This is a genomic window from Streptomyces amakusaensis, assembly GCF_039532665.1.
In the GTDB taxonomy this organism is placed as follows: Bacteria; Actinomycetota; Actinomycetes; order Streptomycetales; family Streptomycetaceae; genus Streptomyces; species Streptomyces amakusaensis.
On record NZ_BAAASB010000012.1, the window covers coordinates 228,459 to 285,138 of the forward strand.

The window sequence follows — 56,680 nt, forward strand, 5'->3', positions numbered from 1 at the left end:
CCGGTCCGCCGGGCCCGCCCCCGCCCGTCTCTCACCCCAGGTCCTCGCCGGCCGTCCCGAGCTGTCGCGACGCCGCGTCGACGGTCTGCGCCAGCAGGACCGCGATGGTCATGGGCCCCACCCCGCCGGGGACCGGGGTGATCAGACGGGCGCGGGTGCGGGCGGTGTCGAAGTCGACGTCTCCGACGTTGCCGGGGTTGTATCCGGCGTCGATCACGACGGCTCCGGGCTTGATGTCCTCGCCGTGGATGAGACGGGGGCGTCCGACGGCCGCCACGAGCACGTCGGCCTCGCGGACGATCGCGGACAGGTCCCTCGTACGGGAGTGGCAGTACGTGACCGTGGCGTCGCGGGCGAGCAGGAGCATCCCGGCGGGCTTGCCGAGGATCGCGCTGCGGCCCACCACCACGGCGTGGCGGCCGGCGAGTTCGACGTCGTACTCGTCCAGCAGCCGCATGATCCCGCCCGGTGTGCAGGAGGTGAAGCCGGGCAGTCCGAAGCTCATCGTCCCGAAGGAGCTGATCGTGACCCCGTCGACGTCCTTCTCGGGCGCGATCGCTTCAAACGCCGCCCGCTCGTCGATGTGGGGGCCCGCGGGGTGCTGGAGCAGGATGCCGTGGACACCCGGGTCCAGTGAGAGGGACCGCAGTGTCTCCGTCAGCTCGGCGGTCGTGGTGGCGGCGGGCAGGCCGATCCGCCGGGAGTCGATGCCCGCCTTCGCGCAACGGGCCCGCTTCATCCGTACGTACGTCACGGAGGCGGGGTCCTCGCCCACCAGTACGGTCGCGAGGCAGGGCCGGACGCCGGTGCGCCGGGTGATCTCGGCCGCCCTGCTCGCGGTCTCGTCGACGACGCGCCGGGCGAGGCCGGTGCCGTCCATGAGTCGGGCCGTCTGTATGCGGGACACGGGGCGCCTCCAGGCGTCGCTGAACACTCGCCCAGGCGCGCGGCTTCGACCGATTCGTCGGGCCGCTCCCCGGTGGTGCTTCACCTCAGCGCCAGTCACGGCCGCGCACCACTGTAGTGGACACCCGTTCCGCCGGTCGGGTCAGACCGGCCGGGCCGGTGTCCGGTAGGCGCGCAGCGAGGCGTTGGCCGCCGCCACGGCGGCGACCGCGAGGGTGGCGGAGAGGCCGCCGGCGACCAGGGCGAAGGGGGCGGAGGTGGCGGAGGCCAGCAGGCCGCCCCGGAAGTTGCCGAGTTCGGGGCCCGCGACGCCGATGACGTGTTCCACGGAGGAGACCCGTCCCCGGTAGGCGTCGGGGGTCTCCAGCTGGACCAGGGCGCTGCGGGTGATCACCGAGACGGTGTCGGCGGCGCCGGCCACGGCCAGACAGCAGAGCGCGGGCCACAGCGGACCGGACAGTCCGAAGCCGGCGAGCGCCAGGCCCCAGACGCCCGCTGCGGTCAGCTGTACGAGGCCGGCGCGGCGTTGGCGTGTCACGGTGCCGGAGAACAGGCCGGCTGTGATGCCCCCGACCGCGACGGCCGAGAGGAAGAGGCCGAGGGTCTGCGGGTCGCCGCCGAAGCGGGCCTCGTTGACCAGGGGGAAGAGCGCGATCGGCATGGCGAGGAGCGTCGCGGACAGATCGGTGGCCATCGAGCCCCAGAGTGTCGGGCGGCGGAGGACGAATCGCCGGCCGCCGCGTTCCGCGCGGCGTCCGGGGCCCGCCGGGCCGCTTCCCTCGGGTCTCATGGGCGGGAGGCGGATCATCGTGAGCGCCGAGATCGCCATGGCCACGGCCTGGGCGGCGTAGGCGGCCGGCAGATCCCACCGGGCGATGATCAGCCCGGCCGTGGCGGGCCCGGCCAGCATCGCCGCCTGGAAGGAGACATTGGTCAGCGCGAGCCCGGCGGCGACCTGGCCGGCCGGCAGCAGCCGTACGGGAAGGGTGCGCCGGGCGGGGGCTCCGAGGGCTCCGCACGCGGCCCCGGCGGCGACCAGGGCGAGCAGCAGCGGTACGTTGCGATTTCCGGCCAGGGCCTGGGCCGACAGCCCCGCGGCGGACAGCAGTTGGCCGACGGTGGCGGCCCGTACCACCGAACGCCGGTCGACGGTGTCGGCCAAGGTGCCGCCGAGCAGCCCGAAGAACACCATCGGCAGGCCGGTGGCGAGCCCGATGGCACCGGTGGCCACCGGGCTGCCGGTCAGCTCCCAGACCTGGGCCAGTACCGCCACGGTGGCTGTCTGGCCGCCGAGCTGGGAGGCCGCGGAGCCGATCCACAGCTCACGGAACGGGCGGCTGTCGCGCAGCGGGCGGAGGTCCAGTAACCGGACGCCGCTCATCGCGGTGGCTCGACGAGGTGGTGGAGGATCCGCTGCCGCATCGACCGCTGTTCCAGCGCCCGCCGGACCTCCTCGACGGCGGCGGTCAGCGCGTACGGGATCTCGCCGTCCAGCTCGGCGACCGTCGCGTGGGTGGCGCGCCACTCCGCCTCCAGGAACGGCACCAGCGACCGGCCGCGCTCGGTCAGCTCGATCCGCCGGGTGCGGGCGTCGGGCCCCGGCTCGGAGGTGACCAGCCCCTCCTTGCGCAGGGCGGCGACGGTCTGGCTGATCGCGGAGTGCGAGCGGTTCAGCGAGCGGGCGAGTTCCCGGATGGTCAGCGGTCCGGTGTGGGCGAGCCGGATCAGCGGATAGGCGAACCGGGGCCGCACCCCTTCGATGCCGCGCTCGACGTAGACCTGCTCGATCTCGGCGTCCATGGCGGCCAGCAGCTCGTGCAGCGCCTGCCAGGGGTCGGGGAGCGCCGTGGGGTCGTCAGAAATTGTCACAGCGCTAATATAACAGCGCTGTGACATTTTTCGGCGTCCGTCTGCCTGTCTGTCTGCCCGTCTACTCGTCGGCCGCGGCCTCCGCCTGGCGCGGGGTCTCGGAGATGCCGCTGTGGCCGAGTTCGGGGCCGAGGCCGAAGTAGTGGCGGAAGTTGTAGATCAGCGGGCTCCACGCGGCCGGTTCGATGTGCTGCGTCCCGGGCACGACGAGGCGCGGGTCCGCGTGGACCCGCAGCACACGGGCCTCGACGATCAGGAAGTCTCCGGCCACGTCGGTCCCGACGCGCACGGCTCGGGCCTCCAGCTGGATCGGGCACTCGGCGACACGGGGCGGGCGCACCGACCGCGACGGCCGCGGAGTCAGCCCCGCGGCCTCGAACTTGGCGGGCTCGTAGCGGATCGGACGGCCGCCCGAGGGGGCGGGCGAGGGGCGACCGGTGAGCCGGCCGAGGCGTTCGACCGCGGGCCACTGGCCGGGCTCGGGGAGGTTGATGACCAGCTCCGGCCGGGCGGCGAGATTCTGGCCGGTCCGGCCGTCCTTGCCGAGCCCCAGGACCACGACGTCGCCGAGCGCCCAGGCCGACGACATCGGCGCGAGGTTGAACGAGCCGTCGGGATTCTCGGTGGTCAGCAGGACGACGGGGGTGCCGAAGTAGAGGATGCTCGGGGTGATGGTCAGGTGCTCGGCGGGCTGTTCGGTGCCGGGACGCGCCGTGCTGGGCTGTGCGGTTCTCATACGGCGACCGTAGGCAGCGGACGGTTCGGCGGCGGCCGAAGCGAGGCGGTGCGACAGTGGGCCGCGAGGCCTCCTGCGGCGGGCCCGGATCCGCGCGGCGCTTCGGTGCGCGGACCCGGACCGACGGCTCAGTCGGTGAAGTTCATCCCGTAGCCGGGGTGGCCGGCGGTGGAGATGCCGATCGCGCCCGGCGAGAGCGTGCGCGCCCCGGCAGTGGTGATCTTCTTCCCGTTGGAGCGGAGCAGGATGACCGAACCGTTGTAGTCGTCCTCGCCGTGGACGCCGACGGTCAGATCGCCCCTTCCGTCACCGTCCAGGTCGGAGAGGCTGACATCGCTGCCGAAGTTGTCCGACTTCTCGGGCGCGCCGGGCACACCGGCGCTGTCCTGCGAGAAGGACTGCGCCCCGGCGGTGGAGAGACCGTCCGCCGTGCCGTACAGCACGGTGACGGCACCGGCGAACTGGGTCGAGCCGACCGTCTCGCCGTACGCGCCGATCGCCAGATCGAGATGGCCGTCGCCGTTGATGTCGCCGAGGCCCAGCTCGTTGCCGAAGTGGTCCGCCTTCTCGGAGGAACCGGGCACACCGGGGGTGTCCTGGGTGAACGAGTCGGAGATGCCCCGGACCGGGCCGCTCGCGCTGCCGTTGACCACGAGGACCTTGCCGCCCTTGGCGGCGGGCTGCCCGGCGGCGTCCGTGTCCTTGCTGCGGTCCCACTCCAGACCGATGACGATGTCGGCGTACTTGTCGCTGTTGAGCTTGCCGACGACGGTGATGGTGCCCGCGGGCAGCACCCGCGCGCCGCCACCACTCAGATCGCCGCCGCGGGTGCCGCGCACCCAGTAGTTGGCGTTGAAGTCGGTGGCGGTGCTGTACGCGTTGACGACCAGGTCGGCGATACCGTCGCCGTTCACATCACCGGAGGTGAGGTAGCGGACGCCGTTGTAGGTGCCGGTGTGCACCGGCAGGCTGATGCCGTCGTGGCCGCCGGTGCCGCCCGACTTGGTGAAACCGCCCCGGTAGCGGTGGACGGTGGCACCGGTGGAACCCAGGGCGATGTCGATCCTGCCGTCGCCGTCGAAGTCGGCCGTCTCGATCGACTTGGCGAAGTTGTCGTGCTTGGACGGAGCGGGGTCCTTGATGGTCGTGCCCCCGTTGAGGCCCTTGGCCGAGCCCCAGAGAATGACGGCGGTGCCGCCGTCCTTGTCCTTGCCGACGTCCTCGCCGTAAGCGCCCACGGCGAGGTCGGCGAAGCCGTCCTTGTTGAAGTCGCCGAAGCCGCTGGCAGCGCCGAAGTAGTCGTCGGTCTCGGCACTTCCGGGGACCCCCGGGGAGTTCTGGCTGATCAGAGCGCGGTTGGTGGCGGTGATGCCCTTGGCCGAGCCGTAGTGGACGACGATCTGGCCCGCGCCCTTCTTCCCGGCGACGGCGGCGAACGCCGCGGAGACGGCGATATCGATGTAGCCGTCACCGTTGAAGTCGGCGTGCAGACCGGAGCCGGCCGCCGAGGCGGGGCTCGCGGAGATCGCCACCGTGCCGCCGGTCAGCGCGACTGCGACGGCGGCGGCCAGGGCCGTACGGAACTTCTTCTGCATGCGGACGTCTCCTGCGGCATGCGGGGAGGCCGGGTCCCGGCCTCCTCAGTCAATGGGTCGCGTTCCGCCCTGTTCACCCGGGATTGTTCGCGGGTCATCCGTGCGGTCGGCGAACGGAAGACCACCTGCGAGGCGGGAGGGTTGTAGGGGAATCGGGGAAATCTTTGGGTCTTCGGTGGTTTCCGTGAAGGTGGTCGGTCTCGGTCCGAGAGGAGTGTTCGTCGTCAGAAAGGTGGCGAGGCCGCGGGCGAGACGGCTGGTCTCCGGGAGGCGATCGCAGCGCTCGCACACTTCCGATCCGCCTGCGGCCACGCGTCTCCCGTACGGTGGATACGCTTGGCGATCCCTGCTGACCGATCGAATGGGGACAGAAGTTGAACGACTCCGCTCAGCCTCGCCAGACCTGGTCGGCAGCGTCACCATGGTCCGGCCGTCGGGCCGCGAGCGCCGACATCTGGATCGTCTCCGGCAGTCAGTGTGCCGGCAAGACGACGACAGCCCGCCTGCTCGCGCAAGCACTTCCGCTCGCCGCGCACGTTGAAGGCGACGAGATGCAGCGACTGATCGTCTCGGGTGCCCGGTGGGGGGTGCCCGGTGACAACGACCCCGACACCGGACGTCTGACCGGCGACGCAGGTGTTCAGTACGGGCTGCGCATCCGCAACGCGTGCCTCGTGGCCGCCGCGTTCTCGGATGCCGGCATCACCGCGATCGTCAGCGACACGATCATCAACGAAGGTTTCGAGTCACTGATCGAGGTCCTGGAGGGGCGACAGGTCCATTTTATTACGCTCCGCCCACCCGTCGCGTTGCTACGGCAGCGTGGAATCGACCGGTTGCCCGAGGAGATCGCGTTCCTGGCGGCCCGCTACGGCGACTCGGATCATCCCGAGGCCGCGACATTGGCCGAACGAGTCCGCGCCGCAGCCGAGGGCCGCGCCCTCAACGAGTTCGAGGAGGTCATGGAGCGGGGCCTCGACCGCCTGCCGCCGGTGGGACTCCGGGTTGATCCCAGTGGTCTCGATCCGCAGGATGTGGTGGACCTTCTGCTGAAGCGGCGGGCCGAGGCAGCCTGGGTGGTGAGCGCCGGGCAGGTCGCCTTCGAGAGGGTGAGCCCCGCTGCCCGTGGCGGTGGCGGGGCTCGGCAGGGACCTAGAGTGTGATCATGCCGTCGGTCATCAAGCGTTCCCTCACCGCGCCCCTGCTCCTCGCGCTGCTGGCCGGCTGCTCCGGCGACACAAACCCTCCCAACGGGAGCGGGACACAGCCGAGTTCGAGCGCTCCCACCGGCGGGTACGGCGACATCCTCGTCGACGGCAAGCCCGTCACGGGGTCGAAGCCGAGCGGGAACAAGAAGATCCCCTACCGGCGCACCTACACCGAAGGCGCGTTGTACGCACCGGTGACCGGCTATCGCTCGCTCGGGTGGAGCACCTCAGGGCTGGAGTCCGTCTACGAGAAATCCCTGACCCACCGCAAGGGCGACGACGTGGAGACCACCGTCGATCCTCAGGCGCAGAAGGCCGCCTTCGAGGCGCTCGGCACACGGCGTGGGGCGGCGGTCGCGCTCGACGTCGCGACGGGCGCGCTGCTGGCCGTCGTGAGCACGCCTTCCTACGACCCGGGGGCGTTCAGCGGCTACTCGTTCAAGGATCAGGAAGCCTGGGAGAGTACGCACGAAGACGAGAACAAGCCCATGCTCAACCGGGCGCTGCGCGAGGCGACCGCGCCCGGTGAGACCTTCGACATCGTGATCGCGGCGTCGGCCCTGGACCACGGTCTGTACGACACCGCGGACGAGCCCGTGGACGGCGGTTCGGGCGAGTGCGCGAACACCACCATCCGTACGGCGCTGGCCCGCTCCTGCAACGAGGTCTTCGCGAGACTGGCCACGGATCTGGGCGAGGAGAGGCTGCGCGGGACCGCGGAGAAGTTCGGCTTCGGCGACGAGCTGTTCGTCCCGATCCGGGTCGCCGAGAGCACCTACGAGAGCTACCGGAACGGGGCCGTCACCGTCACCCCTCTCCAGCTGGCCAGGGTGACCGCGGCCCTCGCCAACCGCGGCCTGATGGCGAGCCCCCATCTGGTCGCCGAGGACAAGAAGGCACAGGGGCAGATCGCGCAGAGCGTCACGGCCGCCACGGCGGGCCTGCTGCTCCCCGCCGTACGGGAGAAGAGGGACTGGGCCCCGACCGCCACCGGCGGCACCCCGTCCTCCTGGTCCCTCGTCTACGCCCGGACCGGGAAGGGCGACACCGTCGCGCTCGTCGCCCGCGTGGCGACCTCGGACGCCGACACGGCCGCGCGGGTCACCTCGGCGATGGCGAAGGCACTTTCCTGAAGCAGGACTCACCGAGGAGGTCCGGCAGTCCGGCAGTCCGGCACCCGCGAGCCGGCCTCCTCGCGCGATGGTGACATCCTTGGCCGGTGTTCTCATCCGATCCCGTGGGCTGCGTGTTCTTCGATGTCGACGGCACCCTCGTCCCGGGCACGAGTTCCTCCGTCTTCCTCGCCGGATTCCTCGGCCATCGCGACGAGTTGGCCAGGGCCGAGGACGCCTACGCCTCCGGCGACCTCGACAATCGGCAGGTCTCCGAAATCGACGCCAGAGGGTGGGCGGGCGTGTCCGAAGAGCGAGTCCTTCGACTCCTCGACGGGCTTCCCCTGGTCCCGGGCATCACGGAGACCGTGAGCTGGTGCCGGCGGAACGGATTGGTACCCGTACTGGCGACTCTCGCCTGGTCGCCGGTCGGCGGCCATCTGACCGACCGCTTCGGCTTCCACGCGTTCAGCGGCCCTCGTCTGGAGACCGTCGGCAACCGGTTCACGGGCCGTGTCGCCCGCCACTTCGACGAGTACGGCAAACGGGATTTCGCCCTCGCCCAGGCCCGGGCGCTGGGGTTGGCCCCCGGCGTCTGCGGAGCCGTCGGGGACAGCCGCTCCGACCTGCCCCTGTTCTCTTCCGTCGCCCTGAGCGTCGCGTTCAACGCCTCGGCGGGAGCACGGGCGGCGGCGACCGTCGCAGTCGACGGGGACGACCTGCGAGAAGTGATTCCCGCGCTGAGCCGCCTGGTCACGGCCCGGCGGTGACGATCACGGTCACGGGCGGGAGAGCACGGCGACGTCATAGCTCGTAGGCACCGGCGAGTCGCTCGTTGTCGTAGACACGGCTCACGGAACCGATCCTGGCACGGATCGTCCCGGCTCACCGGTGATGAGTACCGGCCCGGGATCAGGGCAGGCGGTGTTCAGCAACGCTCAGAACAATTCGGCGGCAGAAGAGGGAGTATTCATGTACGCGCACCTGTGGTCCTACGTTCCGACGGCCGGTCACACGGCGGACGACGACCTCACCGGATACGGCGTCGAGGCGGCGGACGGCCATATCGGAAAGGTCGACAAGTATTCCACCGAGGTCGGCTCGCAATACATCGTCGTGGACACCGGAGTGTGGATCTTCGGCAAGGAAGTGATGCTGCCCGCGGGCACCGTCACCAGCGTCGACCACGAGAGCCGGACCGTTCACGTCGCCCGGACGAAGGACGAGATCAAGGCATCCCCGGAGTTCGACAAGGACAGGCACCTCGGCGACCCGGCCTACCGCGACCAGCTCGGTGGGTACTACAGCTCCGGTCACTGACGGCGGGCCTCCGTCGCCCCTAAAATCTTCCGATCATGGACATGGTTATGGGCGGCAACGAGATGATCGCCATCCCTCCGGGGCGGGTGACGCTGTCGGACCGGCGGACGCAGCGCAGTTGGCCGGTCGAGCTGGCGCCCTACCGGCTCGGGGCGTTCCCGGTCACCCAGGGGTTGTACGCGCAGGTCACAGGTGGGCGGCCGAGTGCCGCCCAGGGCGATCGGTTCCCCGTCGAAGGGGTTTCCTGGTGGGACGCGGTGCGGTTCTGCAATGCGCTGTCCCGGCGTGAGGGGTTCGCGCCCGCGTACCGCTTCCACACCGACGGCGAGGGCGAAGGCGTCGGGTGGGACACGTCCGCCGACGGGTACCGGCTGCCGACCGAGGCCGAGTGGGAGCACGGGTGCCGTGCGGGTACGACGGGGCCGCGTTACGGGGAGCTGGACGAGATCGCCTGGTATCGCGGCAACTCGCGCGAACGCGTCCATGACGTGGGGGGCAAGAGCCCCAACGCGTGGGGGCTGCACGACATGCTTGGCAATGTCTGGGACTGGTGCTGGGACGTCTACGACGCCGAGGTCTACGGCGAGTACCGGGTGCTCCGCGGCGGTGGCTGGTTCGACGAGCACTGGAGCTGCCGGGCCTCGGCGCGACGCCGCAGCCACCCGGCCTTCCACGTGGACGACGTGGGTTTCCGTATCGCGCGTTCCGTCGTGTGACGGCCGGGCGTCGCCCCCGGTTCAGCGGTGCGGGCGGGCGGCGACCATCGCGTCGTGGAGTTCCCCGGGGCCGGGGGCCGGGGGCAGCGCCGACGCCGTACGGTCCGCGCGGTCCGCGCGGTCCGCGCGGCAGGAGTCGAGCAGCAGCGCGACCAGGCGCTGCCACGCGCCCGGTGCGGCATGGCGGGTCGAGGACAGCACTCCGGCGTTGGCCATCAGGAACAGCATGACGTCGCCGCTCGTCAACTCGGGCCGCAGACTGCCCTGCTCCTGGGCGCGGCGGATCAGCGCGTCCACGGCGGCCAGGGCGCGGGACCTCGGCTCCTCCATCCCCGGCGAGTCGGGGAAGCAGGCGGTGAAGCCCTCGGTGACTCCTCGGTCGGCGGCCTGCATGGCGCAGACGCGTTCGACGAAACCCCGGAATCCGTCCCAGGGGTCGGCGGCCAGCGAGGCCTCCTCGGCGAGACGGGCCAGCTCGTTCATCCGGTCGGTGAGGACGGCCTCGATGAGCGCCTCCCGTTCGGGGAAGCGCCGGTAGAGCGTGGCGATGTTCACCTCCGCCCGCCGAGCGATCTCCTCCAGTGGCGCCCCGAGCCCGCGCTCAGCGAATACGGTGCGCGCCGCCGAGGTGATGCGCGCACGGTTGAACTCCGCGTCCTTGCGAAGTCCCCGGCGCTCGTCCGATGTCATGCCCCCATCCTACAAGTGAAGGATTGACTGCGGTTCTGCTAGGTTGACGCCCGCCATCAAAACGCAGGCATCCCTTCACTTTTGGAGAGCGCACCGTGAACATCGTTCTGTGGGTCGCCCAGGCCCTCCTTGCCGTGCTGTTCGCCGGAGCGGGCGGCATGAAGATCGCCCTGCCGCCGGACTCGCTGATTCCGCTGATGCCCTGGGTCGTCGACTTCGCCCCGCTCGCGGTGCGGGCCATCGGAGTGGCCGAAGTGCTCGGCGCGGCCGGGCTGGTCCTGCCCGCCGTGACCTCGATCGCCCCCGTGCTGACCCCGATCGCCGCCGCCGCGCTCGGCGTCCTCATCGCGGGCGGAACGGTTGTGCACCTCGCCAGATCCGAGTACCCGGCCGCCCTCGCCAACACGGTGGTGCTCGCGGCGGCCGTACTGGTGGCCCGGGTCGGATTCCGGCGCTTGACGGCCCCGTAGGGCCCGTAGGGAATCCGCCGTCCCCCTGTGCGTGCGCGGCCCGCGATCCTATGCTGACCCCCCGGGGGCGGAGACGACCTGGAGGGCATGCCTCATGAAGGCGGCGGGCAGGGGAACGTCAGCGGTGAGGTCCGGGGTGAAGTCAGGGGTCAAGCGGCTCCTGGGACGCGCCGGATTCGACATCGTGCGCAGCACCAACAACCTGGGAGGCGTCGACGACTTCATCCCGTTCGAGGCGACGATGCGAGCCGCGCGGGCGGCCGGTCTCTCGGTAGGCGACCACATCGACGAAGTCATGAACGGCACACCCGGCGCCACCCAGTCCACCATCGACGAACTGCGCGCCCTCGGCGTCTTCGCCGCCGCCCCGGACACCGTGCTGGAGATCGGTCCCGGCTCCGGACGGTATCTGGAGAAGACGCTGAAGGAGTGCTCGCCGAGCCGCTACGAGATCTACGAGACGGCCGCGCCCTGGGCCAGCCACCTGGTGGAGACCTTCGGCGTCGTCGCCCGGCCGACCTCGGGAAGCAGCCTCGCCCCGACACCCGACGGCAGCGTCGACCTCGTCCAGGCCCACAAGGTCTTCAACACCGTGACCTTCCTCTGCGCCTCCCGCTACTTCTTCGAAATGGCCCGGGTCACCCGCCCCGGCGGCCGCATCGTCTTCGACGTCATGACCGAGACCTGCCTCGACCCGGCCACGGTGCGCGCCTGGGCCACCCAAGGCGGCGCGGGCCACGACTCCTACCCCGCCGCCATGCCCCGCCGCACCTGCGTGGACCTCTTCGCGACCCTCGGCTGCGTCCTGGAGGCCGGCTTCCTGGCACCCATGGGCGTCGCCTCCACGGAGGTGCTCGTCTTCACGAAGACGGCTTGACCCTCAGACCGGAAGGTCCTTGCGGACGAGCAGGTGAATCGCCTGAAACTGCCGCAGGTCCGCGGGCCGGGGCTCACACACCATCCGGGCCACCTCGGCCAGCCCCGATTCGAGCAGCATCTCGGCGAGACGGTCCGGCCACCACCGATACGCCGGCGCGACCGCGTGATCGAAGACCCGCGCCGGGTCGGACGCGTCGCCACCGGCCCAGAAACCGAGCAGAAGGCAGCCGCCGGGCGCCAGCACCCGGCTGAACTCCGCCAGAATCGCCGGGAGTTCCGGCGGCGGCGTATGGATGATCGACCAACGCGACAGTATGCCGCCCAGCACACCGTCGTCGAAGTCCAGCGCGGCCATCGAACCGACGTCGAACCGCAGACCCGGATATGCCCGCCGCGCCAGCCCGATCATCTCGGGAGAGGCGTCGACGCCGGAGACCTCCAGCCCCAGCCCGTCCAAGTACGCGGTGACATAGCCGGGCCCGCATCCCAGGTCCGCGACCCGGCCGTTCCCACTCGCGCGCGAGATCTCGGCGAAAGCACTCAAGAACGCGCGGTCGAGGGGCTCGTCGCGCAAGGAGTCGGCGAACCGGTCCGCGTAGACGGGGGCCACGGCGTCGTACGCCTCGCGGACGGGACTGAGGGCATCGTGTTCGGCCATGTCCGCGACCGTACCCTGACGCTGTTGCCCCATTCGGCCCCTGGCGTTCACAACGGGCCGGGTGGCGATGCCCTGCCCCGCCCCGCGTCCCGCTCATACTGGGCGGATGCCGCCCGCTCCACGGGCCTGACCGGCCATCAGAGGAGATACCGATGAGGATGCTGATCAACACCCCGGAGACCGTGGTCGCCGATGCCCTGCGGGGGATGGCCGTCGCCCATCCGGAGCTGCGCGTGGATGTGGAGAACCGGGTGGTGGTGCGGCGGGACGCGCCGGTGGCGGGGAGGGTGGGGATCGTGTCCGGGGGCGGGTCGGGGCATGAGCCGCTGCATGGGGGGTTCGTCGGGCCGGGGATGCTGACGGCGGCCTGTCCGGGGGCCGTTTTCACGAGTCCGGTGCCGGATCAGATGGTGCGGGCGGCGCTCGCGGCCGACAGCGGGGAGGGGGTGCTGTTCATCGTGAAGAACTACACCGGGGACGTGCTCAACTTCGACATGGCCGCCGAACTCGCCGAGGAGGAGGGCGTACGGCTGGCGAAAGTGCTGGTGGACGACGATGTCGCGGTGACCGACAGCCTCTTCACGGCGGGGCGGCGCGGTACCGGGGCGACGCTCTTCGTGGAGAAGATCGCCGGGGCGGCGGCCGAGGCGGGAGCGCCCCTGGAGGAGGTGGCGGCGATCGCGCGGCGGGTGAACGAGAGCTCGCGCAGCTTCGGTGTGGCGCTCAGTTCGGTGACGACTCCGGCGAAGGGCACCCCGAATTTCGATCTCCCGGACGGTGAGCTGGAGTTGGGCATCGGGATCCACGGGGAGCCCGGGCGGGAACGGCGTCCGATGATGACTTCGCGCGAGATCGCCGATGCCGCCGTGACGGCGGTGGTGGAGGACCGGCCGCCGACGGGTCCGGTGCTGGTGCTGGTGAACGGCATGGGGGCGACCCCGCTGCTGGAGCTGTACGGGTTCGCGGCGGAGGTGAGCCGGGGGCTCGCCGAGCGGCGGGTCGAGGTCGCCCGTACCCTCGTCGGGAACTATGTGACCTCGCTCGACATGGCCGGCTGCTCGGTGACGCTCTGCCAGGTGGACGAGGAGTCGCTGCGGCTGTGGGACGCTCCGGTGCAGACGGCCGCGCTCCGCTGGGGCCGCTGAACCGAACGGGTGTCGACCGGGTACCGACCGGACCGACCGGACCGACCGGAACCCGAGGGAAAACGACCGGGAACGACGACCGCAGGGAGTTCATGTGCTCGACGCCGATTTCTTCCGCCGCTGGCTGATCGCCTGTGCCGCCCTGGTGGACCGTGATGCCGCGCGGCTGACCGAGCTGGACTCGGCGATCGGTGACGCCGACCACGGGAGCAATCTCCAGCGCGGTTTCACGGCGGTGGCGGCGGCCCTGGAGAAGGAGCCGCCCCCGACACCCGGGGCCGTGCTGACGCTCGCGGGCCGGCTGCTGATCTCGACCGTGGGCGGTGCGTCCGGTCCGCTGTACGGGACGCTGCTGAGGCGTACGGGAAAGACGCTCGGCGACGCGGCCGAGGTCACGCCCGCGCGGTTGGCCGAGGCGCTGCGGGCGGGGGTGACCGCCGTCGCGGAGCTGGGCGGGGCGCGGCCGGGCGACAAGACCATGCTGGACGCGCTGGAACCGGCGGTGGAGGCCCTCGGCTCGGCCGACGCGCCGTTCGCCGCCGCCCGGGAGGCCGCCGAGCAGGGCGCGCTGGCGACCGTGCCGATGCTGGCCCGCAAGGGCAGGGCCAGCTATCTGGGCGAGCGCAGCATCGGGCATGAGGATCCCGGGGCGGCCTCGTCGGCGCTGATCGTCGGCGCGCTCGCGGAGGTGGCGGCCGGATGAGCGGGGACGGTGTGGCGGGCGGGGGCGGTCGGACGGCGGCGGGCGGGCAGGTCGGCATCGTGCTGGTCTCGCACAGCGCCAAGGTGGCCGCCTCCGTGGCGGAGCTGGCCAGAGGGCTGGCGGGCGGGGGCGGGACCGCGCCCGTCACCCCGGCGGGCGGCACCCCGGACGGCGGGCTCGGCACCAGCTCCGAGCTGATCGCCCGGGCGGCCCACGCGGTCGACGGCGGCGCGGGGGTCGCCGTGCTCGTCGATCTCGGCAGTGCGGTCCTCACGGTGAAGTCGCTGCTCGCGGAGGGCGACGAACTGCCCGGCAGCACCAGACTGGTGGACGCGCCCTTCGTCGAGGGCGCGGTCGCCGCCGTGGTGACGGCCTCGGCGGGCGGGGATCTCGACGCGGTGGTCGCGGCGGCGGAGGAGGCGTACGGCTACCGCAAGATCTGAGGTCAGGATCCGACGCACGGGACGGCCGTCCGTGATTCGAAGGGACGAAGTCCGGAATGCACGTCCTGGAGGACCCCTCCGAGCTGTCGGCGCGCGCCCGGGAATTCCTTCGGCGCACGGGCCGCCGCGAGCGTCCCGCCCGGTTCGAGCCGCCGGTGGAGTTCTGGCGGGTGCACGGCCGTGGGGGCGGGCTCGTCCCCGCCCCCATGGATCTGATCATCCGCTGCGAGGGCTTCGAGCGGCGGTACGGCGGGCTCCGCTACCGGGTGCGGCAGAGCACGGCGGTGGACGGGGAGCGGTACGAGACCGTCCGCGAGTGGGCGTACGACCACTTCGGCATGGAGACACGGGCGTGGCCGGACCCCCGGGGGAAGGGGTGGTACTTCGAGTGGGCCGGGGAGCGGGTGTCGAAGCCCTGCCGGGATCTGCTCCACACCGACGGCGGTGTGGGCACCGATGTCGACGGCGGTAGTCCCTACCTCCCGCTCGCCCCGTCGGTCGCCGCTCTGATCGAGTCCCACGCGCTCATGGACGCCGTCGCCGCCTGGCGGCCCTGGCCGGTGAGCGGCCCGCTCGCCGCCTCGGCCGTCGGGCTTCTCGACGGACTGGCCGAAGTGCCCGAGGCCTCGTGGCCCTCCTCGCGCTGGCGGATGTCGGACACGGTGGCGGTGCGGGACTCCGACACGTGGGAGCGGAGGAACCCCCGGCGGCTGATCCGGCTCTGGTCGCTCGGCGCGGCCGGGGACGACCGGGTCCGGGCCGCGCTGGAGGCCGCGAAGGCGATCGCGGCGGCGGGGCGACCGTTCGGCCCTCCACAAGTGGCAGGGGCGCGGCGGCGCTCCTAGCGTCGGTCTCCTGTGATGTCCACCCAGCATCGGAGGCCTGCCCATGTGTGCCGTGCGTGCCGGACGTGTCGTGTCCCTCGCCCTGGCCGGTGCCGCCGCGCTCGCCCTCGGCGCACCGGCCGCGCTCGCCGACGAGGAGGTGCCGGGCGGTGACGTCCCCTCCGCGGCCGGGGAGGAGGTGCCGGGCTCGGACGCGCCCCCGGGCGGCGACGAGGAGGAGGTGTCGCGGTTGGACACCCCCTTCGGCGCGCCGGACGACGGCGGTCGCGAAGACGGCGGGCCGCAGTCCGGTACCGGGCCGCACACCCCGGCGGACCAGGCGGACCAGGCGGAGCGGACTGTTCCGGACAAGCCGGGCGGCGGGGTGCGGGCCGGTACCGGAGGGAGTCCGGCCGGGCCGGACCCGGGAACGCTCGCCGCCGGGTCCGCGCTGGTCGCGGGCGCGGTCGGCGGGGGCGCTCTGCTGGCGTACCGCCGCCGCTCCGGAGCCCGTGGCTGACCCGGTACGGAACCGGGTGCGGCATCCGGTCCCGTACCCCGCCAGACCCGCCCACCATCCGGCGGCCCGCCACAGCCCCTGGTTCGCCCTGCTGTCCGTCCTGCTGTTCGGGGTCTTCCTGCTGCGCGCCGGTACGGCGGGGAGTGCGGCCGGGCCGCCGCCCGCGCCCCGCGCCGAGGCGGCGGTCCCGCAGCGGGCCGCCGCGACCGCCCCCGCCCCCGCCGCCGGGCGGCGGGACGCGCCGGGCCCGCTCCCCCGCTCCCGGCCACTGCGGATCACGATCCCCTCGCTGCGGGTAAACGCCCCGCTGCTCGGGGTCGGTCTCGGCGCGGACCGCCGGATCACGGCCCCGCCGGCGGCGGACGGCGGGTCGGCGGGCTGGTACACGGGGGCGGCGGCGCCCGGGGAGCGGGGCACGGCCGTCGTGGTGGGCCATGTGGACAACGCGGCCGGGCCCGCCGTGTTCCATCCGCTGGGCTCCCTGGAGCGGGGCGGCCGGATCGAGATCCTCCGCGAGGACGGCCGAACCGCCGTCTTCACGGTCTACGGCAATGAGGCGCACCCGCTGGCGGCCTTCCCCGCCGAGCGCGTCTACCGGGACGGGCCCCGGCCCGAGCTGCGGCTGATCACCTGCGGCGGCCGGTACACCGAGAGGGCCGGATACGACGGCAATGTGGTGGTCTTCGCCCGGCTGACGGAGGTGCGCTGAGCCGCCGGGACACTCCCCGCCCCGGGCGGCTGGCAGACTGGGGGGATGTCCGCTCCTCGCCGTCTGTGCCCGGTCTGCCGTCGTGAAATCGCCATTGTCGCGGGCCGGTTCGCCCGCCATGATCCAGCGGGTTCCCGGGTGGCGGCGGAGTTGGTCTCCTGTCCCGGCTCGCGGCGGCAGGCTCCGTACGACTCCGCCCTCCAGCCCTCGCTGGACGGCTCCGTGGTGCCCGTCTTCCCCGGCCAGCTGCCGCTGTTCTGAGGCGTTCGGGGCGCGCGGGCGGGGTGCGGCGGGACGGACGGCCCCCGGTCCGGTGGTCCATCCCCTGGCGGGTACGCGACAGATGCCCCACCCACCCGGTAGATTGGTCTACACCATTGCGCATACCGAGACGCACACAGAGACAGGGATCTTCGTGGAAGTTGTCATCGTTCCGGACGCCGCCGCAGGCGGCGAGCTCATCGCCGAGGCCATGGCCGACCTGCTGCGCCGCAAGCCCGACGCCCTGCTGGGGGTGGCGACCGGGTCGACGCCGCTCCCGATCTACGAAGCCCTCGCGGCCAAGGTGCGCTCCGCCGAGGTGGACCCGTCCCGGGCCCGGATATGCCAGCTCGACGAGTACGTGGGGCTCCCGGCGGGACACCCCGAGTCCTACCGCTCGGTGGTACTGCGCGAGGTCGTCGACCCGCTCGGGCTGACCGAGGACTCCTTCATGGGCCCCGACGGCTCCGCCGAGGACGTCGCGGCGGCCTGTACCGCCTACGACCGCGCCCTCGGCGAGGCCGGCGGCGTCGATCTCCAGCTGCTCGGCATCGGGACCGACGGACACATCGGCTTCAACGAGCCGTGCTCCTCGCTCGCCTCGCGCACCCGGATCAAGACGCTCACCGAGCGGACCCGCAACGACAACGCGCGGTTCTTCGACAGCCTCGACGAGGTCCCGCACCACGTGATCACCCAGGGCATCGGCACCATCCTGGAGGCCCGCCACCTGGTGCTGCTGGCCACCGGAGAGGCCAAGGCCGACGCCGTGGCGCTCGCCGTCGAGGGTCCCCTCTCGGCCCTGGTGCCCGCGTCGGCGCTGCAGCTCCACCCGCACGCCACCGTCGTCGTCGACGAGGCCGCCGCGTCCCGGCTGAAGCTGGCCGACTACTTCCGCGCCACCTTCGCCGCCAAGCCGGACTGGCAGGGCATCTGAACGGCAGGCAGGCCGCGTCCTCCCAGGACGTCCGGGCTCTCTCGTCCGATCGGGTCCCCGCCGCACGGCGGGGACCTCGCGGAACCTTCGCACCACGGCGGCGGGCCGGTCGGCCGCCACTCGCGCACCGGCCCGTGTATCAATTTCGCGTCCGCCGGAACAATTCCGCGCCCAACGGCTCGTTTTCGCCGTTGAGTTGATACGGTGCGCTCGCTCGGCACTTGTCGCACGTCGAACTGACGCGCAACCGTGCAGCCCCGGGGGATCTTCATGGACGACGACAGCGCCCGCGACCTTCTTGTGGTCAGGGAGAGCCTGGAACGTGTCAGACGGCGGGCCGGTCACGCGGTCCGCTACTTCTACGCCCATTTGTTTAGTCACCATCCTCATCTGCGGGCGCTGTTCCCCGCCGTGATGGCCGACCAGTACGAGAGACTCTTCGCCGCCCTGGTCCACGCGGTGGACCATCTCGGCCATCCCGGGCTGCCGGCCCATCTGGAGCGGCTCGGCCGGGACCACCGCAGATTCGGGGTGGTGGACGAGGACTACACGGCCGTCGGCGACAGCCTGCTCGCCGCGATCCGCCGGCACTCGCCCTTCACCTGGGACGAGCCGACGGAAGCGGCCTGGCGGCGGGTGTACACGGGCGTGGCCGAGGCCATGAAGGAGGGGGCGCACCGCTCCGAGGCCTCGGGGGATCCCGCGTTCTGGGAGGCCACCGTCGTCTCGCACCGGCTGCACGGCGATCACACGGCCGTGGTCCGCGCCGCCGTGCGCACCCCGTATCCGTGGCGTCCCGGGCAGTACGCCACCGTCGAGCACACCGGGCTGCCGGGGGTGTGGCGTCCCTACTCCCTGGCGGGCGGCTCCTCGGGGGCGGGCGACCGGGAGCGGATTCTGGAGTTCCATATCGGTCGGGTGCAGAACGGGCTGCTGAGCACGGTCTTCTGCGACCACACCGAGCCCGGCCAGCTGCTCCGGCTGGGCGCGGCCTCGGGCGCGGCGCTCGCCCCGCCGCCCGGCACCCCCGCCGTCACCCTGATCGCCGCCGGCACGGGCTGGGCCCCGGTCAAGCCGGTGCTGGACGAGTTACTCGCCCGCAGACCCGCTCCCCGGGTCCGGATCGACGCCGTGGCCAGGGGGGAGTCGCACTTCTACGACGGCGCCTCGCTCGACGGTCTGCTGCGCGACCATCCCTATCTCAGCGCCTACTGGTGGTACCAGGAGTACGGCGAGGGCAAGATGAGGGCGGCGGAGCGGCTGCACACCCATCTGCGGGCGCGCCGCGACTGGGCGGGCGAGAGCGTCTATCTCTGCGGGCCGGTGAAGTTCGTCCAGGAGACGGCCGAGCTGCTGTACGAGAGCGGACTGCCGCACTCCTCGCTGATCCGCGATCCCCAGCCGTACTCACAGCGGCAGCGCGGCCATGTCTCGCACGCGGAGGCGTTCCTCGACCCCGTGCCGGTGAACTGGATCGATCCCCAAGCCCGTACCGAACCGCTCCGGGCCCCGCTGCCCGCGACGCTCCAGGCCCCGGTGGCAGCGCCCGGCGGCTGACCCGAGGGGGCCGTTCACGGCTCCCGCTCGCCGGCCGGGCCGTACCAGAGGGTGGTCACCTCGCAGAACTCGCGGATGCCGTGCGCCGAGAGCTCTCTGCCGTAGCCGGAGCGCTTGACGCCACCGAACGGGAGGGCCGGGTGGGAAGCCGTCATCCCGTTGAAGAAGACGCCGCCGGCCTCGATGTCCCGGGCGAAGCGCTCCTGCTCGCCCTCGTCCCGGGTCCAGGCGCTGGAGCTGAGCCCGAACGGGGTGTCGTTGGCGAGGGCGACGGCCTCGGCGGCGTCGGCGACCCGGTAGACGGCGGCGACCGGCCCGAAGGTCTCCTCGCGGTGGATGCGCATGGTGTCGCGGATCCCGGTGAGCACGGTGGGCTCGTAGAACCAGCCCCGGCCCCGGCCCGGCGGGCGGCGGCCCCCGGTGAGCGCGGTCGCGCCCCGGCGTACGGCGTCGTCCACGAGTGCTTCGAGGTCCTCGCGGCCCTGCTCGGTGGCGAGCGGGCCGATCTGGGTGGCCTCGTTCAGCGGATCGCCGACGGTCAGTGCGCGCATGCCCTCGGTGAAGCGCTCGCAGAACGCGTCGTGGACGTCGGTGTGGACGATGAAGCGCTTGGCGGCGATGCAGGACTGGCCGTTGTTCTGCACCCGCGCGGTGACGGCGGTGTCGGCGGCCCGCCGGACGTCGGCCGACGGCATCACGAGGTAGGGGTCGCTGCCGCCCAGCTCCAGCACGGTCTTCTTCACCTCGTCGCCCGCGACGGCGGCGACCGCGCGGCCCGCGCCCTCGCTGCCGGTGAGGGTCGCGGCGGCCACCCGGGGGTCGCGGAGGACGGCCTCCACCGCGCCCGACCCCACCAGCAGGCTCTGGAAGCAGCCTTCGGGCCAGCCCGCGCGCCGGAAGAGTTCCTCCAGGTAGAGGGCGGTCTGCGGCACATTGGACGCGTGCTTGAGCAGGGCCGTGTTCCCCGCCATCAGGGCGGGGGCGGCGAAGCGGACGACCTGCCAGAGCGGGAAGTTCCAGGGCATGACGGCGAGCACCACGCCGACCGGGCGGTAGCGGACGACGATCCGGGCGGCCCCGGAGTCCTCGGTGTCGGCGGCGGACGGGTGCTCGTCGGCGAGCAGGGCGGGGGCGTGGGCGGCGTACCAGCGCATCGCCCTGGCGCATTTGGCGGCCTCGGCCCGGGCGGCGGTGATCGGCTTGCCCATCTCGGTGGTCATGGTGCGGGCGATGGAGTCGCGGTCCTCGTCGAGCAGATCGGCGGCGCGTTCGAGCAGCCGGGCGCGGCGGGCGAAGCCGAGGGCGCGGTGCTCCTCGAAGGCCCGCCGGGCGAGGGCGATCCGCCGGCCGGTCTCCTCGGCGGTCAGCGGCTCGAAGGTTCTGCGGGTCTCCCCGGTGGTGGGGTCGACGGTGGCGATGGGCATCCCGCTCTCCTCTCCTCCGCGCCCGCCCGGGGACTCCCCGGCGGCGGCGCGGAAGACACTGCCTAGGCTCCGCTCTCCAGTCTCAGCTGGACGTCCTTCTCCTGGTCGCCCGCCGCCATGCCCTCGTCATGGACGACAAAGGCGGCGGCGAGGGTCTCGCGCATCCGGTCGACGGCCCAGTAGCCGCCCTGGACCTCGGCCTCCACGGGGGAGCCGAGCCGCTTGCGGCCGGGCGCGGGCCGGGCGGCGGCGGTGACGTCGAAGGTGGCGGTCCACACGGTCGTACGTCCCTCGGAGACGTACTGCGGGACGTCGTCGGCCGCGCGATCGGACGCGTAGGACTCGCCCAGGAGGTGGAACACCGTGTCGGCGTCCTCCTTGGTGCAGCCCGCGATCGTCACCACGACCGGCGATACGGGCTGTTCGCCGCTGTTCACCGTTGTCCCTCGCTCTCCTGGACCGTTGTCCCGCGAGCCGTTGCGCGCGGGGCGGGCGTCGTCTCCCGGGCTCCAGGCTCACCCGCCGTCGCGCCGCCCGCCACTCGTCGGCTGTTTCGGGGACGAGGCCGACAAGCGGGCGGACGGGCCGCCGGACGGGCGGACGAGCGGACGGGCAGGCGTCAGAGCCTGCGGTTGGCCAGCACCGGTACGGAGGCGCGCACGGAGGCGACCTCGGCCGCGTCCACATCGGCGATGAGCAGCCCGGGGGCGGCCTCCAGCCGGGCGCGTACGGTGCCGTCCGGCCCGACCAGGGCGCTGTGGCCGATTCCGGCGGGGGTCTTCGGGGGTGCGGGGCGGCCGGACGCGACCGGGTCGGCCTGGTCGACGGCGGCGACCCAGAGGGTGGCGTCGAGCGCCCGGGCGCGGATGAGCAGCTCCCACTGGTCGCGCTTGCCGGGGCCGTCGCCCCAGGAGGCGGGGAGCAGGGTGAGGACGGCCCCGGCGTCCGCGTGCGCCCGGAACAGCTCGGGGAAGCGGACGTCGTAGCAGGTGGCGAGGCCGGTCCGGACTCCGGCCACCTCGATGGTGACCACTTCGGAGCCGGCCGCGACGGTGGCGGACTCGGTGAAGCCGAAGGCGTCGTACAGATGGATCTTGTCGTAGGAGGCCTCGACGCCGGGTCCGGTGGCCAGCAGGGTGTTGGTCACCTTGCCCTCCCCGGCGGGGGTGAACATCCCGGCGACCACGACGAGTCCGGCGTCCTGGGCGATCCGGCGCACCCCGGTGGCCCAGGGGCCGTCCAGCGGTTCGGCGAGGGGGGCGAGCGGGGTGCCGAAGCAGGCCATGGTCGCCTCGGGGAAGACGACGGCGTCCGCGCCGGAGTCCGCCGCGCGGCGGGCCTGTTCCCGTACGGCGGCGAGGTTGTGCACGGGGTCGGGGCCGGTCGTGATCTGACTCAGTGCGATACGCATGGCGGTCCTTGGGGTGAGACGGTCGTCGAGGGCGCGCGTCGAGGGCGGAGTGGTCCATCTTCCCCGTGCCGCCACTTCCGCGCACAGGTGTTCCCTTTCATCGCTTCATGTCGCTCGGCGTCGCTCAATGTCGCTTCCTGCGCGCTTTCATGGCTACGATCAGGCCAACGGAGGAAGAGAGTCCGTTTTTCCCGGGATGTAGTGCATCCAGGATGCCGAATCAAGGTCGACTCGGCGTATACAAGATCACAGAGCATCGGCCGCTGCGTCACCGCGTGATTGTCCTAGCATCCGAACCATGACGGTCATCCCAGACGACGGGTTCCCCCTGGCCGCCGAGTTCCCGGACGCCTCACAGGAGCAGTGGCGGCGGCTGGTGGCCGGTGTGCTGCGCAAGACCGGCAAGGACGTCTCCGACACGGCGCCGGAGGAGATGCTCTCCACAGTGGTGGAGGACGGCCTCCGCACCCGCCCCCTCTACACGGCGGACGACAGCACGACCCCCGAGGGGTTCCCCGGCTTCGCCCCCTTCCTCCGGGGCGGTACGCCGGAGGGCGGCGCGGTCTCCGGCTGGGACGTCCGCCAGCGGCACGAACGCCCGGACCCCCGGCGGACCAATGAGGCCGTGCTCGCGGACCTGGAGCACGGCGTCACCTCGCTCTGGCTCTCCGTGGGCCCGTCCGGAATCCCCCTCTCCGGCCTCGCCGCCGCGCTGGAGGGCGTCTATCTGGACCTCGCCCCCGTGGTGCTCGACGCCGGGGACGGATTCGAGGCCGCCGCCGAGGAGTTCCTGCGGCTGCTGGACGAGCGGGGCGTCGAGAGCCCCGGCGGGAACCTCGGCGCGGACCCGCTGGGCCACGCGGCCAGGACCGGGTCCTACGAGAAGGTCGCGGAGCGGACGGCGGCGGCGGCCCGGCTCGCCCTGCTCTGCCACGACGCCCGCCCCAAGCTGCGGGCGCTGACCGCCGACGCGCTGCCGTACCACGAGGCGGGCGCCTCGGCCGCGCAGGAGGTCGGCTGCTCACTGGCGACCGGCGTGGCCCTGCTGCGCGCCCTCACCGACGCGGGTCTCTCCGTCGAGGCCGCCCTCGGCCAGCTGGAGTTCCGGTACGCGGCCACCGCCGACCAGTTCCTGACGATCGCCAAGCTGCGGGCCGCCCGCCGGGTCTGGGCCAGGGTCGCCGAGGCCTGCGGGGCGCGGGACGCGGGGGCCCAGCGCCAGCACGCGGTGACCTCGCCGGTGATGATGACCCGGCGCGACCCCTGGGTGAACATGCTCCGCACCACGGTGGCCTCGCTCGCCGCCGGGGTGGGCGGGGCGGACTCCGTGACCGTGCTCCCCTTCGACCACGCCATCGGACTGCCGGACGACTTCGCCCGCAGGATCGCCCGCAACACCTCCACGATCCTGCTGGAGGAGTCGCACGTGGGCCGGGTCATCGACCCGGCCGGCGGCTCCTGGTACGTGGAGCGGCTCACCGACGAACTGGCGCACAGCGCCTGGGAGTGGTTCCAGGAGATCGAGGGCGCGGGCGGCCAGCTCGCCGCGCTCCGCTCCGGCCTGGTCTCCGAGCGGATCGGGACGGCCTGGACCGAGCGCCGGGCGAAGATCGCCAAACGCCGTGAACCGATCACCGGGGTCAGCGAGTTCCCGCTGCTCTCCCAGCCCCCCGTGGAGCGCGACCCCGCGCCCGCCCCGCCCTCCGGCGGACTGCCCAGGGTCCGCCGCGACGAGGCCTTCGAGGCGCTGCGCACCCGCTCGGACGCGCATCTGGACGCCACCGGCTCCCGGCCGAGGATCTTCATCGCCGCGATCGGCCCGGCCTCCGCGCACACCGCGCGCACCACCTTCACGGCCAACCTCTTCCAGGCGGGCGGGATCGAACCCGTCCACGACCCCGTCTCGGTCGACGCGGCCTCCGCCGGCGAGGCGTTCCGGGCCAGCGGGGCCACCGTGGCGTGCGTCTGCTCCAGCGACGCGCTCTACGCCGAGCAGGCGGCTCCGGTGGCGAAGGCGCTGAAGGAGGCCGGGGCGGTGCGGGTGTATCTCGCGGGTCGCCCCGGCGAGCTGCGGGAAACCTATGTACGGGCCGGAGTCGACGAGTTCGTCGCCGTCGGCGGCGACGCGGTCGCCGTCCTCTCCTCGGCCCTCGACCGGATCGGAGTGGCGTGATGGGTATTCCGGACTTCACGGGCATCGCGCTGGGCCCCGCGGCGGGCACCGGCTCGGTGGACCAATGGCGCGCCGCGGTCAAGGAGTCCACCGGCCGCCGGGACGCCGATCTGATCTGGGACACCCCCGAGGGCATCCCGGTGAAACCGCTCTACAGCGGCCAGGACACCGCCGGCCTCGACTTCCTGGGCGGCTACCCGGGCATCGCGCCGTATCTGCGCGGCCCGTACCCGACGATGTATGTGAACCAGCCCTGGACGATCCGGCAGTACGCCGGGTTCTCCACGGCCGAGGAGTCCAACGCCTTCTACCGGCGCAATCTGGCCGCCGGGCAGAAGGGCCTGTCGGTCGCCTTCGACCTGCCGACCCACCGGGGGTACGACAGCGACCACCCCCGGGTCACCGGCGACGTCGGCATGGCGGGCGTCGCCATCGACTCGATCTACGACATGCGGCAGCTGTTCGACGGGATCCCGCTGGACCGCATGAGCGTGTCGATGACGATGAACGGCGCGGTGCTGCCCGTTCTGGCGCTGTACATCGTGGCCGCCGAGGAGCAGGGGGTGCCGCCGGAGAAGCTGGCGGGGACCATCCAGAACGACATCCTCAAAGAGTTCATGGTCCGCAACACCTACATCTATCCGCCGACCCCGTCGATGCGGATCATCTCGGACATCTTCGCGTACACCTCGCAGCGGATGCCGCGCTACAACTCCATCTCGATCTCCGGCTATCACATCCAGGAGGCCGGCGCGACGGCCGATCTGGAGCTGGCGTACACCCTCGCCGACGGCATGGAGTATCTGCGCGCCGGGCTGGGGGCCGGGCTGGACGTGGACGCGTTCGCGCCCCGGCTGTCGTTCTTCTGGGCGATCGGCATGAACTTCTTCATGGAGGTGGCCAAGCTGCGGGCGGCCCGGCTGCTGTGGGCGAAGCTGGTGCGGACCTTCGACCCGAAGAACCCCAAGTCGCTCTCGCTGCGCACCCACTCGCAGACCTCGGGCTGGTCGCTGACGGCCCAGGACGTCTTCAACAATGTGACCCGCACCTGTGTGGAGGCGATGGCGGCGACCCAGGGGCACACCCAGTCGCTGCACACCAACGCGCTGGACGAGGCGCTGGCGCTGCCGACGGACTTCTCGGCGCGCATCGCCCGCAACACCCAGCTGCTGCTCCAGCAGGAGTCGGGGACCTGCCGGGTGACCGACCCCTGGGGCGGCAGCGCCTATGTGGAGCGCCTCACCCACGATCTGGCCCGGCGGACCTGGCAGCACATCGAGGAGGTCGAGGCGGCCGGGGGCATGGCCAGGGCCATCGACGCGGGCATCCCCAAGCTGCGGGTCGAGGAGGCGGCGGCGCGCACCCAGGCGCGGATCGACTCCGGACGGCAGCCGGTGATCGGGGTCAACAAGTACCGCGTCGAGACCGACGAGCAGATCGATGTGCTGAAGGTCGACAACTCCTCGGTGCGCACCCAGCAGATCGCCAAGCTGCGCCGGCTGCGCGCGGAGCGGAACGAGGACCTCTGCCAGGACTCGCTGCGGGCGCTGACCGAGGCGGCGGCGCGCGGCTCCGGCCCGGGTCTCGAGGGCAATCTGCTGGCGCTCGCGGTGGACGCGGCGCGGGCGATGGCGACCGTGGGAGAGATATCCGACGCCCTGGAGAAGGTGTACGGGCGGCACGCGGGCCAGATCCGTACCATCTCCGGTGTGTACCGGACCGAGGCAGGAGAGTCCCCTTCCGTGGAGCGCACCCGGACGCTGGTCCAGCGGTTCGAGAAGGCCGAGGGCCGCCGTCCGCGCATCCTGGTGGCCAAGATGGGCCAGGACGGGCACGACCGCGGCCAGAAGGTGATCGCCACGGCCTTCGCGGACCTCGGTTTCGACGTCGACGTCGGCCCGCTGTTCCAGACCCCGGGCGAGGTGGCCCGCCAGGCGGTGGAGGCGGACGTCCATGTCGTCGGGGTCTCCTCGCTGGCCGCCGGGCATCTGACGCTGGTGCCCGCGCTGCGGGAGGAGCTGGCGGCGGAGGGCCGCGAGGACATCATGATCGTGGTGGGCGGGGTGATTCCGCCGCAGGACGTGCAGACCCTCCGGGAGGAGGGCGCGGCGGCCGTGTTCCCGCCGGGCACCGTGATCCCGGACGCCGCGCACGACCTGGTGCGGACCCTGGCCGACTCGCTCGGCCACGAGCTGTGAGACAGGGTCACCGATGCCACAGACGATCGACATCGACAGCTATGTCCAGGGTGTCCGGGCCGGTTCCCGGGCCTATGTGGCGCGGGCGATCACCCTGGTGGAGTCCACCAGGGCCGATCACCGCGTGATGGCGCAGCGGCTGCTGACCGAGCTGCTGCCGTACGCGGGCGCGGCCCGGCGGGTGGGCATCAGCGGGGTGCCGGGGGTGGGCAAGTCCACCTTCATCGACGCGCTGGGCACCATGCTGACCTCGCTCGGCCACCGGGTGGCGGTGCTGGCGGTGGATCCCTCCTCCAGCCGGACGGGGGGTTCGATCCTCGGCGACAAGACCCGGATGGAGCGGCTGGCGGTCGACCCTTCGGCGTTCGTCCGGCCCTCGCCGACCTCGGGGACGCTCGGCGGGGTGGCGAAGGCGACCCGCGAGACCATCGTGGTGGTGGAGGCCGCGGGCTATGACGTGGTGCTGGTGGAGACCGTCGGGGTGGGGCAGTCGGAGACGACCGTCGCCCAGATGGTCGACTCCTTCCTGCTGCTGACGCTCGCGCGCACCGGGGATCAGCTCCAGGGCATCAAGAAGGGCGTCCTGGAGCTGGCCGATGTGATCACGGTGAACAAGGCGGACGGCCCGCACGAGCGCGACGCCCGCTCGGCCGCCCGCGAGCTGGCGGGCGCGCTGCGGCTGATGCATCCGGCGGACGCGGCGTGGACCCCTCCGGTGCTGTCGTGCAGCGCCCGTGAGTCCAGCGGTCTGGACACTGTCTGGGAACGGCTGGAGCAGCACCGGACGCTGCTGGAGTCGACCGGCCGGCTGGCGGCCAAGCGGCGGGACCAGCAGATCGACTGGACCTGGTCGATGGTCCACGACGAGCTGCTCGACCGGCTGCACGGCCACCCCGGGGTGCGGGAGCTGGCCCCCGCCCTGGAGCGGCTGGTGCGCGACGGCGAGCTGACGGCCACGCTGGCGGCCGAGCGCATCCTGGAGGCGTTCCAGGGGCCGGGCGGGGTGTGAGCCCGGCGCGGGCCGGGAGCGCGCCCTACCCGAGGCGGTAGAGGTTGAAGCGGCAGGCCTGGATCTGACGGCGCATCACGGTCGCCATGGCGCGCAGCATTCCGCGCTGTGCCATCGGCAGCCGGGCGCTGACGGCGGCGGGCAGCCGGGCGAAGGTGCAGGACTGGGCGAGGGCGATGGAGTCGTGCCAGCCCTCGGGCTCGGCCGGGTCCTCGCAGCGCCAGCGCGGCCGGGCGGCGGGGCCGCCGAGGACCTCATGGCTCTCGTGACCCTCGTGGCCGTCGTGGCCGTCGGTGCGTCCGGAGGCGGTCTCCAGGGCGAGATGCGCCCCCGGCAGCCGTTCGGCGGCCATCCGGAAGACGTCGCGGACCTGCTCCTTCGCGAGCCGGATCAGGGTGGACTCGCCGACCAGGAAGTACGGTCCCGGGCTGGCGCGCACGGCGTCGACCCAGCCGGGGTCGGTCACGGACGCGGCGATGGCGCGGCGGCGGCCGGTGTCCTCGCCGAAGGCGTGTCCCAGCGTCGTCACCTCGGGCAGTCCGAGGTCGAACCAGTGGACCGTGCCGTTGTCGAGCCGCTCGAAGCGGGTGCTGGGGCCCGTGCCGAACTCGACGACGGTGCCGGCGGGGTGGCGGCCGAGGAAGTCCTCGATCCAGGTGTCGAAGAGCAGGGTCCGGGTGGTGGGACCGATCGGGCCGCGCGCCCCGCCGAAGCGGACGGCGCCGTCCTCGTCCAGGGCGTCGGCCGCCTCCGCGGCTCGCGGGGCCCGGTGCGTTCCGTCGCGCTCCCGAAGGCGCACCGCGCCGGTGTGGAGCGGGGCGCGCCGCGCTTCGAGGGTGCTGCCGAGTCCCGGCGGTCGTCCGTCCCGATCTGCCATGGCTGCCTTCTCTGGGGTGTGGGGCCGTCGGCGGTGCGCCGATGGAGCGCCAGTGTAGGTTAGGTAAACCTAAGTCGATGCCGGGTGGTGGGTGTTTCGGCCGCGACCGGGGTGTGGGTAACCTGCCGGGGGCATGATCAGGTGGTCGGCGTCCGGCCCGGACCGCGCCGGTACGTCGGCACGCCGGCCCGCCCGGGAGAGGAAGCTGAGGAGTGCGATGAGGCTCACGATTCTCGGCGGCGGCGGTTTCCGGCTGCCGCTGGTGTATGCGGCGCTGCTCCGCGACCGCTCCGAGGGCCGGATCACCCGGGTCGTCCTGCACGACGTCGACGCCGGCCGGCTGGCCGCCGTCGCCCGGGTCCTCGCCGACCAGGCGGCGGGGGTGGCCGACGCGCCCGAGGTGACCGTGACCACCGATCTGGACCTGGCGCTGCGCGGCGCGGACTTCGTCTTCTCGGCGATCCGGGTGGGCGGGCTCGCGGGCCGGGCGGCGGACGAGAGCGTCGCGCTGGCGGAAGGGGTCCTCGGCCAGGAGACGGTCGGCGCGGGCGGTATCGCGTACGGACTGCGGACCGTCCCGGTGGCCGAGGACATCGCGCGCCGGACGGCCCGGATCGCGCCCGACGCGTGGGTCGTCAACTTCACCAACCCGGCCGGTCTGGTCACCGAGGCGATGGCCCGCCATCTGGGCGACAGGGTGATCGGGATCTGCGACTCCCCGGTGGGACTCGGGCGGCGGGTGGCCCGGGTGCTCGGCGTCGACCCCGAGCGGGCCTGGTTCGACTACGCGGGCCTCAACCATCTGGGCTGGCTGCGCGGGGTGCGGGTGGCGGGCCGCGACGAACTCCCCCGGCTGCTGGCCGATCCGGGGCTGCTGGACTCCTTCGAGGAGGGCCGGCTCTTCGGCGCTCAGTGGCTGCGCTCGCTGGGCGCGATCCCCAACGAGTATCTGCACTACTACTACTTCAACCGGGAGACGGTGCACGCCTACCGGACGGCCGAACGGACCCGGGGCGCGTTCCTCCACGATCAGCAGGCCCGCTTCTACGCCGAGATGGAGCGGCCCGAGACGTCGGCGCTGGCGGCCTGGGACCGTACCCGGGCGGAGCGCGAGGCCACCTACATGGCGCACAACCGGGAGGCGGCCGGGGCGGGCGAGCGGGACGCCTCGGACCTGGAGTCCGGCGGGTACGAGCAGGTCGCCCTCGCCCTGATGCGGGCCATCGCGCACGACCGGCGCACCACCCTGATCCTCAATGTCCGCAATCGGGGCGCGCTGGCGGCGCTGGACGCGGAGGCGGTGGTCGAGGTGCCCTGCCTGGTGGACGCGAACGGCGCGCACCCGGTCGCGGTGAGCCCGCTGCCCGGCCATGCCACGGGTCTGGTGTGCGCGGTCAAGGCGGTGGAGCGGGAGGTGCTGGCGGCGGCGGCCTCCGGCTCGCGCGCGCGGGCGGTGGCGGCGTTCGCGCTGCATCCGCTGGTGGACTCGGTGACGGTCGCGCGCCGGCTGGTGGAGGCGTACACCGCCGCCCACCCCGGGCTCTCGTACCTCCGGTAGGAGAGCTCCCCAGCGGGTAGACAGCTGGGTATGCACGATGAACTGCGGCGCATCGAGGACCGTGTCGAACGTGCCCTCGCCCAGCGCCTCCGGCCGGCCGTCCACTCACGTTCGCTTCCGCTGACGCTGACGGCCTGGCAGGTCCCGGGCGAGCCGGTGCCCTTCGCCGAGGCCGCCGCGCGGCGCTTCGAGCCGTTCGCGGTGGGAGACGCCTGGGGCCCGCCGTGGGGGACCACCTGGTTCCGGGCGAGGGGCGAGGTGCCCGCCGGCTGGGCGGGGAGCCGGGTGGAGGCCGTCTTCGACCTCGGGTTCACCGGCGCGGGGCCCGGTTTCCAGGCCGAGGCGCTGGTGCACACCGCCGGGGGTGTCCCGCTGAAGGCGGTCAATCCGCGGAACCGCCATGTCCCCGTCGCCCGGCCCGCGGTCGGCGGGGAGCGGGTCGATCTCCTGCTGGAGGCCGCCGCCAACCCCGACATCCTGGGCCGGGGTTTTCTGCCGACCCCGCTGGGCGACCCGGCCACGGCGGGCGGCGAGCCGCTCCACGTCCTCGCCGGCGCTGATCTGCGGGTGCTGGACGAGGAGGTGTGGCAGCTGGTCCACGACCTCGACGTACTGCGCGAGCTGGCGGCGGAGCTGGGCGGCCACGAGCCGCGCCGCCACGAGATCCTGCACACGCTCGACCGGGCGCTGGACGCCCTGGACCCGGACGACGTCTCCGGTTCGGCGGCGGAGGTACGGGCGGTGCTGAGGCCGTCGCTGGCGCGCCCCGCCCACGCGAGCGCGCACCGGCTGTCGGCGGTCGGCCACGCCCACATCGACAGCGCCTGGCTGTGGCCGGTCCGGGAGACCCGGCGGAAGGCCGCCCGTACCTTCGCCAACGCGACGGCGCTGGCCGAGGAGTACGAGGAGTTCGTCTTCGCCTGCTCGCAGGCGCAGCAGTACGACTGGGTCCGCGAGCGGCAGCCCCTGGTGTGGGAGCGGATCGTGCGGGCGGTGGAGCGCGGCCAGTGGGCCCCGGTCGGCGGCATGTGGGTGGAGTCGGACGGCAATCTGCCCGGCGGGGAGGCGCTCGCCCGGCAGTTCACCCATGGCAAGCGGTTCTTCCTGGAGCACTTCGGCGTCGAGACCAAGGGGGTGTGGCTGCCGGACTCCTTCGGCTACAACGCCGCGTTCCCGCAGCTGGCGAGGTTGGCGGGGTTCGAGTGGTTCCTCTCCCAGAAGATGTCGTGGAACCAGACGAACCAGCTCCCCCACCACACCTTCTGGTGGGAGGGCATCGACGGGAGCCGGATCTTCACCCACTTCCCGCCGGTGGACACCTACAACGCCGAGTTCACCGGGCGGGAGATGGCGCACGCCGTCCGCAACTACCGGGAGAAGGGCGCGGGGACGCGCTCGCTGGTCCCCTTCGGCCACGGGGACGGCGGTGGCGGGCCGACGCGCGAGATGATGGAGCGGGCCCGGCGGCTCGCCGATCTGGAGGGCTCGGCCCGGGTCGAGGTCGGGCATCCGGACGCGTTCTTCGCCGCCGCCCGGGCGGAGTACCCGGACGCCCCGGTGTGGTCGGGCGAGTTCTACATGGAGGGCCACCGCGCCACGTACACCTCGCAGGCGCGCACCAAGCGGGGGAACCGGCGCAGTGAGCATCTGCTGCGGGAGGCGGAGCTGTGGGCGGCCACCGCCGCGCTGAACGTCCCGGGGTACGCGTATCCGTACGAGGCGCTGGACCGGCTGTGGAAGACGGTGCTGCTGCACCAGTTCCACGACATCCTGCCGGGGTCCTCGATCGCCTGGGTGCACCACGAGGCGGAGGCCGAGTACGCCCGGGTCGCCGGGGAGCTGGAGGAGCTGATCGCGGCGGCGCTCGCCGCCGGCGGGCCCGGCGGGCCCCGGGTCTTCAACGCCGGGCCGCGCGAGCGCGCCGAGGTGCTCGTCACCGGGGACGGGCCGGTGTTCACCCGGACGCCCGGCGGCGGCAGCGCCGCACGGGAAGCGGAAGCGGCGGCCCCCGGGCCGGTGCGGGTGGAGGCGAGCGGCCCGGTGCTCGACAACGGGCTGGTGCGGGTCGGGTTCGCGCCGGACGGCACACTCTCCTCCGTACGCGATCTGACCGCCGGCCGTGAGGTGCTGGCGGGGCCGGGCAATCTGCTGCGGCTGCACACCGATCTGCCCAACCGCTGGGACGCCTGGGACATCGACCGGCACTACCGGGGGCGTTTCACCGATCTCCTGGACGCCGAGTCGGTGACGGTCACCGCCCGGGGGCCGCTGCTCGGCGCGGTCCGGGTCGAGCGGGTCTTCGGCGCGGGCTCGCGGATCGTCCAGACGGTCACCGTGCGGGCGGGCAGCCGGCGGATCGATGTGGAGACGGAGATCGACTGGCATGAGCGGGAGAAGATCCTCAAGGTCGCCCTCCCCCTCGACGTGCACGCCGAACGAGCCACCTCGGAGATCCAGTTCGGGCATGTGCACCGGCCCACCCACACCAACACCAGCTGGGACGCGGCCCGTTTCGAGGTGTACCACCACCGGTGGGCGCATCTGGGCGAGCCGGGGTACGGGATCGCGGTCGTCAACGACGGGACCTACGGCCACGACGTGGTCCGCACCACGCGCGAGGACGGCGGCACCACGACCCTCTTCCGGCTCAGCCTCGTGCGCGCGCCGCGCGTCCCGGACCCCGGGGCCGATCAGGGCGGGCACCGGCTCGTCTACGCCCTGCTGCCGGGGGCGACCGTCGAGGACGCGGTCGCGGAGGGGTACGCGCTCAATCTGCCGCTGCGGACGGCCTCCGCCGGGGGCTTCGCGCCGGTGGTGAGCAGTGACGCCCCGGCGGTCACGGTGGAGTCGGTGAAGCTCGCGGACGACCGTTCGGGCGATGTGGTGGTGCGGCTGTACGAGTCGCTCGGCGGGCGGGCGGAGGCGACCCTGCGGACCGGGTTCCGGGCGTCCGGGGTTTGGGTCACCGATCTGCTGGAGCGCCCGGCGGCGGGCGGCGGGCGGGCCCTGTCGGAGGACGGGACGGCGCTGCGGGTGGCGCTGCGGCCGTTCCAGATCCTGACGCTGCGCTTCTCCCGGGCGTGAGCAGCCTGTGGGGCCCGCTCCCCCGGCCCCCACAGGCGAATATCGCGCCAAATAGCTAGAATTCAACTATGGCAGAGCGGCCCGCCGCTCCGACCGCACCCGAACTCGTCCTGAAGACCGAAGACGGTTCCACGGTGATGAGCCCGAGCCGGGACTACCACGTCGGACGCGACCCCCAGAGCGACATCGTGCTGGACGACGCCCGGGTGTCCTGGCACCACGCGGTGCTGAGGCCCGAGCGGGACCACTGGACGATCGAGGACGAGGACAGCACCAACGGCACGTTCATGGACGGCAGACGCGTCCACGAGTGGGACGTCGCGGCCGGCAGCGTCATCCGCTTCGGCAGCGCCGCCGACGGCCCCCGCGCGGTCCTCGTCTCCTCCGCTCCGAAGCCCCCGGCACCCGCCCCCGCGCCGGACTCCGTCTCCGCGCCGCCGTCGGCCACCGGCGCCTTCCGGCGGCCCACCACGGTCCGCCCGCTGCCCGCCCGTACCGTACGCATCGGCCGCAGCACCGACAACGACCTCGTCGTCGACGATCTGACCGTCTCCCGGCACCACGCGGAGCTGCGCGTCCGCCCCGACGGACAGCACGAGATCGCCGACCTCGGCTCCCACAACGGCACCTTCCTCAACGGCGGCCCCGTCGCCCGCGCGCTCGTCTCCCCGGGCGACGTCGTCGGCATCGGCCACTCCGCCTTCCTTCTCGTCGGCGACGAACTCCAGCAGTACGTGGACACCGGCGAGGTCTCGCTCGACGTCCAGGACCTGGCGGTCACCGTGGACCGGGGCCGCAGGACCCTGCTCGACGGAGTGTCGTTCCCCGTCGGGGAGAAGTGCCTGCTCGCCGTGGTCGGCCCGAGCGGAGCCGGCAAGTCCACCCTTCTCGGCGCGCTCACCGGGCTGCGCCCCGCCGACCGGGGCACCGTCCTCTACGACGGCCGCGACCTCTACCGCGACTACGCCGAGCTGCGGCAGCGCATCGGCCTGGTGCCGCAGGACGACATCCTGCACACCCAGCTGACCGTGCGCGCCGCGCTGGGGTACGCCGCCGAGCTGCGCTTCCCGCAGGACACCGCGCGGGAGGAGCGCCGGGGGCGGGTGGCCGAGGTGATGCGCGAGCTGGGTCTGACGGAGCGTGCGGACCAGCCCATCCACAAACTCTCCGGCGGCCAGCGCAAGCGGGTGAGCGTCGCGCTGGAGCTGCTGACCAAGCCGTCGCTGCTCTTCCTGGACGAGCCGACCTCCGGTCTCGACCCGGGGATGGACCGCTCGGTGATGCACATGCTGCGCGGGCTCGCGGACGACGGCCGCACCGTCATCGTCGTCACCCACAGCGTGCTGAGCCTGGACGTCTGCGACCGGCTGCTGGTACTGGCCCCGGGCGGGCGGATCGCCTACTACGGGCCGCCCGCCGACGCGCTGGCGTTCTTCGGCTTCGGGCAGTGGCCGGAGGCCTTCGAGGCGTTTGAGAACGACCGGGAACGGGACTGGGCCGGGCAGTGGGCCGCGTCGCCGCTCCGCGAGCGGTACGCCCCCTCGGCCCGGCCGCGCCCCGCGGGGACCGGCCGCGAGCGGGGCGAAGGCACCCCCGCGGACACCCCTGCGGACACCCCCGCGCCGCCGCCGAAGGCGCAGAGCTGGGGCTCCCAGCTCTGGACCCTGATCCGGCGGTACACGGCCGCGCTCGCGGCGGACCGCACCTTCCTCATCATCATGATCGCCCTGCCGTTCGTGATGGGCGCGATGGCCCGTGCCCTGGCGGGCGGCACGCTCACCGCCGAGACCGCGATGAACGCGCTGCTCATCCTCTGCATCGGCGGGGTGCTCACCGGCGCGGCCAACGCGGTGCGCGAACTGGTCAAGGAACGCGTGATCTACCAGCGGGAACGGGCCGTGGGGCTCTCCCGGTCGGCCTATCTGATGTCCAAGGTGGTGGTGCTGGGCACGATCACGGTGCTCCAGGCCGTGGTCCTCACCCTCGTCGGCCTCGGCGGCGTCGATCTCGGCGCACCGGACGGCGAGGGGGTGCTGATGCCTCCGCTGCTGGAGATCACCCTCGCGGTGGCGCTGCTGTCGTTCACCGCGATGACGCTCGGGCTGCTGGTCTCCGCGCTGGTGCGCAAGGAGGAGGTCACCATGCCGCTGCTGGTCCTCCTCGCCATCGTTCAGGTGGTGTTCTGCGGTGCGCTGCTCTCCCTGAGCGGGCTGCCGGTGGCCGAGCAGCTGGCCTGGCTGGTGCCCTCGCGCTGGGCGCTGGGCGCGATGGCGGGCACCGTCGGACTGGCCGGGATCGTGCCCGGGAAACAGGCCGCCGACCCGCTGTTCGAGCACTCGGCGGGGGTGTGGCTGACCAATATGGGCGCGCTGGCGGGGCTCGCGGTGGTCTTCGGCCTGCTGGTGCTGTGGCTGCTGCGCCGCCATGAGCCCGCCGTGATGCGGAAGTAGCCCGGGAGACCGCCGTGGCCGCCGAGGGCTTCGATCCGACGCATGTCGTCCCGGGCAGCGGTCTCCCCGCGTGGGAGGCCCCGGACGTCTCCCGGCCGACCGAGCCGCTGGACCCGCTCCTGCCGGTGCGGCTGATCGACCGGTACGGCGACTGGTCCCGGATCCTGTGCGCGAACGGCTGGTCGGCCTGGGTCGACGGCCGGCTCCTGATCACCGTGGGCCGCGAGCCGCCCGCCCCCGGCCTCCCGCCCGCCCGCACCGCCGACCCGCGCCCCCTGCTCACACGCGTCGAGGAGACGATCGCCCGCTACCGGCGGGCGGCGGACGAGCTGGCGGCGGGCCGTATCGACGCGGAGTCCTTCCGGGAGCGCACCCGGGGGCTGCGGGCCGGTGCGGTGGTGGAGGGCGATTCGGTGTGGCTGTACGACGCGGAGCACGAGCGCTGGGTGTACGCGGACGGCGCGGGCGCGACCGCCTTCGCGGTCTCCTCGGAACCCTCGGGACCGGCCCCCGCCCCGGCGGAAGCGCCCGGGGACGCGACCCGGGACGCGAGCCAGGTGCGGCCGGAGCCGACGCGGGTGGTGGACCCGGCCCGGGAGACGGGACGGGAGACGGAGCGGAAGACGGCGGACGGCGGTCCGTCCGGGCCCGGTGAACCCTGATGGCGGGGGCCGGACAGAACGGCGGGCTGCCCGCCGGGCGGGCCTCCGACCTGATCGGCAGCCGGATCGCGGGGTACCAGGTCGAGGCCGAGATCGGGCGCGGCGGCATGGCGGTGGTCTACCGCGCCCGGGATCTGCGGCTCGACCGCACCGTCGCGCTCAAGCTGCTCGCCCCCGAACTCGCCCGCAACGACACCTTCCGCAAGCGGTTCACCCATGAGTCCCGGGTGGCCGCCGCCATCGACCACCCCCATATCGTCCCGGTGTTCGAGGCCGGGGAGACCGAGGGGCTGCTCTACATCGCCATGCGCTACGTCGCCGGGCAGGATCTGCGGGCCCTGCTCAACCGCGAGGGACCGCTGCCCATCACCACGGCCGGCCGGATCGCCGCGCAGGTCGCGTCCGCGCTGGACGCCGCGCACAGCCACGACCTGGTGCACCGGGACGTCAAACCGGGCAACATCCTGATCGCCGAGGGCACCGACAGCGACCACCCCGAGCATGTCTATCTCACCGACTTCGGGCTGACGAAGAAGTCGCTGTCCCTGACCGGATTCACCACGGTCGGCCAGTTCGTCGGCACCCTCGACTATGTGGCCCCCGAACAGATCTCCGGACGGCCCGTGGACGCCCGGTGCGATGTGTACGGCTTCGCCTGTGTGGTGTACGAGACGCTGGCCGGGTCGCCGCCCTTCAAACGCGACGACGACATGGCGCTGCTGTGGGCCCATCAGTTCGACGCGCCCCCGCCGCTGACCCTGCTCCGCCCCGATCTGCCGGGGGCCGTCGACACGGTCGTGGCGAAGGCGCTCGCCAAACGGCCGGACGACCGGTACGGCTCCTGCGGGGAGTTCGTCGCCGCGCTGCGGTCCGCGGTGACGGCCCGGCCGCGCGAGGCGGCGGCGCATCCGGCCACCCGGGTCGACGTGCCCGTGGCGGCTCCCGATCCGGGCCCGCCGCCGGAGCCGCCCGGCTGGGCGCGTCCGGCCGTACGGATCACTCCTCGGGCCCCCGGCCCCTGAGCGGCGGTGTCTCGCCGCGCCGCCGGGCCGACCGGGTGAGCAGCCCGCCGAGGCAGCCGGCGGCCAGGCCCCAGAGCGCGGCGAGCCCCAGCGCGGACCAGAGCCTCGGGCTCAGGGCGGCCTCGGCCGAGAGCCCTCCGCCGAGGTCGCCGATGCCGAAGAGGGAGAGCCCGTACCGCGCCTCGAAGCGGACGGCGAGACAGATCATCAGCACGGTGAGGACGAGCCCCGCCGCCATCCGGAGGGCGTGCTGCCAGAGCCGGGTGCGGGCGGGTGAGCGGACGGCCATGAGGCAGGCCGCGCCGAGCAGCAGGATCGCCACGGCGACCGGCAGCCAGCGGACCCGGCCGTCGTACTCGGCGAGGGTGCTCAGATTGACGACGCCTCCGTCGGGGGCCCGGAGCACCTGTTCCAGCAGCCGGGGCACGGGCAGCCCGAACGGGCCCTCGACCTTGCCGTCCCAGGTCGCTCCCATGCCGAGGGTGAGCGCGAGCCAGGTCAGATTGGGCAGTCCGAGGAGCATCACGGCGAGCGTCTCGGCCGGCTCGCCCCGGGTGGCCGCGACGACGATCCCGACGGCCGCGCCCACGCCCACACAGACCAGCAGCAGAACGACCATGGCGTGCGCGGCCGGACGCACCGGCTCCTGGTACCGCAGCAGGGCGCTCGGGAGCGGCGCGGCGCGCGACACCGCCAGGGTGATCAGCAGCAGGGCCGCCAGCCACAGCAGCCCGAGGACCACGGTGAGCGGCACATCGGCGCGGAAGCCGACCCGGGGGGCGTCCACCCCGAGCAGCTCCCCGATGTCGGAGACCGTGCCGCCGGGCCTGAGGGCGAAGCTCTGCCGGGCGAAGAGGGCCAGGGCGAGCAGCGCGAGCGCCCACAGCAGGGCGATTCTGGCGGCCCGTTCGACCAGTTCGCGGGTGCCGACGACCGCCCGGTGGCGCAGCGGCCGCAGAAAGCCGGCGGCGAGGACGAGCGCTCCGGCGAGGGTCACCGAGAGCGGGAGCGCGGTGAGTTCGGCCCGCGCTCCGGCGATGATCCCGGCATCACCCGAGACGTCGACGCTGCCGCCGACGGCCATCACGACGACCGCGGCGACCACGCGCGGGAAGGCGCTCCCGGGCAGCGCGCCCGCGCCCGCCGCCCACACTCCGAGCGCGGCGGTGACGATCAGGGCCGCCAGGGTGGCGGCCACCGTCGCCAGGGCCTGGGCCCAGCCGTTGGAGTGGTGTGCGGTCGGCCCGTGGTCCGGGGTTCCCTGCTGGCTCACGCTGCCACGCTAAGCAGCTCCGATCGGCTCCGCCCGCCGGGGAGGTCCGGATGCGCCGTCGGCTTGCGGACTCCGGGAGACCGGGGCACACAATTGCCGGGTATATCCAGATACCTGAGCTGTCTGGCTTCTGTTCCCACCCGTGGCAGGAAGAGCCCGTGAGCGCCGAACCTCCCTCGTCCGACCGCCCCACCGGGCCCCCGTCCGGCCCGCCGTCCGGGCCCCCGTCCGGCCCGCTGTCCGGCCGGCCCGAGCGGGGGTCCGTACCGCCGCCGCCGGAGCGGCCGTCCGAGCCCGAACGGCCGGGCGGCACGGGCAGTGCGGGCGGTACGGGGGACACGGGCGGCGGCGGTGGACCCGGCGACGGGGGGCCGGGCGGGGCGGGGGGAACGGCGGGCGGGGCGGCGGGCGGCGGGCCCTGGTGGCGCTCGGTCCCCAAGGTGGCGGCGATCGCGGCGGCCGTGGTGGTCGCCGTGGTGCTGGCGGTCGTCCTCACCCGCCCGGACGGCGGCTCGAAGGCCCAGAGCGAGGTGTTCCTCCAGGCGGCGGGCTCGGCCGGGCCCGACCCGTACACCCCGTCCACCGCGACCGCCACCGGGACCGCCCCCTCCGACCGGCCGACGGGCTCGCCGGGGGCGGCGACACAGCCCCGGGTCACCCATGAGGTGTCGGGGTCGACACCGGGGCTGTACGGCGGGACCCGGAATGTCGCGGGCTGCGATGTGGAGAAGCAGATCGGCTATCTGACCTCGGACCCGGCGAAGAACAAGGCGTTCGCCTCCGTCCTGGGCATCGGCCCCGACGCCGTGCCGGACCGGCTGCGCTCCCTCACCCCGGTCACCCTCCGGCTGGACACCCGGGTGACCAACCACGGCTACAAGGACGGCTCGGCCACCGCGTACCAGGCGGTCCTCCAGGCCGGCACGGCGGTGCTGGTGAACGACCGGGGCGTGCCCGAGGTCCGCTGCGCCTGCGGCAATCCGCTGCTGCCGCCCACGGAGCTGAAGGGGACCCCGAAGCCGGTGGGCGACACCTGGCCCGGCTACGACGCGACGGCGGCGGTCGTCGTGGTGCCCGCGGAGCGGGCGGTGGACCGGTTCGTCCTCTACGACTGGCGGAACAAGGACTGGATCACCCGGCCCTCGGGGCACGGCGACAGCGGCGGCGACCGTCCCACGAGCCCGCCGACCCGGGATCCGCTGGCGCCGTGCGACTCGCCGTCCGGGGCCGGGGTGACCTGCCCGCCGCCCTCACGACCCGGCGAGCCGTCCGGGTCCGGGTCCGCCTCGCCCGGTACGTCTCCGTCCTCCGGCGACACGGCCTCCCCCGGTCCCTCGGCTCCCGGCTCCCCCACCGCCGACTCGCCGCCGTCCCCCGAACCTCCGGGTTCGCCCGAGCCGCCGCCGTCCCCGGCGGAGCCCCCTCCGTCGCCGGAGCCCCCGTCGGCGGTGAACTCGCCGCCGCCGGAGGCCCCGGCCTCACCGGGCTACGGCACCGAGGGCACCCCGGCAGCGCCCGAACCCCCCGCCGCCCCCTCGTGAATAAGGGACTTCAGCCGAGTTCGAGCGAGGTGATCCCGAAGATCCGCTCGGTCCGCACCCGGGGAGCCGGTCCGGTGTACATGCGTACGGTGGGGAACTGGGCCGTCAGCCCCCGGGCGGCGGCCAGCGCCCCGGCCTCCTTCTGGGTGTCGGGCATGTCGACGGCGACCGTCTCGTCCGGGCCGAGACCCGAGGTGAGGCTGTCGAACAGCGCCTCCGCGTCGGCGGTGGTGTCCGCGAAGAGCGGGCCGATCCGATGGGCGTCGCGGCCCGGCCTGATGGCCCCGTAGCCGGTGACCTCCCCGTCGCGCAGCCGGACGTACGCGCTGTGCCCCGGAGCGGTGAGCCAGCGGGAGACGAAGGCGCTCCGGTCGGCGGGGAAGCAGTCGCGGTCGTACGCGGCGATCGCGTCCAGATGCTCCGGGGCGACGGGCACGGTCCCCGGGGCCACCGCTCCGGTGCGCCGGGGCCGGCCGGCGTGGCGGACGGTGCCGTACGAGGGGTGGAAGCCGGAGCGCTGGTAGTTGGCCTGCTGGGCGGGGACCGCGTCGAGGCCGACGATCCGGTCTCCGGCGTGCGGGAAGGCGGCCCGCCAGGTGGCGAGGCCGAGGCCCTTGCCGCGGAGGTCGGGGCGGACCAGGTAGTAGCCGAGGAAGGCGAAGTCGTCGGAGTAGGTGACGACGGAGACGGCGGAGACGGGCTCTCCGCCGAGACGGCCGATGAAGAAGCCTCGGGGGTCGGTGGGGTGGAAACAGGCGACGTCGCCGCGTCCGGGGTTCCAGCCTTCGGCCGCCGACCACTCGGCGATCCGCTGCCAGTCCTCGGGCGAGGCGGCGGCGACGGTGAGTCCGCCGGTCTCCTGGGCGAGGGGCTCGTTCATACGGGGTGCTTCCTTTCCGCCCGGCTTCTGTCCGGGCTTTCTCTCTCCGCGGGCTCTGCGGGCTCTCTCAGATGAGGTCCATGGCGGCGACTTCGTCGGGGCTGCCGTAGCTGACGGGCCCCTGGAAGCGGCGGCGGGCGGTGGTGAACCACCAGGCGGTGGCGATGATCAGGACGACCCCGAGGGCGATGGGGGCGTAGTTGAAGGTCGTGGGGGTGATCGGGGAGGCGTGCGGCAGCATGAACAGGACGCTGCTGAACACGATCCAGACCACGGCCGTCAGCGCGACGGGCTTGCCCCAGCGGCCCAGGTGCCAGGGGCCGGGCTGGAACTCGTCGCCCAGGCGCAGCCGCAGGAAGATGGGGACGCCGTAGGCGAGATAGAGGCCCACCACATTGACGCTGACAATGGCGGTGAACGCGGTGTGCGACCACCACGCGGGAGTGATCAGCACGAAGGAACACACGGCGGCCAGCCATACCGCCTTGACGGGGGTGCGTGTACGGGGCGACACCGAATGCCACAGCCGTGAACCGGGCATCGCGCCGTCGCGTGCGAAGGCGAAGATCTGACGGGTATTGCTGGTCATGTTGGCGAGTCCGCAGAACAGCATCGCGCCGATCACGATCAACAGAAGCAGCTTGGCGGCACCCGGGCCGAGGGCGTCAATGAGAATCTGCACGGGGGGCGCCGAAGCACTCGCTGTAGCCGTGTAATCGCGGATCGCATACACCAGGGCGAGCATAAGGATCAGTCCGGCGACCGCGGAGCCGCCGATGGCGCGCATGATGCCCTTGGGAGTGTTGACGGTCGCCTTCACCGTCTCTTCCGACATGTGGAAACTTCCGTCGAACCCGGTGAACGTCCAGCTGGTCACCAGGAGCCCGAGCATCGCCGCGTACACACCGCTGCTGAAGCCGGTGCTGTTCACGAAATGCGTGGCGAACGAGGCGGATTGATGGTGTGTGGGGACCAGGACGAGAGCGAGGACGATCACCGTCATTCCGATGAGCAGCCACCACACGGAGATCCGGTTGAGGGTCGCGACGAGCTGGACGGTGTAGGTGTTGGCGAGCGCCTGGAGCAGCAGGATCACCGTGATGATGATCACCGTGCTCTGGCCGGTCACCGTGTAGGAGGGCCACTGCATGACGATGAACGCCTGGATGAAGGTGGCGGCGGCGTAGCCGGTGGCCGCCGTGCCGCCGATCTGGCCCACGAAGTTGAGCCAGCCCGTGTACCAGGACCACGCGCCCCGGTGGTTCTTGGCGAGCTTGCCCGCGGAGAAGTAGAGCGCTCCGCTCGTGGGGTAGGCGGAGGCGATTTCCCCCATGGCCGCGCCGACGAACAGAACCATGACGGAAACGCTGATCCAGCCGAAGATCAGAATGAGCGGTCCGCCCGCCCCCATACCGAAGCCGAAGGCGGAGAAGATTCCGGAGATTATGTTGATGATGGTGAAGGAGATGGCGAAGTTGTCGAATCCTCGAAATCTCCTGGTGAGCTTCCTCGGATAGCCCATCGCATGCAGTGTCGCATCGTCGTCGAGAGCGACGGAATCATCTCCCTGACGGTGTTTCCGTTGTGACGGAACAGCTGTTCGCTCGGACATGGGCGCATCCTTTCCCTTTGTCTTCGGCGAGGCATGCGACGGGTCTCAGTGAGAGCTGGGGACGGGTAACCCGCATGCGCGTCTCGCCTTGGTCAGTTGTTCGTCGGGAGCCCCGAAAGCGCTCCATGGCATACGTGCGGCATAAGGGCCCATCGCCAGGAGGACTTCACGCGCCTCCAATTCGCGAGAACCCATGTAAAGGGCATGGGCGAGATAGGAGAGATCGAGGACCGGGGTGAATCGGTACTCCGAGAGCCGGGGAAACCAATGGGTGTAGCTGCCGGTCGCGGTGCCCACCCACTGGGGCTGCCGCCAGGCGCGGTAGGCGAGCAGCGAGGCGGGGTCGTACTCCTCGGCGAGGGCGACGAGCGGGAGCAGCCGCAGTGCCGAGGTGGCGGGGGCTCGATGGCTGAGAAAGGTGGCGACGTCCCAGCGCGCGCTCGCCGTGCCGCCGTACCGGGTGAAGAAGAACGCGAGGAAGCGGTGGTGCGCCTCCCGGTTCCAGGGGTCGAGTCCGACGATGCGGGAGAAGACCCGCCAGGGGCCGGGCGGCGCGGTGAGCAGCCCGCGCGGGGCGGGGTCGAGAGGGCGGCGGATGCGGGAGAGGGCGAGTTGGGCGACCCAGGGCGTGGGGTCGCGGGGGAGCATCCGGGCGGCCCGTTCGCAGGCGGCTCTGGCTATGTCGACGAGGGTGTCGGTGTGCGGGTCGTGCCCGTCGGCGGCGCGCAGCGCCCTGAGCATCGCCACCCTCGCCCAGAGCAGGGCCGCCTCGGGACAGGGGTCCTCGCCGAGCCAGCGTTCGGCGAGATCGGAGTCGGCGGCCTCGGAGGCGAGGACGAGGGAGCGGTGGGCGCGGACCTCGAAGTCGTCGCGGGACTCCCGGAGCACTTCCTGGGCGCTGAAGTACCGGCCGGCCTGGACGTCGATGCAGGCGCGGGCCAGTCCGTGGTCGTCCGCCGCCGGATGCCACACGTACTGCCCGTCGAACGAACCAGCAGGCACGATCCCCTCCCCCGTTCCCCCGGATGACACGACACCATCCGCAGGCATTCACGCCAGCCCGAATCAGGCCGGATCACTGTGGATCACCGAACAGCGGGACCACACCCTACTCACGATCAAGTGAGAGAGAAAACACTCGTCCGAGTATCCGCCACAGTGGTTAATTGCGAGCACCGGGGGGAACTCGACAAGGGTTGGCATATGCCGCCATCACACCCACCCCAGCGTTTCCGGACCCTCCCGTAACGAACGAATTACCTGGTTGAACCCTTCACCACCCCCTTCCGCCGACCGGCCGACAATCAGAATAGAAGGCGCATCACCCGTTCGCATGGACATACGAAACCTCCGGCACACTCGCTCGTTGGGCGAGCATGATCAACGCACGACGCACCATGCTCATTTCCGCGGCCTGCATCGCCGCCGCCCTGGCCACCGCTCTGGTTCCCGGCTCGGCCGGCGCGCAATTCGCCCCGGACACCATCACCATCGCGCCCAGGGGTCAGATCGCCAAGGACGGGACCCTCGTCCTCAGCGGCACCTATCGGTGCTCGTCACTGCGGTCGGGGCCGGTCCTCATCGGCTCCAACGCGACCCAGGGCGAGGCCCGGGCCGAGATCGACGGCGCGCTGGCCACCTGCGACGACCAGGTGCACACCTGGCGCGAGACCACCGACCCGGCCGTCGGCTTCGCCCCCGGGAAGGCGCGGGGCACGGCCGCCCTCATCCATCTGGACGCCTCCCGCTCGTTCGTCCCCCTTCCCGTCATCCTCAACACCGACGACCGGGAGGTGACCCTGCGCAGAGGCTGACCCGCCCCTCCCGCCGGGCGGGGGCCGTCCGGGCTCACGCGCAGGCTCATGCCCAGCGGGAGGCCAGCAGCAGGGCGATGTCGTCGGGGCGGTCGGAGGAGTGCACGGCCTCCCGGATCAGACGGTCGGCGGTCTCGGCCGGCGGGATGGAGCCGCACTCGGCGAGGGCGGCGCGCAGCCGTTCCACCCCGATGTCGATGTCGGTCCCCGGCCGCTCCACCAGTCCGTCGGTGTAGAGGGCGAGCACCGCGCCGGGCTCCAGGCGCAGTTCGGTGACGGGGTAGCGGGCCTCCGGGTCGACGCCCAGGACGACGCCGCCTGCCAGGTCCAGCACCTCGGTCGGGCCGTGCGGGTGGTGCAGCAGGGGCTGCGGATGCCCCGCCCGTACCGCCCGGGTGCGGCCCGTCACCGGGTCGACCAGCACATAGCAGCAGCTGGCGAACTGGCCCGGATCCAGGTCGATCAGCAGCCGGTTGGTGCCGCTCATCACCTCCTGGGGGCCGTGCCCGCTCAGCGCGAACGCCCGTACGGCGCTGCGCAGTTGCCCCATCGTCGCGGCGGCGGCGACCCCGTGGCCCTGGACGTCCCCGATGACCAGGGCGAGTTCCCCGCCCGTCACCACCACGTCGTACCAGTCGCCGCCGACGTCCATGCCCTGGGTGCCGGGGAGGTAGCGGCCGACGGTGGTCGCGTTCTTCAGCACCGGCAGCCGGTGCGGCAGCAGGGCGTCCTGGAGCCCCCGGGCCAGGGCCGACTCGGAGTCGTAGCGCTGGGCCCGCTCCAGGGCCTGGGCGATCAGCCCGGCGAGCGCGGTGAGGACCGTGCGCTCCTCGTGGCTGAAGACGCGCGGCCGGTCGAAGCCGAGGATGCAGGAGCCCACCGGACGTCCGGAGGCGATCAGCGGCAGAAAGGCCCGCGCGCCCACATGGGCGTCCAGCGGGATCCCGGGGTACGCGGCGGCCAGATGGCGCATCGACTCGTAGAACAGCGGGCGGCCGGAGGTGAGCGTCTCGACGCCGGGCAGCCGCGCGTCGAGGGCCACACCGTCGAAGCGGTCCAGGAACCCCTGGGGGAAGCCGGTCTCCCAGGCGAGGAAGAGATGTCTCTCGTGCAGCAGATAGATCGCCAGACCGCCGCCGCCGAAGGCCGGCAGCAGCTCCTCGGTCACCACGGCGGACACCTGACGGGCGGTCACCGCCTCGGTCAGCGCGATGGCGAGGGCGACCGGGCGGTACAGGACGGAGGCCCGGTCCGCCGGGGCGACCAGTCCGGCGGGGGAGCCGGCCGGCTCCCCCGCGGCCTGCTCCTCCGGCGGCCCGTCCGCCGGCGCGAGGACGACGGTGACACCGTCGTGACCGGGCTGGAGGGAGAAGGAGAGCCATTCGTCCGGCGGACGGCGGACGGTGAAACCCACCGGATCGTGGGAGATCATGGCGGCCCGGAAGTGGTCCTCGTAGAGCGGCTGTCCGAGCCAGGGGAGCGCCTCCCACAGCACCCGGCCGACCAGCTCGGGCCGCCCGAGGCCGAGCGAGGTCTCGGCGCTCCGGTTGAGATGGACGATCCTGCCGAGCCGGTCGAGGGAGAGCAGGCCGCGCGTGAGGCGGTCGGTGGCCTCGGTGGTGACCGGACCCGATCCCAGGTCCAGCACAAAACCGCTCAGCGGTCCGGCGCTGCCGCCGGGCGGGCCGGTCCCGGGGCCGGACAGCTCGATCAGATAGGGGCGGCCGTCGGGTCCGCAGACCCGGATCCGGCGGTTCGCCGGCAGGACCGAGGCCGCGATCTGGCGGGCGAGCGCCCACAGCCCGAGTACGTCCTCCCCCGCCAGCCCCTCGGTGAAGGCCTCGACGGTGCCGGGGAACTCCGCCGCCGGGGAGTCGAGGATCGTGTGCATCCCCTCGTCGGCGACGACCTCGCCGGTGGCCAGGTCCCAGGTGAAGCGCCCCAGCCGGACCGGGGGCGTGCTGGTGGCCGGGGACTGGACGGAGAACGGATCCGCGTCCCACTCCACGGCGACGCCCCGGTCCGCGAGCGCGCCCAGCGCGGCCCCGAGCCTGCGGGCCGCGTTGTGCATCCGGTGGCGGTCGCCGTTCTCGATCGGCTGTCCCGGCGTGGCCCGGCGCAGCACCGCGAGGACGCCGGCCTTCTCGCGCCCGGCGGCCACCGGCGCGTACATCGAGCCGAACGGGAACGGCAGTCCCGCCATCAGCTGCGGAAACCGGCGCATGGCCTCCTCGGCGTCGGCGAGATGGACGGCGCGCCCCAGCCGGTAGGCCTCGGCGATCGGGAAGGGGCGGTTCACATGCATCCGCCACCAGGGGTGGAACAGCCCCGGCGGCAGCCCGGTGAGCGCGGCCAGTCTGAGCAGCCCCTCGGCGCGGGAGCACAGATAGATCCCGCCCGCGAAGCCGCCGACCGCCTCGACCGCGCTCACGACGGACTGCGAGAGCACCAGCTCCAGCTCGCCCGGCGACCGCCCGCCGCTCCTGCGCGTCCCGGGCGCCGCCCCGTGTTTCTCCGGCTTGCCCGGCGGGGTGCGCCCGGCCGCGTCGTACCAGGTCACACAGCCAGCATGCTCCTCCGCCGCCGCGACGCGCATCTCCGTCGGGCGCGGAAGCCTCGGAATCCGAGCGCGGTCGGGCCCGGGTGATCGTCGGGGCGGCGGCCGAGCGGCCAGTGGCAGCGGCGCTCGGACTCCTCGGCCGGGACGATTCTCACGCACCCCCGGCGATCGCCGGATCCACCGGGAGCACCCGTCCCGTCCGCCATCCGAGACGGCGGACGGGAGGGGCTCGACCGGCCTCTCGGTCTACGGACTCCTGGGCTATGTTGAGCGGCAGCGGGACGAGAAGGAGTGACTCCGGTGCCATCAGATCAGCAGGCACGCGCACAGGCGTCTGCGATCACCCCGGGACGGCTGTCCCCCGACGCGGAGCCCGCCCCCACCGACAGGGTTCTCGCCCTCTTCGGCGGCCACCGGCTCTCGCCGGGGCAGCGGCGGATCGCCCGGTACATCACCGACCATCTCACCGAGGCGGCCTTCCTCTCGATCACCGACCTCGCCGAGCGGGTCGGCGTCAGCCAGCCCTCGGTGACGCGCTTCGCCGCCTCCGTCGGCTTCAGCGGATATCCGGCGCTGCGGGAGGCCCTCCAGCCGATCGCGCTCTCCGCCGTCGCGCCCTCCCCCGCCCCGGACGCCCAGGACCGCCGCAATGAGCTCCAGGCCGCGATCGACGCCGAGATCGAGAATCTGGAGCAGCTGCGCCGGGGGCTCGCCGACGCCGGCCAGGTGCTCGACATCGGCCGTGAGCTGGCCCGCTCGGTGCCGCTGACCGTTCTGGGGCTGCGGATCTCCGCCTCGCTCGCCGAGTACTTCGCCTACGCGGCCCGCCGGATCCACCCCGACGTCCGGGCCGTGACCCGCGGCGGCAGCGTCGCCTACGACGCCCTCCTCCAGTCCAGGGAGGCCGGCGGGAGCTGGGTGCTGGCGTTCGCCATGCCCCGGCACGCCCACGAGACCCTGGCGGCGATGCGCACCGCCCGGGCCTCCGGGCTGAAGATCGCCCTGGTCACCGATCCGGCCCTCGGTCCACTGCTGGACGAGGCCGACGCGACGCTGACCGCCGCCACCGGGTCACGGCTGGTCTTCGACTCCTACGCGGCCCCCGGGGTGCTGTCGGCGGCCCTGCTCCAGGCGATGGCCGACGCCGATCCACAGCGCACCCAGGCCCGGCTCGAAGGCTATGAACACGCCGCCGAACAGCACAACTTCTTCCTGGAGGAGTGAGCGAGGGGGCACCGGGAGGGGGTTTTCCGCCAACCGATGTGCATGAAATTTTTCATACCCTTGCTTACTCGACGGTATATATATTTACTGCTCTGGTACCGCCGGATTCCACGGAACACCGGCCGGCTCACGCACACCAGGAAAGTCGGCAGCGCGCCACCATGCACTCATTCCCCCGTACCACCCCCCGTCACATCCTTCGCGGCGAGCCCTCATCGGCCCCCGAGCCCTCGTGGGCCGACTAGACCGGAGTCCGGGGAACGACGCTTCTCCTCCTCGCGTCACCCTCCGCGGCGCTCCGCCCCGCGGGCAGCTCCGACCCTGCGGACTGCCCGCACCGGCGGCCTCGGTCAACCCCTGGACCGGGGCCGCCAGAACGTCCGTCAGAACGTCAGAACATCCGTACGTCCGTACGTCCGTACGTCCGCCGGTACGCCCGCTAGGACGCATCGCCCTTCTGGCGAGCGGCGAGAATCTCCGCCACGAACTCGGCGATGTACGCCTCGGCGGTCGCCTTGTCGACACCGACTCCGGTGAGCACCCCCGCACCCTCCTCCTGCTCCAGCAGCGCGAGCAGGATGTGCTCGGTGCCGATGTAGTTGTGCCCCAGCCGCAGGGCCTGGCGGTATGTCAGCTCCAGCGCCTTGCGCGCGCCCGCGTCGTACGGGATCAGCTCCGGCACCTCCTCGACGGCGACGGGCAGCGCCTCGGCCGCAGCCTGCCGGACGGCGTCCAGCGGGATGTCCTGCGCGAGGATCGCCCGGGACGCCAGCGCCTCGCGCTCGGTCACCAGTCCGAGCGTGAGATGCACCGGGGTGATCCGCTCATTGCCGGCCGCCCGGGCCTCGTTCTGCGCGGCCACGATCACGCTCTTGGCGCGCGGGGTGAACCGGCTGAAGCCCTGGCTGGGGTCGAGGTCCTGGGCCTCCCCGCCGTCCTTCGAGACAAAGCGCTTCTGCGCGGCCTGGCGGGTGACCCCCATGCTCTTGCCGATCTCGCTCCAGGACGCGCCCGAGCGCCTGGCCTGGTCCACGAAGTGCCCGATCACATGGTCGGCGACCTCACCGAGGTAGTCGGCCGCGACGATCGCGCCGGAGAGCTGGTCGAGGGCGCCCGAGTGGGCCGCCTTGATGGCCTCGATCAGATCGTCGAGGCGAACCGGATTCGTTGTCCGTGCGGAATTCTCCATGCGTCAACCTTAGGTTGACACGCCGGGGCGCGTCAACCCTTGGTTGACATGCGGGAATCGCGTTCGGGGAACGTCAGGCGGGCCGGAACCAGGCGGGGCCCTCCGTCAGGGCCTGCGCGATACGGAAGTGGGCGAACTCGTCGAGTTCCGGCAGGGCGTCCAGGTCGAACCAGCCCACCTCCAGCGACTCGTCGTCGTTCACCCGGGCCTCGCCGCCGATCGCGCGGCAGCGGAAGGTGATGTCCATGTACTGGCACTGGTCGCCGTTGGGGTAGGTGACGGGCTTGGGCAGGCCCTGGACCAGCGCCACCCGCTCGGCGACGCAGTGGACCGCCGTCTCCTCGTACACCTCGCGCACCGCGGTCGCGGCCGGCTCCTCGCCCGGCTCGGCGATGCCGCCGATGATCGACCAGGCCCCGCTGTCGGCGCGGCGGTCCAGCAGCACCTGCCCCCGCTCGTCGAAGACGACCGCGCTGACCCCGGGGAGGAGCAGCAGTTGATGGCCGGCGGTGGCCCGAATGGCCCGGATGAAGTCAGGAGTTGCCATGGCTGCGACCCTAACCGATTAATTCTGGCCCGGATTTGACCTGAATCCGGGGGAAGTCGGGAGCTACCCGGCGGCGGGCCGCTTACGCCGCCACACCCGCGCGGAACCCACCGCGACCCAGCCCAGCCCGCCCACGGCGACGGCCATCAGCGCGATCTCGGGAGCGACGCCGAGCCGGGTCGCCGGGGTGAGCGAGGAGCGCAGCGGCACCTCGGCGACCAGCGCGTCCGGGGTGAACATCCGGGTCCGCTGGACGATCTCCCCGTCCGGCATGATCACAGCGCTCACTCCGCTGGTGACCGGGACGACGACGGAGCGGCCGTGCTCGACCGCCCGCACCTGGGACATCGCCAGCTGCTGGTAGGTCATCTCGCTGCGGCCGAAGGTGGCGTTGTTGCTGGGTACGGAGATCATCTGGGCGCCGGCCTCGACGGTGTCCCGGGCCATGTCGTCGAAGGCCGCCTCGTAGCAGGTGACGAGGCCGACCTTGGTGCCGGCCAGATCGAAGACGCCGACCTTGTCGCCGGGCCCGAAGTCGCGGCGCACGCGGTCGACGTCCGAGCTGAAGAGCCGTACGAACGACCGCATCGGGATGTACTCGCCGAAGGGCTGCACATGGCGCTTGTGGTAGGTGTCGACCGGGCCGCGCTCGGGGTCCCACTTGATGAGGGTGTTGCTGAGCTTGCCGGTCTCGGGGGTGAGCACCGCGCCGACGGCGGTGGGGACGCCGATGGCCCGCACGGCGTCGTCGATGACCTGGCGGGCGTCGGGATTGCGGTACGGATCGAGGTCGGAGGAGTTCTCCGGCCACAGCACGAAGTCGGGCTTGGCGACGCGGCCGGCCGCCACGTCCTCGGCGAGCTGCTCGGTGCGGCGGGCGTGGTTGTCGAGGACCGCGCGGCGCTGGGAGTTGAAATCGAGCCCCAGTCTCGGCACATTTCCCTGGATCGCGGCGACGGTCGCGGTGCCGTCCTCGGCGGAGTCGTCCACCAGCGGGAGCGCGGCGAGGGCCGCCGTGACGGGGACGAGGAGGCTGAGCAGCGCGGCGGCCAGCGGGCCGCGCGGCAGGGCGCGGGTGCGCCGGAATTCGAGGCCGCGCCGGACCGTCTCGTACAGCCCGAAACCGCACAGGACCACGGCGAACCCGAGCACGGGGGTGCCGCCCAGCGCGGCGAGCGGCAGAAAGAGGCCGTCGGCCTGCCCGAAGGCGACCTTGCCCCAGGGGAAGCCCTCGAAGGGGAACCGGGCGCGGGCCGCCTCGCCGAGGATCCAGACGGCGGCGGCGAGGACCGGCCAGAGGGGGAGCCGGGTGACGGCGGCGATGCCCAGCGCGGTGAGCGCGATGAACAGCGCCTCCACGGCGGCCAGCGCGATCCAGGGCACCGGGCCGACGTCCTCGCCGGTCCAGCTGAGCAGCGGCAGCAGAAAACCGAGGCCCGCCAGATATCCGAGGCCGAAGGCGGAGCGCGGCCGGCGGCCGTGCAGGCTCCAGGCGAGCAGGGCGAACGCGGGCACCGCCAGCCACCACAGGGGCCGGGGCGGGAAGCTCAGGAAGAGCAGCACCCCGGAGAGGGCGGCGGCCCCTGGCCGGATGAGCCGCCGCAGTGGCGAGCCGCTCGCGGCGGGGGCGGGCTGGGTGTCGACGGCGGTGATGGTGGCGCTCACCCTGCGGAGTCTACGGTGGGCGGACGCGGGCCCTCCCGAGCGGGCCGGGCGGGTGGCCGGTGTCCGCGCGCTGCTGCGTTCGGGTGAACGACAGGCCCTAGGCCTGCGCCGGGGTGCCGGTGACGCCGCCGCCGCCGGGGCGGAGGAGGTCGCGGATGGCGCGTACGGCCGCTTCGGCGTCGTCCACGGTGACCGTGAAGGTCCTGCCGTCGCCCAGGGCGACGATCAGGCCCTCGCCCCGGCGTACGACGACCGCCGTGCCCTTCTCGGGGAGCCAGCGGTAGCCCCAGCCGCCCCACTGGCGCGGGGTGACGCGGGGGGCGAACTCCGCGCCGACCACGTGGGAGAGCGGGATCCTGCGGCGTGGCAGTCCGATGTGTCCGCAGCGCACCTCGACGCCGTCGCTGTCGACGCGGACCGAGACATGGACGAAGGCGAGAGTGCCGTAGAGCATCAGCAGGCCCGCCGCGACACAGCCGATCACGGACATCAGCAGCGGGACGATGCCCGAGGTCCATGAGCCGTTCACGGCCAGCTCGATGCCGAGCGTGACGCAGGCGACGCCCGCGATGGCGAGCAGCCACTGGAGGCGATTGGTCGCGCGGCCGGTCCACACCGCGGGCACGGGCTCCGCGGCGGTCGGCGGGTCGTGGGGGTGGTCCCTCATGCTGAGCAGCGTACCCAGCTTCCGGCGGGTCGGCATCGAGCCTGCCGGGCGGATGGCGAAACGGGTGAAAAGGGTCACAATGGGCGGGCTGTGAACGATCGCCGAGCGCCGGACGAGCCGCCCGCGCCGGTCAGTGGACGGAGGGCACGGCCTGGAGGAGGCGGCCCTCGGCGTAGGCGGTCGCCCGGCCGGGGAGGCCGGACTCCCGGCCGTTGAGGAGCACGGTGAGCGAGCCGGTCGCGGCGGCGTCCGGCGCGGGCCGGGACCCGATCCGGCGCAGGGCCTGCGCGGCCACCGGCTCGGCGGAGCCGAGGAGCGCCACGGACGCCCCGACGGCGGCGCGGATGCGTTCGGCGACCAGTTCGTAATGGGTGCAGCCCAGGACGACGGCCCTTACATCGGCGGGGGTGCGCGCCGCGGCGGCGGCCACCGCGCGCTCGATCGCCGCCTCGTCCGCCTGCTCCACGGCGTCGGCGAGCCCCGGGCAGGGCACCTCCGTCACCGGGACCGAGTCGGCGAACTCGCGGATCAGACCGCGCTGGTAGGGACTGCCGGTGGTCGCCGGGGTCGCCCAGATGGCGACCGGGCCGCCGCCCGCCGCCGCCGGCTTGATCGCCGGGACCGTGCCGATGACCGGCACGGCGGGCTCCAGCTCGGCGCGGAGCGCGGGCAGGGCGTGCACGGAGGCGGTGTTGCAGGCGACGATCAGCGCGTCGGGCGCGTGCGCGGCGGCGGCGCGGGCCGCCGCGAGCGCCCGCCCGGTCAGATCGGCCGGGGTGCGCGGACCCCAGGGCATCCCGTCGGGGTCGCACGACAGCAGGAGGTCGGCGTCGGGACGCAGCCCGCGTACCGCCGCGGCCGCCGCGAGCAGGCCGATTCCGGAGTCAAGGAGCGCGATCTTCACCCGGTCACCATAGTCGACAGGGCTTGTCGGAGCCGTTCGGTGGGGCAGACTGCGGCGCATGAGCGCCCTCGCGTGGACCGCCCTCGTCTCGCTGGCCGCCTGGGGGTGGCTGCTGCTGGGGACCGGCTTCTTCTGGCGTACGGATCAGCGGCTGCCGCCTCATGGGGAACCGGACTCCTGGCCGGATGTCGTCATCGTCGTGCCGGCCCGGGACGAGGCCGCCGTACTGCCCGCCGCCCTGCCCTCGCTGCTCGCGCAGGACTATCCGGGGCGGGCGGAGATCTTCCTGGTGGACGACGGCAGCACCGACGGCACGGCGGCACTCGCCCGTGAGCTGGCCGAGCGGCACGGCGGGCTGCCGCTGACCGTGGTGCGGACCGGCGAGCCGGAGCCGGGCTGGACCGGGAAGCTGTGGGCGCTGCGGCACGGCATCGCGCTGGCGCGGGCCCGTGGGCCCGAGTATCTGCTGCTGACCGACGCCGACATCGCCCACGCCCCGGACAGTCTGCGCGCCCTGGTGGCCTCGGCCCGGGCGGGCGGCCTGGACCTGGTGTCGCAGATGGCGCGGCTGCGGATCGTGAGCGGCTGGGAGCGGCTGGTGGTGCCCGCGTTCGTGTACTTCTTCGGCCAGCTCTATCCGTTCCGCCGGGTCAACCGTCCCGGCGGGCGGACGGCGGCCGCGGCGGGCGGCTGTGTCCTGCTGCGGACCGGGGCGGCCGAGCGCGCGGACGTGCCCGCGTCGATCCGGCAGGCGGTGATCGACGATGTGGCGCTGGCCCGCGCGGTGCGGCGGTCCGGCGGACGGATCTGGCTGGGGCTCGCCGACGGAGTGGAGAGCGTACGTCCCTGTCCGCGGCTGGCGGATCTGTGGCGGATGGTGTCGCGCAGCGCGTACGCGCAGCTTCGGCACAGTCCGGTGCTGCTGGCGGGGACGGTCGCCGGGCTGGCGCTGGTCTATCTGACGCCGCCGGCCGCGCTGGCCGCCGGGGCGTTCGGCGGTGACGCGGTCGCCGCCGGGGCGGGGGCGCTGGCCTGGGCGGTGATGGCGGGGAGCTATCTGCCGATGCTGCGCTACTACCGGCAGCCGGCGGCGCTGGCTCCGCTGCTGCCGTTCATCGCGCTGCTCTATCTGCTGATGACCCTCGACTCCGCCCGCCTGCACCACCGGGGGCGGGGCGCGGCCTGGAAGGGCCGCGTCTATCCGCGCCCCCGGGCCGCGCCGGAGCCCTGACCGGCGGCGGTGGAGCGACCGTCACTTGCGGCCAGGTGTCCAGTCCATGCCCCAGCCGTAGGCGCGGTCCATGGTGCGCTGGGGGCTCACTCCGCGCTCGGGCACGAGGAAGCGCGCCTCCCGCTGGACCACGAGGTCCGAGCCGGTGTTGGTGATCAGCGCCAGCGCGCAGACGGTGGAGGGCTCGGTGCACTCGCCCAGCGAGAACTCGATGGGCGTGCCGTGCTGGGGCCGGAGGGTGACCGTCGCGTCGAGGTCGGCGAAGCTGCGGGCCCCCTCGTAGACGGTGACGAAGATGACGACGCGGCGGAGGCTGTCCCGGTGGTCGAGGTTGATGGTGAGGTTCTCGCCGGACGTGCCGCCGGTGCGGTCGTCGCCGTCGAGATGGATGTACGGGGGCTGTTGGAGCGAGCCGAAGGCGTTGCCGAGGGCCTGGACGACTCCCTTGCGGCCGTCGGTGAGTTCGAAGAGCGCGCACAGGTCGAGGTCGAGCGCGCCGGGCGCGCCGAGGGCGCGGGTGAGCTTCGCGCCCCAGCCCTCCTTCTTCGGCTGGGTGCGCATCTGCCAGCTGAGGTTGACGCGCATGGCTCCGGAGGTGCCGCCCGCCTTGGTGAGCGAGACGGAGGGGGACTCCTTGGTGAGGGTGACTTTGGTGAGGCGTACGGGGGTGGCCGGGGCGGCCTGCGCGGGGGCGGCGGCGGGCGGCGTCACGGCGGGGGCGGGCGCGGACGCGGGCACGGCGGCGGGCGCGGCGGTGGCGGTGGCGGTGAGGCGCAGCGCGTCGGCGGTGACGCCGAAGTCCTGGGCCAGTCCCTGCGGCCCCGAGCTGTAGCCCTGCCCCACGGCCCGGAATTTCCACGCCCCCTGACGCCGGTACAGCTCGCCGAGGACGAGGGCCGTCTCGACGGTGGCGTCCTCGCTGTCGTAGGCGGCGATCTCCGCGCCCGACTCGGCGTCGACCAGGCGGAGCCGGAGCCAGGAGAGCGCGCCGGGCTCACCGCCTCGGGGCACGGCGGTGAGCACGATCTTCTCGACGCCGGGCTCGACGGCGGCGAGGTCCACCGTGACGGCCTCGACCGATCCGTCCCCGCCGGTCCCCGCGGCCTCGTGGCGGACCGAGCCGGAGGAGTGCGCGGGCCGGTCGCGGGAGACCGCGTCGGCGTCCGAGCGGACTCTGTCCGTGCCGGCCGCGAGAAGGAGGGCGACGGCGTCGACCCCGGGCGCGGCGGGGGCGGCGACCCGGCCCAGCTCCAGCCGGACCTTTCGGGCCGTCACCTGGGTGTTGGCTCCCTTGGACATGGACATGTTGGCTCCCGTCACGAGTGGCGGCGACCGGCCGGGCCGCCGGACGCCATTCTCGTCCTCACCTGCCCCGGGGACGGCTTCTGACCCCCGGGTAACCCGCTCCCAGCTCGCTCTTTACAGGATCCTTGCTCTGTCGAGCGACCGATTTTCCCGAGTTCGCTCGCTTTGGGGATCCATGGGTACGCGCATCCACCGAAACAACCCACATACCGGCCTCCCCAACCGGCACTCGTGGGCTTACCTTAGGTCCCATGACCTCCCCCCGCTCCACCTACGGCGGCGGCTACTACTCCGCTCCGTCCTTCGCCGACACCCCGATCTACGACTCCCTGGTCGCGGAGCGGGGCACGCCTCAGATCGCCCCGATCCGAGTGCCTTCCGCGTACGACAGCGGCAACAGCCATCTGCCGGCGCTCCCATCGGCGCTGCCCGCCCTCCCGGCGGGCCCGTCGGCGCATCAGCCCGCGCCCGGTTACGGCTATCAGCAGCAGGCTCCCGCGCCGATGCCGCTCCAGCAGGCCGCGGCTCCGTACATCCCGCAGCAGCAGCCCGCGCCGCGCGGCTACCAGCCGGGGCACCCGGGTCAGCCCCAGCAGCAGCGCCCCGTGCCGACCGGCTACGAGGCGATGCGCCCGGCCGCCACGCGCCCCGCGCCCGCTCCGGGCCCCTCCGGCTACCAGGACCCGTACCACCGCCCGCACCCGGGCCAGGGGTACTGAGCCGAGCCTTCGAGCCATCGGGGCCGCCGGCCACCGCCGGCTCCCTCCCGTCCGACCCCCGCGCCACGGGGTTCCCACCCGACGAGGTCTGTGGGAACTCCGTGGCGTGTGTCGTTCGTTGGGCGGTCGAGGCCATGGCGGGGGAGAGGGTGACGTTCCTCTCTCTTCTCCCTCTTCCCGTCGGCTCCGCGCCCGTGCGGTCGCGGCTCCGGGAGGCCGACGGGCAGGCGGCCCCGCGACGCGTCAACTCCCCGCCCTCACGCGCGCTACGGTGGTGCGACCCCGCTCACGGGGCGGGGCCGACAGGCCCCGGAGCCCGCCGTCCGGATGTGGCAGATCTTCCGGGCACACCCGGCGGATTCCGGGCGGGCCGGGCACGGAGCGGAGGGCAGGACCCAAGGGGGCGTCCCCCTTCTCCGAGGC

General features: G+C 72.9%; 51 protein-coding genes, 1 pseudogene and 1 riboswitch. Of the genes and pseudogenes, 29 read left to right on the forward strand and 23 right to left on the reverse strand.

The genetic code is table 11. The features are described from left to right. Nucleotides 1–31: 31 nt before the first annotated feature. The 5 genes from ABD371_RS22375 to ABD371_RS22395 all read right to left on the reverse strand — a co-directional run bounded on the left by ABD371_RS22375 (nt 32) and on the right by ABD371_RS22395 (nt 5,106). Nucleotides 32–907, reverse strand: coding sequence for a bifunctional 5,10-methylenetetrahydrofolate dehydrogenase/5,10-methenyltetrahydrofolate cyclohydrolase (locus ABD371_RS22375; protein ID WP_344479525.1), 876 nt, complete (start codon nt 905–907; stop codon nt 32–34). Between the two features lie 22 nt (nt 908–929). Then, nucleotides 930–1,016: riboswitch (ZMP/ZTP riboswitch) on the reverse strand. 32 nt (nt 1,017–1,048) lie between these two features. Further along, on the reverse strand, nt 1,049–2,287 hold the full coding sequence (locus tag ABD371_RS22380) for an MFS transporter (protein ID WP_344479526.1): 1,239 nt from the start codon (nt 2,285–2,287) through the stop codon (nt 1,049–1,051). Next, the gene (locus tag ABD371_RS22385; RefSeq protein ID WP_344479528.1) at nt 2,284–2,775 is read right to left on the reverse strand and encodes a MarR family winged helix-turn-helix transcriptional regulator; all 492 of its coding nucleotides are present in this window, start codon (nt 2,773–2,775) and stop codon (nt 2,284–2,286) included. Before ABD371_RS22385 ends, ABD371_RS22380 begins: the two co-directional genes overlap by 4 nt. A gap of 61 nt (nt 2,776–2,836) precedes the next feature. Next, a complete protein-coding gene (locus ABD371_RS22390) occupies nt 2,837–3,511 on the reverse strand; it encodes a flavin reductase family protein (protein ID WP_344479530.1) in 675 nt (224 codons plus the stop codon). A 128-nt stretch (nt 3,512–3,639) separates the two neighbouring features. Continuing rightward, nucleotides 3,640–5,106 (reverse strand): FG-GAP-like repeat-containing protein, encoded by a 1,467-nt coding sequence (locus tag ABD371_RS22395; protein ID WP_344479531.1) that lies wholly within the window; start codon nt 5,104–5,106, stop codon nt 3,640–3,642. Nucleotides 5,107–5,480: 374 nt separating this feature from the next. Here ABD371_RS22395 and ABD371_RS22400 point away from each other — a divergent pair, with 374 nt between their 5' ends. From ABD371_RS22400 to ABD371_RS22420, 5 genes are all read left to right on the forward strand, one after another. After that, complete coding sequence (locus tag ABD371_RS22400; protein WP_344479533.1) at nt 5,481–6,269, forward strand: hypothetical protein; 789 nt, start codon at nt 5,481–5,483, stop codon at nt 6,267–6,269. Nucleotides 6,270–6,271: 2 nt separating this feature from the next. Beyond that, complete coding sequence (locus tag ABD371_RS22405) at nt 6,272–7,447, forward strand: penicillin-binding transpeptidase domain-containing protein (protein ID WP_344479534.1); 1,176 nt, start codon at nt 6,272–6,274, stop codon at nt 7,445–7,447. 86 nt (nt 7,448–7,533) lie between these two features. Beyond that, on the forward strand, nt 7,534–8,196 hold the full coding sequence (locus tag ABD371_RS22410) for an HAD family hydrolase (protein WP_344479536.1): 663 nt from the start codon (nt 7,534–7,536) through the stop codon (nt 8,194–8,196). A 202-nt stretch (nt 8,197–8,398) separates the two neighbouring features. After that, nucleotides 8,399–8,746: a PRC-barrel domain containing protein gene (locus tag ABD371_RS22415; protein WP_190123053.1), complete on the forward strand. Its 348-nt coding sequence runs from the start codon at nt 8,399–8,401 to the stop codon at nt 8,744–8,746. A gap of 35 nt (nt 8,747–8,781) precedes the next feature. Further along, entirely contained in the window at nt 8,782–9,462 is a 681-nt protein-coding gene (locus ABD371_RS22420; RefSeq protein WP_344479538.1) for a formylglycine-generating enzyme family protein, read from the forward strand. A 21-nt stretch (nt 9,463–9,483) separates the two neighbouring features. On the opposite strand, the gene ABD371_RS22425 is transcribed toward ABD371_RS22420, so the two are convergent. Next, on the reverse strand, nt 9,484–10,152 hold the full coding sequence (locus ABD371_RS22425) for a TetR/AcrR family transcriptional regulator (protein WP_344479540.1): 669 nt from the start codon (nt 10,150–10,152) through the stop codon (nt 9,484–9,486). Between the two features lie 95 nt (nt 10,153–10,247). Between ABD371_RS22425 and ABD371_RS22430 the strand changes: the two genes are divergently transcribed. Next, the gene (locus ABD371_RS22430; RefSeq protein WP_344479542.1) at nt 10,248–10,622 is read left to right on the forward strand and encodes a DoxX family protein; all 375 of its coding nucleotides are present in this window, start codon (nt 10,248–10,250) and stop codon (nt 10,620–10,622) included. 160 nt (nt 10,623–10,782) lie between these two features. Further along, nucleotides 10,783–11,499, forward strand: a complete 717-nt coding sequence (locus ABD371_RS22435; protein WP_344479646.1) for a methyltransferase domain-containing protein — start codon at nt 10,783–10,785, stop codon at nt 11,497–11,499. Between the two features lie 3 nt (nt 11,500–11,502). Here ABD371_RS22435 and ABD371_RS22440 read toward each other — a convergent pair whose 3' ends face one another. After that, nucleotides 11,503–12,159, reverse strand: coding sequence for a class I SAM-dependent methyltransferase (locus ABD371_RS22440; RefSeq protein WP_344479543.1), 657 nt, complete (start codon nt 12,157–12,159; stop codon nt 11,503–11,505). A 152-nt stretch (nt 12,160–12,311) separates the two neighbouring features. On the opposite strand from ABD371_RS22440, the gene dhaK reads away from it, so the two are divergent. From dhaK to ABD371_RS22485, 9 genes are all read left to right on the forward strand, one after another. Beyond that, nucleotides 12,312–13,304, forward strand: a complete 993-nt coding sequence (dhaK, locus tag ABD371_RS22445) for a dihydroxyacetone kinase subunit DhaK (protein WP_344479545.1) — start codon at nt 12,312–12,314, stop codon at nt 13,302–13,304. A gap of 94 nt (nt 13,305–13,398) precedes the next feature. After that, nucleotides 13,399–14,007, forward strand: coding sequence for a dihydroxyacetone kinase subunit DhaL (gene dhaL, locus ABD371_RS22450; RefSeq protein ID WP_344479547.1), 609 nt, complete (start codon nt 13,399–13,401; stop codon nt 14,005–14,007). Beyond that, a complete protein-coding gene (locus tag ABD371_RS22455; protein WP_344479548.1) occupies nt 14,004–14,450 on the forward strand; it encodes a PTS-dependent dihydroxyacetone kinase phosphotransferase subunit DhaM in 447 nt (148 codons plus the stop codon). The genes dhaL and ABD371_RS22455 overlap by 4 nt, the downstream gene beginning before the upstream one ends. A gap of 56 nt (nt 14,451–14,506) precedes the next feature. Further along, nucleotides 14,507–15,295 carry a hypothetical protein gene (locus tag ABD371_RS22460; protein WP_344479550.1) on the forward strand — a complete coding sequence of 263 codons (789 nt, stop codon included), beginning with the start codon at nt 14,507–14,509 and terminating at the stop codon, nt 15,293–15,295. Nucleotides 15,296–15,347: 52 nt separating this feature from the next. Beyond that, a complete protein-coding gene (locus ABD371_RS22465) occupies nt 15,348–15,794 on the forward strand; it encodes a hypothetical protein (protein ID WP_344479551.1) in 447 nt (148 codons plus the stop codon). A gap of 88 nt (nt 15,795–15,882) precedes the next feature. Continuing rightward, on the forward strand, nt 15,883–16,503 hold the full coding sequence (locus ABD371_RS22470; RefSeq protein WP_344479647.1) for a class F sortase: 621 nt from the start codon (nt 15,883–15,885) through the stop codon (nt 16,501–16,503). Between the two features lie 45 nt (nt 16,504–16,548). Further along, nucleotides 16,549–16,764, forward strand: a complete 216-nt coding sequence (locus tag ABD371_RS22475; protein WP_344479553.1) for a hypothetical protein — start codon at nt 16,549–16,551, stop codon at nt 16,762–16,764. Nucleotides 16,765–16,918: 154 nt separating this feature from the next. Then, nucleotides 16,919–17,701: a glucosamine-6-phosphate deaminase gene (gene nagB / locus ABD371_RS22480; RefSeq protein WP_344479554.1), complete on the forward strand. Its 783-nt coding sequence runs from the start codon at nt 16,919–16,921 to the stop codon at nt 17,699–17,701. 270 nt (nt 17,702–17,971) lie between these two features. Next, complete coding sequence (locus ABD371_RS22485) at nt 17,972–19,258, forward strand: globin domain-containing protein (RefSeq protein WP_344479557.1); 1,287 nt, start codon at nt 17,972–17,974, stop codon at nt 19,256–19,258. A 14-nt stretch (nt 19,259–19,272) separates the two neighbouring features. On the opposite strand, the gene ABD371_RS22490 is transcribed toward ABD371_RS22485, so the two are convergent. The 3 genes from ABD371_RS22490 to ABD371_RS22500 all read right to left on the reverse strand — a co-directional run bounded on the left by ABD371_RS22490 (nt 19,273) and on the right by ABD371_RS22500 (nt 22,093). Further along, nucleotides 19,273–20,682: an NADP-dependent succinic semialdehyde dehydrogenase gene (locus tag ABD371_RS22490; RefSeq protein WP_344479559.1), complete on the reverse strand. Its 1,410-nt coding sequence runs from the start codon at nt 20,680–20,682 to the stop codon at nt 19,273–19,275. A gap of 62 nt (nt 20,683–20,744) precedes the next feature. After that, complete coding sequence (locus tag ABD371_RS22495; RefSeq protein ID WP_344479560.1) at nt 20,745–21,119, reverse strand: hypothetical protein; 375 nt, start codon at nt 21,117–21,119, stop codon at nt 20,745–20,747. Nucleotides 21,120–21,301: 182 nt separating this feature from the next. Next, nucleotides 21,302–22,093: a carbon-nitrogen hydrolase family protein gene (locus tag ABD371_RS22500; RefSeq protein WP_344479562.1), complete on the reverse strand. Its 792-nt coding sequence runs from the start codon at nt 22,091–22,093 to the stop codon at nt 21,302–21,304. 298 nt (nt 22,094–22,391) lie between these two features. Between ABD371_RS22500 and mutA the strand changes: the two genes are divergently transcribed. Genes mutA through meaB form a run of 3 tightly spaced genes read left to right on the forward strand, consistent with a single transcriptional unit; the run spans nt 22,392 to nt 27,473 of the window. Then, the gene (gene mutA / locus ABD371_RS22505) at nt 22,392–24,266 is read left to right on the forward strand and encodes a methylmalonyl-CoA mutase small subunit (RefSeq protein WP_344479563.1); all 1,875 of its coding nucleotides are present in this window, start codon (nt 22,392–22,394) and stop codon (nt 24,264–24,266) included. Then, nucleotides 24,266–26,464 (forward strand): methylmalonyl-CoA mutase, encoded by a 2,199-nt coding sequence (scpA, locus tag ABD371_RS22510; protein WP_344479565.1) that lies wholly within the window; start codon nt 24,266–24,268, stop codon nt 26,462–26,464. Before mutA ends, scpA begins: the two co-directional genes overlap by 1 nt. 13 nt (nt 26,465–26,477) lie before the next feature. Continuing rightward, nucleotides 26,478–27,473 carry a methylmalonyl Co-A mutase-associated GTPase MeaB gene (meaB, locus tag ABD371_RS22515; RefSeq protein ID WP_344479567.1) on the forward strand — a complete coding sequence of 332 codons (996 nt, stop codon included), beginning with the start codon at nt 26,478–26,480 and terminating at the stop codon, nt 27,471–27,473. A 25-nt stretch (nt 27,474–27,498) separates the two neighbouring features. On the opposite strand, the gene ABD371_RS22520 is transcribed toward meaB, so the two are convergent. Then, entirely contained in the window at nt 27,499–28,350 is an 852-nt protein-coding gene (locus ABD371_RS22520; protein ID WP_344479568.1) for a class I SAM-dependent methyltransferase, read from the reverse strand. A gap of 217 nt (nt 28,351–28,567) precedes the next feature. Here ABD371_RS22520 and ABD371_RS22525 point away from each other — a divergent pair, with 217 nt between their 5' ends. From ABD371_RS22525 to ABD371_RS22545, 5 genes are all read left to right on the forward strand, one after another. Next, a complete protein-coding gene (locus ABD371_RS22525; protein WP_344479570.1) occupies nt 28,568–29,908 on the forward strand; it encodes a 6-phospho-beta-glucosidase in 1,341 nt (446 codons plus the stop codon). A gap of 30 nt (nt 29,909–29,938) precedes the next feature. Next, nucleotides 29,939–32,992: an alpha-mannosidase gene (locus ABD371_RS22530; protein WP_344479571.1), complete on the forward strand. Its 3,054-nt coding sequence runs from the start codon at nt 29,939–29,941 to the stop codon at nt 32,990–32,992. Between the two features lie 68 nt (nt 32,993–33,060). Then, nucleotides 33,061–35,442: an FHA domain-containing protein gene (locus tag ABD371_RS22535; protein ID WP_344479573.1), complete on the forward strand. Its 2,382-nt coding sequence runs from the start codon at nt 33,061–33,063 to the stop codon at nt 35,440–35,442. 14 nt (nt 35,443–35,456) lie between these two features. Beyond that, a complete protein-coding gene (locus ABD371_RS22540) occupies nt 35,457–36,104 on the forward strand; it encodes a hypothetical protein (protein WP_344479575.1) in 648 nt (215 codons plus the stop codon). After that, nucleotides 36,104–37,126, forward strand: a complete 1,023-nt coding sequence (locus tag ABD371_RS22545) for a serine/threonine-protein kinase (RefSeq protein ID WP_344479576.1) — start codon at nt 36,104–36,106, stop codon at nt 37,124–37,126. The genes ABD371_RS22540 and ABD371_RS22545 overlap by 1 nt, the downstream gene beginning before the upstream one ends. On the opposite strand, the gene ABD371_RS22550 is transcribed toward ABD371_RS22545, so the two are convergent. Then, the gene (locus ABD371_RS22550) at nt 37,101–38,399 is read right to left on the reverse strand and encodes a streptophobe family protein (RefSeq protein WP_344479578.1); all 1,299 of its coding nucleotides are present in this window, start codon (nt 38,397–38,399) and stop codon (nt 37,101–37,103) included. The two genes, ABD371_RS22545 and ABD371_RS22550, sit on opposite strands and share 26 nt — an antisense overlap. A 158-nt stretch (nt 38,400–38,557) precedes the next feature. Between ABD371_RS22550 and ABD371_RS22555 the strand changes: the two genes are divergently transcribed. After that, nucleotides 38,558–39,940 (forward strand): DUF6777 domain-containing protein, encoded by a 1,383-nt coding sequence (locus tag ABD371_RS22555; protein WP_344479579.1) that lies wholly within the window; start codon nt 38,558–38,560, stop codon nt 39,938–39,940. A gap of 10 nt (nt 39,941–39,950) precedes the next feature. Here the strand turns inward: ABD371_RS22555 and ABD371_RS22560 are convergent, their stop codons facing one another. The 3 genes from ABD371_RS22560 to ABD371_RS22570 all read right to left on the reverse strand — a co-directional run bounded on the left by ABD371_RS22560 (nt 39,951) and on the right by ABD371_RS22570 (nt 43,434). Further along, on the reverse strand, nt 39,951–40,820 hold the full coding sequence (locus ABD371_RS22560; protein ID WP_344479581.1) for a GNAT family N-acetyltransferase: 870 nt from the start codon (nt 40,818–40,820) through the stop codon (nt 39,951–39,953). Nucleotides 40,821–40,887: 67 nt separating this feature from the next. After that, nucleotides 40,888–42,342 carry an amino acid permease gene (locus ABD371_RS22565; protein ID WP_344479582.1) on the reverse strand — a complete coding sequence of 485 codons (1,455 nt, stop codon included), beginning with the start codon at nt 42,340–42,342 and terminating at the stop codon, nt 40,888–40,890. Between the two features lie 135 nt (nt 42,343–42,477). Continuing rightward, nucleotides 42,478–43,434 carry a hypothetical protein gene (locus tag ABD371_RS22570; RefSeq protein WP_344479584.1) on the reverse strand — a complete coding sequence of 319 codons (957 nt, stop codon included), beginning with the start codon at nt 43,432–43,434 and terminating at the stop codon, nt 42,478–42,480. 395 nt (nt 43,435–43,829) lie between these two features. On the opposite strand from ABD371_RS22570, the gene ABD371_RS22575 reads away from it, so the two are divergent. Next, entirely contained in the window at nt 43,830–44,246 is a 417-nt protein-coding gene (locus ABD371_RS22575) for a DUF6299 family protein (RefSeq protein ID WP_344479586.1), read from the forward strand. Nucleotides 44,247–44,292: 46 nt separating this feature from the next. On the opposite strand, the gene ABD371_RS22580 is transcribed toward ABD371_RS22575, so the two are convergent. Both ABD371_RS22580 and ABD371_RS22585 read right to left on the reverse strand, forming a co-directional pair. Continuing rightward, on the reverse strand, nt 44,293–46,806 hold the full coding sequence (locus ABD371_RS22580; RefSeq protein WP_381734273.1) for a SpoIIE family protein phosphatase: 2,514 nt from the start codon (nt 46,804–46,806) through the stop codon (nt 44,293–44,295). Between the two features lie 62 nt (nt 46,807–46,868). Beyond that, nucleotides 46,869–46,949 (reverse strand): annotated as a pseudogene (locus ABD371_RS22585) (DUF1348 domain-containing protein); the annotation flags it as partial. A gap of 157 nt (nt 46,950–47,106) precedes the next feature. On the opposite strand from ABD371_RS22585, the gene ABD371_RS22590 reads away from it, so the two are divergent. Continuing rightward, the gene (locus tag ABD371_RS22590) at nt 47,107–48,030 is read left to right on the forward strand and encodes a MurR/RpiR family transcriptional regulator (protein ID WP_344479589.1); all 924 of its coding nucleotides are present in this window, start codon (nt 47,107–47,109) and stop codon (nt 48,028–48,030) included. A 439-nt stretch (nt 48,031–48,469) separates the two neighbouring features. Here ABD371_RS22590 and ABD371_RS22595 read toward each other — a convergent pair whose 3' ends face one another. From ABD371_RS22595 to ABD371_RS22615, 5 genes are all read right to left on the reverse strand, one after another. Then, nucleotides 48,470–49,219: a Clp protease N-terminal domain-containing protein gene (locus ABD371_RS22595; protein ID WP_344479591.1), complete on the reverse strand. Its 750-nt coding sequence runs from the start codon at nt 49,217–49,219 to the stop codon at nt 48,470–48,472. Nucleotides 49,220–49,292: 73 nt separating this feature from the next. Next, on the reverse strand, nt 49,293–49,766 hold the full coding sequence (locus tag ABD371_RS22600) for an NUDIX hydrolase (protein WP_344479593.1): 474 nt from the start codon (nt 49,764–49,766) through the stop codon (nt 49,293–49,295). Between the two features lie 63 nt (nt 49,767–49,829). Continuing rightward, nucleotides 49,830–51,431 (reverse strand): apolipoprotein N-acyltransferase, encoded by a 1,602-nt coding sequence (lnt, locus tag ABD371_RS22605; protein WP_344479594.1) that lies wholly within the window; start codon nt 51,429–51,431, stop codon nt 49,830–49,832. 97 nt (nt 51,432–51,528) lie between these two features. Continuing rightward, nucleotides 51,529–52,098 (reverse strand): hypothetical protein, encoded by a 570-nt coding sequence (locus tag ABD371_RS22610; protein WP_344479596.1) that lies wholly within the window; start codon nt 52,096–52,098, stop codon nt 51,529–51,531. A 130-nt stretch (nt 52,099–52,228) separates the two neighbouring features. Beyond that, entirely contained in the window at nt 52,229–53,062 is an 834-nt protein-coding gene (locus ABD371_RS22615) for a glutamate racemase (protein ID WP_344479597.1), read from the reverse strand. Between ABD371_RS22615 and ABD371_RS22620 the strand changes: the two genes are divergently transcribed. Further along, entirely contained in the window at nt 53,061–54,233 is a 1,173-nt protein-coding gene (locus ABD371_RS22620; protein WP_344479599.1) for a glycosyltransferase, read from the forward strand. The two genes, ABD371_RS22615 and ABD371_RS22620, sit on opposite strands and share 2 nt — an antisense overlap. Before the next feature lie 21 nt (nt 54,234–54,254). Here ABD371_RS22620 and ABD371_RS22625 read toward each other — a convergent pair whose 3' ends face one another. Continuing rightward, nucleotides 54,255–55,538 carry a TerD family protein gene (locus ABD371_RS22625; RefSeq protein WP_344479600.1) on the reverse strand — a complete coding sequence of 428 codons (1,284 nt, stop codon included), beginning with the start codon at nt 55,536–55,538 and terminating at the stop codon, nt 54,255–54,257. Nucleotides 55,539–55,789: 251 nt separating this feature from the next. Between ABD371_RS22625 and ABD371_RS22630 the strand changes: the two genes are divergently transcribed. Then, nucleotides 55,790–56,257 (forward strand): DUF6643 family protein, encoded by a 468-nt coding sequence (locus ABD371_RS22630; RefSeq protein WP_344479602.1) that lies wholly within the window; start codon nt 55,790–55,792, stop codon nt 56,255–56,257. Nucleotides 56,258–56,680: the final 423 nt, after the last annotated feature.

Bases quoted from the DNA above. Each gene is read 5' to 3' on its own strand.
- ABD371_RS22380 (WP_344479526.1), bottom strand. From the start codon at position 2,287: ATGAGCGGCGTCCGGTTACTGGACCTCCGCCCGCTGCGCGACAGCCGC.
- ABD371_RS22390 (WP_344479530.1), bottom strand. From the start codon at position 3,511: ATGAGAACCGCACAGCCCAGCACGGCGCGTCCCGGCACCGAACAGCCC.
- ABD371_RS22395 (WP_344479531.1), bottom strand. From the start codon at position 5,106: ATGCAGAAGAAGTTCCGTACGGCCCTGGCCGCCGCCGTCGCAGTCGCG.
- ABD371_RS22405 (WP_344479534.1), top strand. From the start codon at position 6,272: ATGCCGTCGGTCATCAAGCGTTCCCTCACCGCGCCCCTGCTCCTCGCG.
- ABD371_RS22415 (WP_190123053.1), top strand. From the start codon at position 8,399: ATGTACGCGCACCTGTGGTCCTACGTTCCGACGGCCGGTCACACGGCG.
- ABD371_RS22420 (WP_344479538.1), top strand. From the start codon at position 8,782: ATGGACATGGTTATGGGCGGCAACGAGATGATCGCCATCCCTCCGGGG.
- ABD371_RS22425 (WP_344479540.1), bottom strand. From the start codon at position 10,152: ATGACATCGGACGAGCGCCGGGGACTTCGCAAGGACGCGGAGTTCAAC.
- ABD371_RS22440 (WP_344479543.1), bottom strand. From the start codon at position 12,159: ATGGCCGAACACGATGCCCTCAGTCCCGTCCGCGAGGCGTACGACGCC.
- dhaK (WP_344479545.1), top strand. From the start codon at position 12,312: ATGAGGATGCTGATCAACACCCCGGAGACCGTGGTCGCCGATGCCCTG.
- ABD371_RS22455 (WP_344479548.1), top strand. From the start codon at position 14,004: ATGAGCGGGGACGGTGTGGCGGGCGGGGGCGGTCGGACGGCGGCGGGC.
- ABD371_RS22460 (WP_344479550.1), top strand. From the start codon at position 14,507: ATGCACGTCCTGGAGGACCCCTCCGAGCTGTCGGCGCGCGCCCGGGAA.
- ABD371_RS22475 (WP_344479553.1), top strand. From the start codon at position 16,549: ATGTCCGCTCCTCGCCGTCTGTGCCCGGTCTGCCGTCGTGAAATCGCC.
- ABD371_RS22485 (WP_344479557.1), top strand. From the start codon at position 17,972: ATGGACGACGACAGCGCCCGCGACCTTCTTGTGGTCAGGGAGAGCCTG.
- ABD371_RS22490 (WP_344479559.1), bottom strand. From the start codon at position 20,682: ATGCCCATCGCCACCGTCGACCCCACCACCGGGGAGACCCGCAGAACC.
- ABD371_RS22500 (WP_344479562.1), bottom strand. From the start codon at position 22,093: ATGCGTATCGCACTGAGTCAGATCACGACCGGCCCCGACCCCGTGCAC.
- mutA (WP_344479563.1), top strand. From the start codon at position 22,392: ATGACGGTCATCCCAGACGACGGGTTCCCCCTGGCCGCCGAGTTCCCG.
- scpA (WP_344479565.1), top strand. From the start codon at position 24,266: ATGGGTATTCCGGACTTCACGGGCATCGCGCTGGGCCCCGCGGCGGGC.
- meaB (WP_344479567.1), top strand. From the start codon at position 26,478: ATGCCACAGACGATCGACATCGACAGCTATGTCCAGGGTGTCCGGGCC.
- ABD371_RS22520 (WP_344479568.1), bottom strand. From the start codon at position 28,350: ATGGCAGATCGGGACGGACGACCGCCGGGACTCGGCAGCACCCTCGAA.
- ABD371_RS22525 (WP_344479570.1), top strand. From the start codon at position 28,568: ATGAGGCTCACGATTCTCGGCGGCGGCGGTTTCCGGCTGCCGCTGGTG.
- ABD371_RS22530 (WP_344479571.1), top strand. From the start codon at position 29,939: ATGCACGATGAACTGCGGCGCATCGAGGACCGTGTCGAACGTGCCCTC.
- ABD371_RS22535 (WP_344479573.1), top strand. From the start codon at position 33,061: ATGGCAGAGCGGCCCGCCGCTCCGACCGCACCCGAACTCGTCCTGAAG.
- ABD371_RS22545 (WP_344479576.1), top strand. From the start codon at position 36,104: ATGGCGGGGGCCGGACAGAACGGCGGGCTGCCCGCCGGGCGGGCCTCC.
- ABD371_RS22560 (WP_344479581.1), bottom strand. From the start codon at position 40,820: ATGAACGAGCCCCTCGCCCAGGAGACCGGCGGACTCACCGTCGCCGCC.
- ABD371_RS22565 (WP_344479582.1), bottom strand. From the start codon at position 42,342: ATGGGCTATCCGAGGAAGCTCACCAGGAGATTTCGAGGATTCGACAAC.
- ABD371_RS22575 (WP_344479586.1), top strand. From the start codon at position 43,830: ATGCTCATTTCCGCGGCCTGCATCGCCGCCGCCCTGGCCACCGCTCTG.
- ABD371_RS22595 (WP_344479591.1), bottom strand. From the start codon at position 49,219: ATGGAGAATTCCGCACGGACAACGAATCCGGTTCGCCTCGACGATCTG.
- ABD371_RS22600 (WP_344479593.1), bottom strand. From the start codon at position 49,766: ATGGCAACTCCTGACTTCATCCGGGCCATTCGGGCCACCGCCGGCCAT.
- ABD371_RS22610 (WP_344479596.1), bottom strand. From the start codon at position 52,098: ATGAGGGACCACCCCCACGACCCGCCGACCGCCGCGGAGCCCGTGCCC.
- ABD371_RS22620 (WP_344479599.1), top strand. From the start codon at position 53,061: ATGAGCGCCCTCGCGTGGACCGCCCTCGTCTCGCTGGCCGCCTGGGGG.
- ABD371_RS22615 (WP_344479597.1), bottom strand. From the start codon at position 53,062: ATGCGCCGCAGTCTGCCCCACCGAACGGCTCCGACAAGCCCTGTCGAC.
- ABD371_RS22625 (WP_344479600.1), bottom strand. From the start codon at position 55,538: ATGTCCATGTCCAAGGGAGCCAACACCCAGGTGACGGCCCGAAAGGTC.
- ABD371_RS22630 (WP_344479602.1), top strand. From the start codon at position 55,790: ATGACCTCCCCCCGCTCCACCTACGGCGGCGGCTACTACTCCGCTCCG.